Origin of the sequence: Paraburkholderia tropica (genome assembly GCF_014171495.1) — a bacterium.
GTDB lineage: Bacteria > Pseudomonadota > Gammaproteobacteria > Burkholderiales > Burkholderiaceae > Paraburkholderia > Paraburkholderia tropica.
Window position 1 is genome coordinate 519,042 of record NZ_CP049137.1, and the last position, 57,156, is coordinate 576,197.

The following is a 57,156-nucleotide window of genomic DNA, read 5'->3' on the forward strand; positions in this document are numbered from 1 at the left end:
TCGCCGACGTCTCGCACGAATTGCGCACGCCGCTCTCAGTGCTGCGCGGCGAACTCGAAGCCATCGAGGACGGCGTGCGCCGTCCCGACGCGGCCACCATCGCCTCGTTGCAGGCCGAAGTCGCCATGCTGAGCCAGCTGATCGACGACCTCTACGAACTCTCGCTCGCCGACATCGGCCAGCTCTCGTTCGAAACGGTGCCGCTCGACCTCGTGCCGATCGTGGAGGCGTCGTGCGACGCGTTCCGCGAGCGTCTGGCGGCCAAGCAGATCGCGCTCGAATTCGACCCCGGTCCCGGCCACGCCACGCTCTCGGGCGACCCGTACCGTCTCACGCAACTCTGGAAAAACCTGCTGGAAAACGCGCTGCGCTATACGAATGCCGGCGGCCGCGTGGTCGTGGCGATCAGCGCCGACGACGAACACGTGCACGTCGACTTCCAGGATTCGTTCCCGCCCGTGCCCGCCCCGCTGCTGCCGCATCTGTTCGACCGCTTCTTCCGCGTCGATCCTTCGCGCAGCCGGCAAAGCGGCGGCGCGGGCCTCGGTCTCGCGCTCTGCAAACGCATCGTGGAGACCCACGGCGGAACCATCGAGGCGTCGCGCTCGCCCATCGGCGGCCTGCGCGTCCTCGTCCAACTTCCTCGCCTGTACACACAATGATCGAACCGACCACACGGCCTTCCGTCCTGATCGTCGAAGACGAACCCAAGCTCGCGGCCCTGCTCGCCGACTATCTGGCCAAGGAAGATTTCGCGACCCACATCCTCGCGGATGGCCGCGCCGTCGTGCCTTATGTGCGCGAGCACGCGCCCTCGATGGTGCTGCTCGACCTGATGCTGCCTGGCCGCAGCGGACTCGAAGTGTGCCGCGAATTGCGCACGTTTTCGCCGGTGCCGGTGATGATCATCACCGCGCGTGTGGATGAAATCGACCGCCTGCTGGGCCTCGAACTGGGCGCGGACGATTACGTCTGCAAGCCGTTCAGCCCGCGCGAAGTGGTGGCGCGCGTGAAGGCGATCCTGCGCCGCGCGGAACTGTTCGCGCGCGCGCAGCAGGAAGAGACGGGGGACATGCCTTCGCCGTTTTCGATCGACGTGACGCAACATGCGGCTCGGCTCGACGGCAAGGAACTGCATCTCACGCCGATCGAATTCCGCCTGCTCGCGCTGCTGCATGCAGGCGCGGGGCGTATTTACGCGCGCGATTATCTGCTGCGCGCGCTCTATGACGATCATCGCGTGGTCGCCGACCGCACGATCGATTCGCATGTGAAGAATCTGCGCCGCAAGATCCAGGGCATTCGTCCCGATCAGGACATGGTGCGCTCGATTTACGGCGTCGGGTATCGGCTCGAACTGGTGCCGGTGAACGATTGAGTCGCGTGATGCGCGCGATTGATTTGCGCGTTTAATTTGCGCGTTTAATTTGCGCGTTCAATTCAATTTACACGATTGATGCGCACGCATCAATCGTCGCTTCCATCGCTTGATTCAAGCCTCGCTTTTCGCCATCCGCGCAAACGCGGACAACACGCGCGCACAGGTCAGCGACTCGCGCCAGAAGCGCTCCTTGAGCCGCCCCGTCGGCACCCATTGCCACGGCAGCACCACTTGCGCGTTGCCCCACGCCGGACGCCAGCGCTGCGCGACCGCGCGGCGTCGGAACAGGCTCAGCGTGGGAATGTCGAGATTGGCCGCGAGATGGCCCACGCCCGAATCGTTGCCGATGAACCAGCCGCTTTCGTAAAGCCAGCGCGCGAGGCCGTCGAGATTCTCGAAGGTATGCACCGCGAAACGGCCGAGCAGCGGCCCGATCCAGCGATTGAGTTCGTCGGGCGACATCACGAACGCCACCTCGTAGCCCTGACGTTCGAGACGGCGCGCGAGCCGCAGAAAACGGCGCGGCAGCCAGCGCTTGTCGGCGGTGCTCGCTTCAGGATGGATCACCACGCGGCGCGGGTGGCGGCGATGCTGCAAGCCGGGCGGCGGCACGATGTCGTTGTGCGTGCTGACGTCGGGCACGCCGAATTCGCGGCTGCAAAACTCCGCGAAGCGCTGCGCCATCGGGCGATTCTGCGCGTCCTCCGTGATCGCTTCGACGTAGTGCACGTGCGGATGCAGCGCGTCGATGTCGGGCACCGGCTGATGCGAATGCATCTGCAGCACCACGTCCCACGCTTCGAGCACCGCGCCGAGTTGCTTCTGATCCGGCAGCGGACGGATATCGACATCGGGAAACCAGTCGCGCAGCGCATGCGCGGCGCGCCCGAACACCGCGACCACGATCCCGTGCCGCTGCAGATTGCGCACGATCACCATCAGCAGCAGCGTGTCGCCCAGCGCGTTCGACGCCATGACCGCCACGCGGCGGCCGGTATCCGGCACGGCCTTCATGCGAGCCCCTCCCGCAACTGCTCGAAGGCTTTCGCCACGCGCGCGACCGAGAGCGTGTATTTCCAGTAGCGTTCGCGCAGGCGTCCGGTCGGCAGGAAGCGGCCGACCACCACGCGTCCCGCGCCCCAGCCCGGCTGCCACGTACGCGCGAGACCGCGCCGCATGAACAGCGAAAGCGTGGGCACCTGGAGGTTCGAGGCGAGATGGCCGATGCCCGAATCGTTGCCGATAAACCAGCCCGATTCGTAGAGAAAAGCGGCGACGGTATCGACCGAGCCGAGCTTCGGCAACTCGATGCCGTATGCCTCGACATAGGCCCACGCCTCGCGTTCTTCGGGCGCGACGATGAATTGCGGACTGAAACCGAGCTTGCGCAGCCGCATCGCGAGCCGCACGAAGCGCGAGGGCAGCCAGCATTTGTCGCGCGTGCTCGCGGTCGGATGAATCGCGACGCGATTGGCGTACTTGCGATGCTGCAAATGCGCGGGCGCGACCATGCCATTGCTCTTGCCCGCCGTAGCCAGGCCGAGTTCGTCGCGGCTGAACTGCATGAGGCGCTCGGCCATCGATTTCGGCGAACGCGCGCGGCAGGTCGAATCGAGCAGCACGACGTCGGGATGACGCAGCGCCTGCGCATCGAGCGGCCGGTCGGGATGCATCTGGATCACGCGATCGAACGACGCCAGCGCGTCGGGCGCGGTCTCGCGCGTGAGCGCGGGCCGGATATCGACATCGGGGAACCACGCCGCGAGTTCGCTCGCATGCGTGCCGAACACAGTGGCGGACACGCCGCTCGCCTGCAGATTGCGCACGACGATCATCGTCAGAAGGGAGTCGCCGAGCGCCGGAGACAGGACCACGGCCACGCGGGAGGCCGGCTGCAAAACTCGCATCGCAATTCCAGTCGGAACGGCACCGGCGGCGCTGGACTGGCGGCCGTCGCACTCCGCCCCGCAGAGTTAGACAAGAACGGGCGCGAGCTTAGCCTGCCGAAATATTCGATCGGTTACATGAAAGTTACGAGGGATAACGCTGTAAGGATTGGGTTTTCACGCATGGCGTCGGCCGCATGGCATGCGCCGCTTGACGGCGCAACCTTGCGCGCGGGGCCGCGCCGCGATGACGCGACACGCCGCGAAACCTGCATGTAGCTTACTGAAATATGCATTAAGAAAAACCACGCCGCGCGTAACCTGGCCGCGCGCGCGATGGTCTATCGTGGCGCCATCGAATCAAGCAGGCTGCCCGCGATGTCCACTTCCTTTATCTCGATCCGTGAACACGCCACGTCATGCGCCACCTCGTGCACGACATCGCGCGCCACGCAAACGGCGGGAGCGCGCACGCATGGCTGAGGACATCACGGCGGTCCTGCGCAAGATCAGTTCGGCCGATCTGAGCGCGGACGGCGAATTCCTGCTGATCCACGACGGCAACGCCACGGCCGCGCTGCACCGTTCGGTGTTCAACGACCTGCTCGTCGCGCTGCCCAATGCGATGGAGAAAATCCAGCGCATCGAGAAGACGCCCGCGCCTTCGTTCACCGTCATGCACGCGCGCGGCTGCGAGATCGGCCGGCTCGACGGCACGCGCCATCTCGTGATCCGCTTCCGGCTGTCGATGACGGCCGGTCTGTCGTTCGCGGTGCCGTGCGAGCAGATTCCCGGCATCGTCGAAGCGCTCGAAAGCGCGGCCGACCACGAAGCCGCGTTGTCCCGCTCGACGTGGCTGCAATGAGCCGGCCACAACGCGGCACGCGATAGCCGGCCCCGTCGGCCGTCTGCCATGACCCGGGGCACGGGCCGGCGCGCGAGCGCCGCGCGCGTGCGCCGGATCCTCCTCACTTCCCTCGTTATCTCGCCCGCCTTGATCCGTGACGTAATGCGCGGCTTTCGCCTGAAGCCCCTGATTTCCCTGCTGATCGCCGTGCCTGGATTCGCGCCGCCCCATGCGTTCGCGCAACTCTCGGACGCCGCGGCGCAGCCCGCGTCGCTCGGCGACAACTGGGCCTTGCGCGTCGATCCGCAATTGCAGGAGCACCCGCTGCAAGGCGGCCAGAAAGGCGCGACCGCCGCGCTCGGCGATACGATGACGAGCACCGCCGACACCGACCTCGCGCTGCACGGCAACGCCGAATTGCGGCGCTACGAATCGGTCGTGAAAGGCGACGCGCTCCATTATTTCGAGGACACCGACACCGCCGACGCGTACGGCCACGTCGACATCACGCAAAGCGGCGTGAGCTTTTTCGGCCCGTACGCGCACATGCTGGTGGAAGCGCAGCAAGGCTATATCAGCACGCCGCGCTATCGCTTCGTGGTGAATGGCGGCTGGGGCTCGGCGACGCGCGCCGACCTCGTCGACAACGAACGCGCCGTGCTGCACAACGGCACCTATACGACCTGCCAGTGCAGCGGCGAACCGGCCTGGTATCTGCGCGCCTCGCAGTTCGACATGGACAGCGGCACCGATACCGGCGTCGCGCACAACGCCGTGCTGGTGTTTCAGGGGCTGCCGATCTTCGCGAGCCCGTGGCTTTCGTTTCCGCTGTCGAGCGACCGCCGCAGCGGCATCCTGCCGCCCACGTTCTCGTTCAGCTCGACGGGCGGTTTCGACCTGTCGGTGCCGATCTATTTCAATCTCGCGCCGAATTACGATCTCACGCTCACGCCGCGCATCATCAGCCGGCGCGGCGATCTGATGACGGCCGATTATCACTATCTGGGCAGCGATTACAGCGGCGAATTCTCCGCGCTGTTTCTACCGCACGACGCGTTGACGAACACGCAGCGCTACGACATCGCGATCAAGCACGACTGGAATATCGGCTCGGGATTTTCGGCGTATGTGAATTACAACCGCGTCTCGGATGCGAACGTCACGACCGACCTGACTTCGTCGGGCCAGTATCTGCTCGGCTCGACCACGCTCTACGATCAGGAAGCGGGGCTGCGTTACGCGAACGGCCCGTGGTCCGTGCTGCTGCGCGAGCAGCACTGGCAGCAGTATTCGGGCGACACGATCTATAACCGCGAGCCGCAGCTCAACGTGAAGTACGCGCGCTACAACGTGGACGGTCTCGACTTCGGCGCGGAAGCCGACGCCTCGCGCTTCACGATGTCGAGCGGCGACGTCGCGCAGGGCAATCGCTTCGTGTTCAATCCCTACGTCGCGCTGCCCATCGTGCGGCCGTCGTGGTACATCACGCCGAAGGTGCAGTGGCACTTCGCGAGCTACGATCTTTCGTCGCTCGGCTCCGATCCGATCGCCGGACAGCCGCGTAATTTCTCGGTCAACGTGCCGACGGTCAGCCTCGATTCGGGCATGACCTTCGAGCGCAGCGTGACGCTGTTCGGCCGCTCGTATATCCAGACGCTCGAACCGCGCCTGTTCTACGTCTACACGCCGTACCGCAACCAGAATTTCGCGCCGCTCTTCGACACTGCCGAAAGCGATTTCGGTCTCGCGGAAATCTTTACGACGAACAGCTTCGTCGGCAACGACCGGATCGCCGACGCCAATCGCATTACCGCAGCCATCACGACGCGTTTCATCGATGCGCAAACGGGCTCGGAAGCCGCGCGTTTCGTGCTCGCGCAGCAATACAACTTCACCACGCCGCGCGTGACGCTGCTCGCCGACGGTTCGACCACCGACCTCACGCGCACGGGCGTGATCGAAGGCAGCTCGCTCAATATCGGCAGCGCGTTCAAGGCCGAACAGGCGATCGAATATAACGAGGCGAAGTCCTATCTCTCGCACACGAGCACGGGCTTTTCGTGGGCGCCCGCGCCGGGTCAGGTCATCAACATGGCGTATCGCTACACGCGCGCCGATGCGTCCGTGGATAACGAGCCGGTCAGCCAGTTCATCATCTCGGGACAGTGGCCGCTCACGCGCCACCTCTCCAGCGTCGCGCGCGTGAATTACGACATGCATCTGCATCGTCTGATCGCCGGTCTGCTGGGCTTTCAGTACAGCGCGGATTGCTGGTCGCTCGGCATCGCGTTCGAGAAGTACACCAACGAAACCAGTTCGACGACCGTGCCGAGCACCGGCAGCCGCGTGCTGATGCAGCTCGAACTGCGCGGTCTTTCGAAGGTCGATAACGGCATGCTGAATCAGTTCAAGGACAGCGTACCGGGCTACACGCCGGTCTCGAACAACATCACGCCGCTGTCCCGATTCACGGACTACCAGTAAGCGCCTTTACTGGTAGAACACGTAGGTCGCGAGATACGGCGAGCTGCCCGATTCGTGCTCGCTCGTGCACGGCGCGGGCGGCTTCGCGCCGCCGACCGTGTTGATGCGCTGCACGTAGCGCACCGACGCGAGCAGACCGGCCGCGCCGGTCGAATGCGTTTGCAGCAGCAGTTGCGGCACGCTGCCCGGCGTCGCGCTCGGTTGCTGCGCCATCACCTTGCCTTCGATACGGCTGCCGTCCGGCGCGGCCCACGACGGTCCCGCCGAATGCTCGATCACCGCCGCGCCATGCGCGTCGTAAAGCTTCGCGTGCGGCTGCTGGAAGACCCAGCCGAGTGTGTGATCCGCACCGTATTCGCAGGTGTAGATCTGCACGCCCGATGCCGTGGTGCTCAACACCTGCTGCGCATTGGGCGCGTCGATGGACTGCGCGTGCGCGGCGCCCGCAGCGAGCATCCCCATCGCGCCTGCAACACCGATTGCCCGCGTGACGCGTGACAGACGAATCATGCCGATACTCCTCCTCGTGGTCAGAGCGCACAGTGTGCGCCTTAAATGCAGAACACGCAGGCGCGTTGCGCTATTCCCCCAGTTCCTGCTCCACGGGCGGAATACAGAAACGAAACAGCGTGCCGTTCGCGCCCGTGCGCACGAGTTCGATCTCGCCGCCATGCGCTTCGACGATCGACTTGCAGATCGACAGCCCCATGCCCATGCCCGACTTCTTCGAGGTCACCAGCGAATCGAACACGGTCGCGCTCAAATCGCCCGGAATGCCCGGCCCCGTGTCGGCCACCGTCACGCGCAAGGTGCCACTCGCATCGACCAAGGTGTCGATATCGATCAGACGTGGCCGCGCAGTTACGCCGCGCAGCGCTTCGAGCGCATTCATGACAAGATTGATCACCACCTGCTGGATCAGCGTGCGATCGGCCACGACGTCGAGGCGCGTGTCGAAATTGCCGCGCACGACAATCTGATAATCGGCCAATTGATCGCTGAGCAGACGCAGCACTTCGCGAATCGCATCGTTGATATCGGTGAGTTCCGATTTCGGATGCGACTGCTTGACCATCGCACGCACGCTCGCAACGATATCCACCGCGCGCTGCGTATCGAGCGCGATCTGTTCGAGCATCGAATTGGCTTCGTCGATATCGGGCGATTCGCGATTCAACCAGCGTATCGCCGCGCGCGAACACGCACTCACCGCGCTGATCGGCTGACTGATTTCGTGCACGATATACGCGGCCAATTCGCCGATCACCGACAAACGTCCCGCGCGCTCAAGCTTGCCCTGCGCCTCGCGCAAATGCCGCTCCGCCGCCACGCGCTTCTGATGCTCGGACTCCACCTTGTGATAGAGCTTGGCATTCTCCAATGAGATCGCGGCCTGCGAGGACAGCATCTCCAGAATGCGCAAACGCGCCGATGTAAAGACATCGGCAATCAGGCGATTCTCCAGATACAGCAGCCCCGACAGCGAGCCTTGTTTGACGAGCGGCACGCACATCGCCGAGCGCGGACGCACCGCGAGAATATAGGCGTCGCGGCCGAAATTGGCATCGTCGATCGCGTTGCCGAGCACGACCGGTTCGCAGGTGCGCTGCGTCCAGTACGCAATCGACATGGGAATGCGTTCGGCGCTCGCGCGCTCGCGTTCGATTTCGACCGTCACCGCGCCATCGTCATACGTCGCGCGCGCGACAATATCGAGTTGACCGTCTTCGATCAGGCACAGCGTCGCGCGATCGGCGCCCGCATATTGCAGCGCCGTGTCGAGCAGCACGTTGATGAGCCTCGCCAGCGACATTTCACTCGACAAGGCCTGCGTCGCCTTCAAGACGACCTGCGTATCGAACGCACGCACATTCGCGCCCTGCGCGGCGGTCCAGTCGAATTGTTTCGGCGCGGCGCTCGCGAGTCCCATGGTCGGAAATTCGCTTTCGAGCGCGCGCAATCTGGTGTCCGCGCCGAGGCACGCATACGCGCTCCACGCCTGATGCAGATAACCCTGCGACGCCGCATGCCAGTGCTGCTGCGCCGAAAAGCGCGCCGCGAGTTCGCGCGCAAGCGCCTGCAATTGCAGCATGCGCGCGAGATCGGCGAGACGGATGGCCTCTTCGTAATCGCTCTGCGCGAAGCGCGGATCATCGCCGGTCGACGCCAGCTCCGCGCGCACGAGCGCGGCGCGGCCGAGAAAATTCTCGGGGCTGTGCGCGGACCAGCGCTCGAGCGTCGCCAGGCGCGCACGCGCCGCCTGCAAATGCGCTTCACGCTCGCTGCCTTGCGCGCGGCGGCTCAGCGCCACGCGCAGCAGCGCGCTATAAAACACGAACTCCGGCATTTCGAGGAACGAGCGCGACGCCCATGCCGTGGCGTCCGCAGCCTGTTCCGCCTGCAATGCGACCGGCCAGTCCGCAAACAGATACGCGACCTGCAAGCGATACGTCCAGAACGAAAACGCGGCGATATCGCGGTGCACGCGGCCCGTGAGGCAATCGTCGAGCACGTGCTCGAAATCGCGGCTCGGCGCGCCCAGACCGATATCGATCGGCACACCGCGCAACGCCTGCACCACCCAGGCCTGCGCGATAAACGCATCGATCACCAGCGCGAAGCCCGCCTGGCGCGCGAGCGGCAAGCCTTCTTCCACCACCTTCTGCACATCGGAAAGCGGTGCGCCGCAAAACAGATAATTGGTGACGAGATGCCGCCGCGAATAGATCAGATACGTGACGTCGCCCAGCCGCGCCGTGAGCGCAATCGACGCTTCGATATGCTCGCGTGCGCGCGAGGCGGACCCTGTCCACGGCAGGCTCATCGCGCCGTAGCACATCTGCACGCGGCCCTGGAATTTCGTCAGCGCGCGTTCGGCGGGCAGGCGCATCGCGAGTTCCGCGAAGCGGCGCACCGTGTCGTAATCGCCATAGCGTTCGCCGACGATCTGGCTCAGGCCGACGTAGGCGTAACACGACGCGTCGCAATGGCCGTGTTCGAGACTCAGCGTGCTCATACGCAGCATCATCAGATCGGCGAGACGCTGACTGAGAAATTTCGCGGCGGGCGCGAGATCGGTGAGCACGTCCATGGCGATATAAATGCGCCGGTCGCTCATCAACGGCGACGCCGCCAGTTCGTCGACGCTGCGATTGCCGTCGAGCGCCTTGAAACGCGCGAATTCGCGATCGATATCGGCGTCGGTCGGCGTGCGCGCGAGCACGATGCCCGCTTCGTCGCGCACGTATTGCAGGCCGATATCGAGCGCCGTCGCCGACTCGTCGATCGTCACGTGCATCGCCACGCGCAAGCGCGCGAGTTCCGCGCGGTGATCGAGCGGCAGCAGCGCGCTGGGCACGGCGGCGAGGCGGCGCGCCGCCGCCGCGACTTCCATGCACAGAAACTCGCACTCGCCGAGCCGCAGCGCGATCAGCGCGTCGAGCGGCGCGCCCGCCGCACTGCCCTGCGCGAAGCTTTGCGCCACGGCCAGATACGCCATCGCCGACGCATACGCCGTCGCGCCAATCGCACGCTGCGCGGCGTCGAGATTCACGCGCGCAAAGCGCTCGCGCTCCTCGGGAGACGCGACGAGCCGCGCCGCGAGATTCAACTGGTTCGCCACCACGAACAAACTGCTCGACGACGCGCGATAACTCGCGCAATCCAGCAAACGGCGACCCATGGCCAGATGGCCCGCTTCGCGCGCGTCGAGACTCATGCCGTAATAGACGGCGTCGCGAATGCGGTCGTGCGCGAAGGTGTACAGGTCTTCGTCGAGGATGATCAGCGCCGCGTCCATCGCCGGCCGCAACGACGCTTCGAGTTGCGCGGGATCGCTGCCCACGGCATCTGCGAGCATGTTCAGCGGCACCGGCTTCGCGATCAGCGCAACGGAGCGCAGCACGTCCTGCGTCGACGGCGCGAGTGCGTCGATCTTTTCCGTGAGCAGTTCCATCAGGCTCGACGAACTCGCGCGCTCGGCAATGCCCGCCACGCTCGAATGCCATTCGCCGCGCGCTTCGTCGAATTCGAGCACGCTGTCGTCGACGAGCGAGCGCACGAACTGAATCGCGAACAGCGGATTGCCGCCCGTATAAGCGCCGATCAGATCGACGGATTCGCGCAGTTGCTGCACGCGCCCGATCAGCATCGCTTCGATCAGTTGTTCGAGGTCGTGGCTCGACAACGGTTCGAGCACGAGCCGATGCGCATGCGCGCCGTCGCGCAGCACGTGCACGAGCCGGTTATCCGCGCGAATCTCGTTGTCGCGCAGCGCGGCGATAAACAGCACGCGTTCGCTGCCCGGTTTGCCGATCAGGTGCGTGAGCACTTCGAGCGTGTCGCGATCGGCCCATTGCAGGTCGTCGAGAAACAGCACGAGCGCCTTGCCCGGCTCGGTGAACGCGCTCATCAGTTTCGACATCGCGTCGAGAAAGCGCGGCTTTTCTGCGTGCGCCGAGACCGCGCGCTGGTGTTCGAACTGACCGAGCACGCGCGCGAGTTCCGGAAAGACGGCCGTGACGATCGAGGCGTCACCGGCGAGCGCGTCGCGCAGACGGCGCTGCACGCGCTCGAATTCGGCGGGCGCATAACCGAGCACGTGGCGCAGCAGCGAATGCAAGGCGCGCGCGATGCTCGCGTAGGGCGCCGCGCCGTCGGCCTGCTCGCACTTGCCCGCGGCGAACTCGTGGCCCGCACCCCCAAGGCGCTTGCGCACGTGCTGCACCAGCGCCGTCTTGCCGATGCCCGCCGGCCCTTCGACGAGCATCAGCGGCGGCCCGCCGTCGAGCGCGGCATGGCGTGCGGCCGCGAGCAACTGGTCGATTTCGACGTGGCGGCCATAGAGCGAATCGGGCGCACCCAGCGAAGGCCGCAGCTTCAGTTGCCGCGTGAAAGCATGGACGTGCGCGTGCGTATGCGCCGTGCCTTCGGCGGCGTCGAGCAGATCTTTCGCCAGATGCGCGGCTGACTGATAACGTTGCGCGGGCTCCTTCTCCAGCAGCCGCCGCACGATCGCCTTGAGTTTCTCCGGCACGCGCGCGTGCGTCTGCGCCGACTGCCCGCCTTCGAACGGCCGCCGCGTGAGGTGCGCGTGCATCGCCCCGGAAGCCGTGAGATTCGGAAACGGCACCTCGCCGGTCAGCATGCGGTGAAAGAGGCAGCCCAGCGAATAGAGATCGGAGCGTGCGTCCACGGCGCGGTCGATGCGCCCCGTCGCTTCCGGGGCCGCGTAATCGATCACGGTTTCGAGCACGTCTTTATCGATTTCCGGCGCACTCTCCTGGCCGGAAAAACCGGTGAGCCAGGCGCGCTCGCCCGCTGCGTCGAGCATGAAACTCGCGGGCTGCAACGCGCCATGCACGAGTCCGGCGAGATGCGCGAGACCCAGCGATTGCGTCATGCTCACCGCGTGGCGAATGAAGGCATCGACGGGCATCGCGACGTCGCCCGGTTCGGCGCGCGTCTCGTCGAAAATCTCGCCGAGCATCCGGCCGCCCGGATCGTGCAGCAGCAACGCCGGCGCCTGATTGTGGACGACGAATTGAATCGGATGGAGCGCGAACTCGGGATCGAGGCGCGCGCGAATGCCGTATTCATGGCGCAGGCGACCCAGCGCGGCGACAGGATCAACAGCCGAAGGCACCGCCGCCAGCACCGATTCTCCCGCCGTGACGATGCGATACAGCCGCGCCGCGCCGTCCTGAATCAGGACCAATCGTGCACGGGACCAGTCCGCGGCGGATTCGGGAATGACATTGACCATGGATCCTCTGCGCCTTTTGCCGGGTCACGCCCGGGCCGTCTTCTGATTCGTCGCGCCGTGCATCGCGCAAAGGCGTATCTTACCCGTGGCTTACGCGCCACGCGTCATCCCGCCCATCGAATCAAGGCCCGCGAGTTCGCGCGCAATCGGCCAGTTTTAAGCGCAGATTAATGGCCTCGTGTATCTGGAATATGTCGACATCGGCAATAAAAAACGCGGCCGAGCCATGACTGGCCGACCGCGTCGTGAGCCGGCTGCGCCACCAAAGTGGCGCACCGCGCTGCCCGGAGGCTTACGCTTCCAGTTGTTCGAGCACCTTGCCCTTGGTTTCGATGCCGAGGAAATGCACCGCGATCGCCGCGAGAAACGGCACGGCCGCGAGGATATAGAACGCCACGTCGAGATTGCCGCCGATCATCGTCTTCGACACGATGGTGGGCGCGAAGATCGCCGCGATCTTGAGCCATGCGCCGCCCACGCCGCAACCGAGCGCGCGGATGCTGGTGGGATACAGTTCCGGCGTGTACACGTAAGCCGTGATGAAGCCGCTCGCGAGCAGGCCGAGCGCCAGCGCGCAGAACGTCGCCACCACGTACACCGACATCGCGTGGCAGATCCCGGCCAGCGCCAGCGAAATGCCGCACAGCACGAACGAGACGTTGATGATCGGCTTGCGGCCCACCTTGTCCACCAGCAGCGCACAGGTGAGCGAACCCAGCACGCCGAGCACCGAAGCAGCCACCGCGAGATTGAGCGCCAGTTGCAGCGGCGCGTGGTAGACGGTGCGATAGATCGTCGGCAGCCACGTCGACAGACCGTACTGAATGAAGCCGCAGGTCATCCACAGCATCGCCACCGCGATCGTGCGGTTGCGGTACGCCGGACCGAACAGGTCTTTCACGCTGCGCTTCGGATGACGCTTCGCGAGTGCGTCGAATTCCGCCGCGTTCGTGACCGGTTCGAGCGGGCCCTTCACGGTGCGCTCGAAGGCGCTCACGGCCTGGTCGGCGTCCTGCAGACGTTCGCGTTCGGCGAGCCAGCGCGGCGATTCCGGCACGAGCTTGCGCAGCACGAAAAACAGAATCAAGGGCATGCCGCCGATGAAGTACATCGCCTGCCAGCCGAAGCGCGGCACGATCCACGCGCCCAGCGCATTCGACGCGAGCAGACCGATCGGGAACACGATCTCGTAGAGCAGCACGAAACGCCCGCGGCCATGCGCGCGGCTAACCTCGTTGATATACGTCGCCGCCACGGGCAGTTCGCCGCCCAGCCCGAAGCCCTGAATCACGCGCAGCGCGGCGAATACCGCGAAGCTCGGCGCAAAACCGCAGGCAATGCTGGTCACGCCGATGATGCCCGAACTCCAGGCAATCGCGCGCACGCGGCCGTGACGCTCCGCGAGCCACGGAAACAGGAACGCGCCGAACAACTGCCCGACCGAACCCGAGGCGATCAGAAAGCCGATTTCCCACGGCGTGAGGTGCCACTTCTGAATCAGGATCGGCAGCGTCGCGGCGATGGCGATCACGTCGAAACCGTCGAAGAACGTGGCGAGGCCGATCAGGATCCGCGCGCGCACCTGCATGGCGTTGGCCGGCATGCGTTCGAGCCGCGCGATGATCGAACCGCGCGTGATGGACTCGCCGACCGCGGTGCCGCCGCGATGGCCGAGGGTAGTGTCGAGGGTTCTCATGCCTGTGATCCCATCCCGTATGTGAGGTCGGTTGTGTAGTGGCGAGCGCGTCAGGCGAGAGCCTTGCTGGTGTCGACGAGCGCCGCGACGTCCACCGCGCGGCCCTGGTTCATCCACTTGCGCGCGAGCTTGAGGTCGCGCGCCGAATTGATCGCGATGACGCCGCGCAGATGGCCGTCCTCGACGAAGAACAGCGTTGCGCGCTTTTCTGCGAGATTGCCGCGCAGCACCGGCGCGACGCCTGGCGGCAAATCGCCCAGAATCTGCAGATTCACGTCGTACTGATCGGACCAGAACCACGGAATTTCCGCATACGCTTCCTTCACGCCCAGCACGGCCTTCGCCGCCGCAATGGCCTGATTCTGCGCATTGGCCCACGATTCCAGGCGCACGCGGCGCTTGAGCCACGCGTTCGGATGATTCGCGACGTCGCCGCACGCGAACACATCGGCGTCGGAACTCTGGCCGAATTCATCGACGACGATACCGTCCTGCACCGCGATGCCCGCCGCTTCCGCGAGCGCCGTATGCGGCGCGAGGCCGATGCCCGCGACCGCGAAGTCGGCGTCGAGCGTGCTGCCATCCGAGAAGGTCGCGCGCACGCCGCCGTCGGCGTTGTCGTCGAGCGAGACAAGTGCCGCGTTCAGACGCACATCCACGCCGTTCGCGCGATGCAGTTCGAGCAGGAAGTCCGAGACTTCATTGGGCAGCGAACGCGCGCACAGACGCGGCGCGCCTTCGATCACCGTCGCCGCCACGCCGAGCTTGCGTGCCGTGGCCGCGACTTCGAGGCCGATCCAGCCGCCGCCCACCACCAGCACTCGCTCGCTGCGGCGCAGGCGTTCGCCCAGCGCCATCGCTTCGTCGAGCGTGCGCAGATACGTCACGTGCGCGCTCTTCGCCACGCTCGCGGGCAGCTTGCGCGCCGCGCCGCCCGTGGCGATCACGAGCTTGTCGTACTTCACCGTGCGGCCCGAGCGCGTCGTGACCGTGTGCGCCGCGCGATCGATCGCGCTCGCGCAATCCGGTTGCCACGCTTCGATGTCGAGCGCCGCGAATTCGTCGGGCTTCGCGATGCGCACCGTTTCGATATCGGCCTCGCCTGCGAGCACCGCCTTCGACAGCGGCGGGCGCTCGTAGGGCAGATGCGTTTCGTCGGCGATCATCACGAGACGGCCCGCAAAGCCTTCCTTGCGCAGCGTCTTGACGACCCAGCCCGCAGCCTGGCCGCCGCCGATCACGACGACCGTGCGCGGCGCGGCGTGTTCGCCGGATTCGATTGCGTCGCTCATGATTTCCGCTCCGTCATGAACTTGCCCTTCGGCGCTTCGGCGTTCTTCTGGCGGCGCGTATTGCCGTCGAGACCGCCGTCGATGGCCCATTCGGCAAATACGGTCGGGCCCGGTTCGAAGTCGCGCGGCTCCCAGTCAGGCGTCAGCACGTCTTCGTCGGCGTAATACTCGATCAAGCCGCCGGCCGGATTCTTGAAGTACCAGAAGTACGCCGACGACACCGGATGGCGGCCCGGCCCGAGTTGCGTGGTCCAGCCGCAGCGGCTGATATGCAGGCCGCCGCCGAACACTTCGTGAATGTCGCGCACCGTGAACGCCACGTGATTCAGGCCCTTCTTGCCATCCGGCAGCGCGAGCAGGAACAGATCGTGGTGGCCGCCGTGCGGCGCGCAGCGCATGAACGCGCCGCGATTCGGGTAGCGGTCCGAGGTCTCGAAGCCGAGCAGTTCGTGATAGAACGCTTCCTGCTCGGCGAGGCAGTTCGTGAAGAACACCACGTGGCCGACTTCCACCGGCTCCGCGCGTTCGTAGACCGGCGACGGCGTATCCACGCGCAACGTCTGGCCCCAGACGTTCGACGGCGAACCGGCAACGTCGAGTTCGCGCTTGCGCGTCACTTCCACGCGAATCGCCATGCCGGCCGGGTCGAAACACCCGACGCCGTTTTCATCGCTGTGATAGCCGGGCTGGCCTTTGAGGCGTTCGCGCAGCGCGTCGAGTTCTTCGCGCGTCGCCACGCCCCACACCACTTCGCGCAGCGTCGGGCCTTCCTCGAAGGCGGCGGGCAGCGACGCGTCGTTCGCGTCGACGGCCAGCACGGTGCAGCCGTTGAGCGTTTCGAAGCGCGCGCGCGTTTCGTCGTGCGCGGTTTCCTTCAGGCCCCAGTCCGCGAAAAAGCGGCGGCAGGTGGCGAGATCCGTCACGCCGTAGGTAATCTGTTCGATGCCGAGAATCGTCATGTTCATTGCTCCGTTGCGCGCGCTCAGGCGTTGGCCCAGGGCAGCGGCGCGTCATTCAAGCCCCAGTAAAGGCTCTTTTGCTGCATGTATTCGCGAATGCCGAGCCGCCCTTTTTCGCGGCCCATGCCGCTTTCCTTCCAGCCCGAGAACGGCGTGGAAATCGAAAACAGCTTGTACGTATTGATCCAGACGGTGCCCGCCTCGATCTTGCGCGCCACGCGCCAGGCGCGTTTGTAGTCGCGCGTCCAGATGCCGGCGGCGAGACCGAACACGCTGTCGTTGGCTTCCTCGATGAGCGCCGCTTCGTCGTCGAAGGGCATGGCCACCAGCACCGGTCCGAAAATCTCTTCCTGGCAGATGCGCGCGCGATTGGTCAGACCTTCGAGAATCGTCGGCTGATAGAAGCAGCCCTGTTCGCGGCCGTCGCCGACCGGACGCTCGCCGCCGCACAGCAGGCGGCCGCCTTCTTCCAGGCCGATCGCCACGTAGCGCTCGACCGACTCGCGATGCTTCGGCGTGATCAGCGGACCCATCTGCGTTTTCTCGTTCGACGGATCGCCCACGCGCAATTCGCGCGCGGCCGCGACGAGGCGCTTCATGAACGTGTCGTAGATCGAGCGCTGCACGAACAGACGCGAACCCGCGATGCACGCCTCGCCCGACGAGCTGAAGATCCCGTATAGCACGCCATTAATCGCATGATCGATGTCGGCATCCTCGAACACGATGGTCGGCGACTTGCCGCCCAGTTCGAGCGAGACCGGCATGAGTTTGTCCGCCGCGATGCGCGCGATGCCGCGGCCCACTTCGGTGCCGCCCGTGAACGAAACCTTGCGCACGAGCGGATGGCGCACCAGCACGTCGCCGATCACCGAGCCCTTGCCCGGCAGCACGCTCAGAATGCCCTTCGGCACGCCGGCTTCCTCGCAGATGCGCGCGAGCGCGAGCGAGATCAGCGGCGTGACTTCGGCGGGCTTGAGCACCACCGCGTTGCCGCCTGCGAGCGCGGGCGCAAGCTTCTGCGCGTCGGAAGCGATCGGCGAATTCCACGGCGTGATCGCGGCGACCACGCCAATCGGTTCGTACACGCTCATCGTCAGATAGTCGCCGCGCGAAGGCGTGACTTCCTCGTCGAGCGTTTCGAGGCAGGCCGCGAAATAGCGGAACGTGTTCGCGGCGCTCGCCACCAGCACGCGCGTCTCGCCGATCGGCTTGCCGTTGTCGCGGCGCTGCAATTGCGCGAGCGCTTCGTGGCGCTGCATGATGAGGTCGGCGATGCGGTACAGCACGAGCGCGCGCAGATGCGGCTTCATGCCCGACCACGCGCCCTGCTTCCACGCGGCGTGCGCTTTTTCCACGGCTTCGGCGGCATCTTCGGCGCTCGCCGTCGAGACCTCCATGTTGAGCGACTGGTCGGCCGGGTAAAGGCTCGCGAAGGGCGCGGCGCGGCCCTGGCGCCATTCGCCGCCGACGAAGATGTCGCCGTTGGGAACGAGGCTCGTATCGAAGGGAGTCATGTCAGAGGTCTCTTTGTTTCATTGCGGGCGATACCTGTGCATCTGCACACGTATCGCCTTTCATCACAGCTTGTGCGCGAGGCGCGCCATCAGATCACGCAACGCGCGGCACGGTTGCGCAGCGCGCGAATCGCGCTGTACGCCGTGAGCGCCGAGGTTTTCGGATTGTCGGGCAGCGGCTTGCCGCTCATTTCCAGCGACATCTCGCCGAACACGCCGCGCGCCACGATGCGATGCACGTTGCGCTCGACCGCCGGATCGGCGATCAGGCGCACCGTCGTGTGGTCGAGGCCGAGGCCCGCGAGCGCGATGGTCGCCGCCACGTTGGCGTTCTTCGGAAAGAGCCGTGCCGCTTCGCGCGCGCTGCCTTCGAAGATCACCTGCTCTTTCGTGAGCGTACGCAGATCGCAGACCTTTTCCGCCGGCGTGTCGAGCCAGCCGAGCGGCGGCTTGCGGCCCGTGTACAGCACTTCGTCGAGGCCGCCGAGCTTGGCCGCCGAGAGCGCGTCGATGCCGCCGATCGCGCCCGACAGCAGCGTGACCGTCGCGTCGCCTTCGTCCGCCGCGAGCGACAGACGTTCGAGCAGATCGACGTCGGACAGCGCGCCGATCGACGCCACCGCGCAATCGGTGCCGCTTTGCAGCAGCGGCACGACGTGATCGAGCAGCGCGGCGTGACCCGCGCATTCGAGCGCGAAATGCGGCTTCGTCGACAGACGATCCACCGACGACACCACTTCCACCGCGCCGTCCACCTGGGCGCGCACGGCGTCGGCGTGATGCTCGGGCACGATCACATGCGAGACGTGTACGAGCGGATCGGCCGCGACCGCGCGATAGACGGTCTGACCGATCGCGCCGAAGCCGATCATCGCGATGTCGATCGGCGCGTGAGCGGCGTGGCCGCCATGACCGTTAAGCATGTTGCGGCTCCTCCTTGCGCACCGGCGGGCCGGCGAACACGGCTTCGAAGCTGCCGACCGACTTCATGTCGACTTCGAGCAGCACGGGGCCGTCGAACGCGATGCCTTCGCGGATCACGTCGTCGGCGTTGTCGAGCGACGAGAGGCGGAAATGCTTGAGGCCGAGGCTCGCGCAGAACTGCGAGAATTCCGGCTGGTGCAGATCGACGAACATGCGGCGGCCGCCGTACTGCGCGTCCTGAATGTTGCGGATCACGCCGTAGCACTGGTCGTTCATCAGCACGATCATGACGTTGGCCTTTTCCTGCACGGCCGTCGCGAGTTCGCCGACGTTCACCATCAGACCGCCGTCGCCGACGAGGCAGACCGTCTTCGCGGCCGCGTTCGCAAGCGCCGCGCCGATCGCCATCTGCATGCCCTGGCCGATGCCGCCGCCCAGCGCGTGCACGCCCGCGCGCGGCGTGAAGATCTTCAGCAGGCGGTTGCCCCACGTGCTGTTCGAAATCGTGACGTCGCGCACCCAGTTGTAGTCGCGGCCCACGGCGCGTTGCAGCGCTTCCACGAGGCGGCGATACGGGCCGAGACCCTTGGCCGTTTCACTCACGGCGGTTTCGCGCGCGGCGGCGAGATCGGCGGCGAATTGCGGATCGACCTTGAGCTTGCCTTCGAGGCGCGTGGCGAGTGCGTCGAGCACGCGCGCGGCGTCGCCGTGCACGAAGAGTTCGTTGCGATAGCCGCGGTTATCGGCGAGCGCGTCGGCGTCGATACGATAAAGCGGCTGCGGCAGACCGAGCTTGTACTTGAGCGTTTCGTTGCCGCGCAGACGCGAGCCGACCACCAGCATCGCATCGCAGGTCTTGTAGAAGCGCTCGACCGAGCCGCTCACGTTGAACGCACCGAGCGTCGCCGGATGATCTTCGGGCAGCACGCCGCGGCCCTGCACGCTCGTCACCACGCCGAAGCCCAGCGCCACCAGACGCTCGACCGCGCTGCGCGCGTGGCGCGTGCCGCCGCCGAGCCACAGCAGCGGACGCTTCGCCTTCGTGAGCGCGTTCGCGAGTTGTTCGACGCGCGCTTCATCGTGCGTGAGCGTCGTGAGATGCGGCGCGGCCAGATCGGCGGGCCATTCGGTCAGCGCGGCCTGAATGTCGATGGGAATCTCGACGCTGACCGGACCGCTCGGCGCGGTCTGCGCGACGCGCACGGCTTCGCGGATCGTCGGCAGCGCGGTTTCGACCGAACGCACGCGGAACGCGGCCTTCGAGATCGACGAGAGCATCGACAGTTGATCGGGCGCTTCGTGGATGTACGCGAGGTCCTGATCGAGATATTCGGTTTCGATCTGGCCGGTGATGTGCAGCAGCGCCGTGCCTGCCGTGAGCGCTTCGACCATCGCGCCCGCTGCGTTGCCCGCCGCCGTGCCCGTGCTCGTGAACGCCACGCCGAGGCCGCCCGAGACGCGCGCGAGGCCGTCGGCCATGTTGACCGCGCCCGCTTCGCCGCGCGCGCCCACATAGCGGATGTTGCCGCGCACGCCGATGGCGTCGAGGATCGGCATGTTGTGAATCGAAATCACGCCGAACGCGGTTTGAACGCCGCATTGTTCGAGGAAGGCGGCGATCAGTTCGCCGACGGTGGTTTTATTAGACATGACGTGCTACGCCTCCAGATACATCGATATGACTGCCCGTCGTATAGGACGACAGGGACGTGGCCAGATAAAACAGGGCTTGCGCGGCTTCTTCGGGCAAACCGAAGCGGCCGAGCGGAATGTGCTTCTTGCGGGCGAGTTCGCCGGTCCAGTCCTGCCAGCTTTGACCGGCGGCCTGCGCGGCGGCGTCGTTGTCATAGCGGCGGCGCCACTGGCCCGACTCGACAATGCCGATCAGGATCGAGTTCACGCGGATGTGCTCGGGCGCGAGTTCGACCGCGAGCGACTTGATGAGGCTCAGCACGCCCGCGCGCGCCGACGACGTCGCGACCATATGCGGCTCCGGTTGGAGCGCGAGCAGCGAGTTCACGCAGACGATCGACGCGTTTTGCCCTTGTTTTGCGGTGCTTTTCAGCATCGGCAGGAAGGCGCGCGTGGGGCGGATGATGCTGAAGTACTTGAGGTCCAGTTCTTCGCGCCACGCTTCGTCGGTGGTGTCGGCGAAGGTGGAGACGCGGCCCTGGCCCGCGTTGTTCACAAGCATGTCGGCGCGGCCGAAGCGCTGCTCGACGGCGCTCGCGAAAGCGGCCACGTCGGTTGCGTCGAGCACGTCGCAACGCGCGGCCAGCAGTTGCGCCTGCGGATGACGCTCGCGCAGTTCGCGTTCGGCGCGTGCGAGGCGGTCGCTGTCACGGCCGCAGATCGCGACCGAGGCGCCCGCCTGCAAAAAGAGTTCGGCGGTGGCGAGGCCGATGCCGGACGAACCGCCCGTGACCACCGCGACCTGGCCGCGCAAATCGAGTTGAATCATTTGATCCCCAGTGCCTTCATGTACGACGTTTTCTTGCTGCCCGCGGCCTGCGAAGATTGACCGCGGTAATTGAGGCGCTTCGACAGTTCATCGGCTGCGTGGCGCACCTTGTCGATCAGCCCGCCGTCGAGCAGCGAGGTGTCGATGCCCGGACGCGGAATGGTGGTCGTCACCACGGCGGCGATGCGGCCCGTGTCGTTGCGCACGGGCGCCGACACCACCGAAATGCCGCGCTCGAACGACGATTCGCTCACGGCATAGCCGCGCTCGGCGTCTTCGCGAATGCGCGCGAAAAGTTCTTCGACCGTGTCCGGCGTCGAGGGCGTGAAGCGTTCGAGAGCCGGCTCCGGATAAAGCGCGCGCAGTTCGTCGAGCGTGAGATCGCCCATCAGCACCTGGCCGTGCGTGGTGGCGTGCGCGGGCAGACGCGTGCCCACGTTGACCTTCACCGAGCTGAAGATCGGCGCGTGGCTTTGCGCCTTCGCCACGAACACGATGTCGCGTCCGTCGCGAATCACGATGTGCGTCGTGAGGCCGGTGGCGTCACGCAGCGCTTCGATCAGCGGCAAGCCGAGGTCGGTCAGTTCGAGCGAACTCAGATATTCGAAGCCGAGGCGCAGCACGGCCACGCCCAGGCGGTAATTGCGGTCGCGGTCGGCGCGTTCGAGAAAGCCGAGCGATTCGAGCGTCTGCAACAGACGGAACACCGTCGTGCGCGGAATGCCGAGGCGGCGCGACAGTTCGGGTGCATCGAGCACCGGCTCGCGCGGCGAGAATTCGGTGAGAATGCGCAGCCCCCTTTCCAGACCCGGCACGCGATAGCTGGTGTCGTTGCGGTCTTCGTCGGCGTCGGGGGACGCGCTGGCGAGGTCGGGTGTCATTCTTTAAGGGTTCCTTAATGTGCGCGGCAAAAGGCGTCGAGCAGTGCGCTGTACGCCGCCGGTTGCTCGATGTAGCCCGCGTGGCCCGCTTGCGGCACGATCTGAAACGGCGCCTGTGCGACTTGCGCGAGACGTTCGCAGGCTTGCGGCGGCGTGATGGTGTCGTCGGCGCCGACGGCGACCGCCATCGGTACGCGGTTCACGCAGCGCGCGAGGTCGGCGGCGAGGTCGGCGTTCGCGAGCAGATGCGTGGCCTGCGCGTAACCGTGCGGCAGCACGCGCGCCATGTTCCAGCGCACCCACGCGCGCGACGCGTCGTCGGCGTGTGCGGAAAGCATGTTGGCGCTGCGTTTTTCGGCGAGACCTTGCGGACCGAGATCGGCGAGCATGGCCAGACGCGCGTCGCGCTTGTCGGCGCGCACTTGCGGGTCCGCCGCGCCATAACCGGCCGCAGGAGAAATCAGCAGCAGACCGCTCACGCGCTGCGGATGCGCGGCGGCGAATGCGCCCGCGATGATCGCGCCGAGCGAATGGCCGACCAGCACGCAGCGTTGAATATCGAGCGCGTCGAGCCAGTCCGCCAGCACGCGCGCGTAGTCGGCGGCGAGCGGCGAGGCGTTCGCGACCGGCGTGGACGCGCCATAACCGGGCGCGTCCCAGGCGATCACGCGACGGCTCGCGCCGAGCGTTTCCATCTGTTGCACCCACGAAGCCGCACCCGAACCGATGCCATGCAGCAGGACGAGCGGCAGCGCCTCGTTGCCGTCCTCGCTGCCCGCGCCGGGCGCTGCGCGATAGCTCACGACGGCCTCGCCCGCTTGCACGTGGCGCGGCGCAAAGCGCGCGAGCCGCGTATCGAGCGTGTCAAGCGTGGCGGCTGATGAGGCGTCGGTGAGCATCGCGTCGTTCATGGCTTCGGTGTTCGTGTGCAACTTCGTCGGGTGTTCAGATGAATGACAGTCTTACTTCTGTTCGCGCTTGATCTTCGCGAGCGGCGAATCGGGCGGATACGTCGGCGTGATCGGCTTGGACGAACCGAGCATCACGCACATCAGCGCGTCTTCTTCGCCGATGTTGATTTCCGTGCGATACACGCCCGGCGGCACCGAGATCAGATCGCGCTCGCCGAGCACGGCTTCCCACGTTTCACCGTCCTTTTCGCAGATCACTTTCATCTTGCCGCGCAGCACGAAGAAGATTTCTTCGACGTCGATATGGATGTGGCTCGGGCCGATGTTGCCGGCCGGAATCACCATCGTCGAGAACGTGAAGCCGCCCGACGGCACGGTGTTGCTGTCCTTCGCCACGCCGGTGCCGCCCGTGCCCACGTAGCGCATTTGCGCGCGGCGATACTTCGGGTCGTAGTCGGCCTGGAACTTCAGCGCGTCCCAGTCGTAGCGGCGCGTTTCATAGCGCGCGACGCGGCTGTTCATCCAGTCATCAAAGCTCGCTTCGGCGGGACGGTCCCACGACTTGCGTTCGAGATCGGCATCGGCCATCGTTTTCTCCTTGGGTTCTTTCAAACGTTCTCGCGAACGGATAGTCCATTCGTCGACATCAATTCATCACGAAGCCGCCGTTCACGGGCAGCAATTGCCCGGTCACGAAACGCGCGGCGTCGGTCAGCAGAAACAGCACGGGGCCGGTCACGTCCTCGGGCACCTGGGCGCGTTGCAGCGCGCGGCCGTCGAGGTAGAACGCGTGGCGCTCGGCCGGCACGTAAGCGGTGGCTTCCACTTCCGTGAGGCCCGGCGCGATGGCGTTGACGGTAATGCCCTGCGCGCCGAACTCGCGCGCGAGCGAATGCGTCATCGCGATCACGGCGCCCTTGCTGGCCACATAGGCGAGCAGTTTGGGCGCGCCCCACAGCGCGGTGTCCGAGGCGATGTTGACGATCGCGCCACGGCCCGAATCGGCCAGGAAACGCTGCGCCGCCGTGCACATGAGCCAGGTGCCGCGCACGTTCACGTCCATCACGGCGTCCCACGTCGGCACGCTGATCTCGTGCGCGAACTTGCCGCCCGAGTTGGTGATGGCCGCGTTGTTGATGAGCGCGTCGATGCCGCCCATGCGTTGCGCCGCGTGTTCGACAAAGGCCGCGATGCTGTCGGGCTGCGCGAGATCGAGCGCCGCGAACGCCACGTCGTGACCTTGCGCCGCGAGCGATTGCGCGAGCGCCTCGCCCGCTTCGTGCAGCACGTCGCCGAACACGACGCGCGCGCCGGCTGCCGCGAGCGTCGTGACGAAGTCGGCGCCAAGTCCGCGCGCGCCGCCCGTGACGATCACGCGACGGCCCGCGAGCGCGCCTTGCATCGCGCCTTGTGCCGCGCTTTGTGCCGATGCTGCGGACTCACGCATGGCTGTGGCTCTCGGCTTGCGCTTGCGCGCCTTGCTGCGCGCGGAACGCGTCGAGATCGGCGAAATGCTGTTGCGCGCGCTGGCGCAGCATGCGGCGCACGCGCGTCATGCCGACGTCGTGCTGATAGAGGAATTCCTGGTCGCGTGCATTCGGCGCCATGCTTTCGAGCACGTAGCGGTCTTGCTCGAGCACGGCCCAATGCAGACCTTCGAGGCGGTTGCGGTACATGAAGCGCCATGCGTCGCGCTGCCAGCCCTGCACCTTGCGCGTGCGCCAGAAGTACACCTGGCAGTTGTCCGCGTCGACGGGCACCGCGAAGCCGATGATGCCGAAGTTGCCGCCGGGGCCGAACTTCTTCTTGTACGGAATTTCCAGACGCATCCACAGGCAGCCGGTTTCGCCGAGTTCGACCCAGTCGAAGTTGACGTCGCGCTGGCCGACCTTTTCGAACACGAGGCCCGAGTCGGTTTTACGCACGCGCATGTCGGCCTGCTTGTCGCCTTCGGCCATCGAGTGCGACGTCGCGTGCAGATACGCGCCGTGCATCGGGTCCATGACGTTGTCGATCGCGTACTGGTAATTGCACTTCCAGTTCGACATGCACAGGAAGCTCGCGTATTCCTCGCCCACGAGTTCTTGCGGCAGTTGCAGCGGCGCGGGTTCCTTGTGCGCTTCGTCGCCGAACCACAGGAACACGGCGCCCGCATGCTCTTGCGCCGGGTACGACTTCACGCACTTCTGGCCTTCGAGCGGGCATGCCGACACGGCCGGCACGCTCTGCACGGTGCCGCTGCCGTCGACTTCGATGCCGTGATACCAGCACGCCACGCGGTTGCCCAGATTCCAGCCGAGCGAGAGGCGCGCGCCGCGGTGCGGGCAGCGGTCTTCGAGCGCGTGGACCTGGCCGTCCTGATCGCGCCACAGCACGATCTGTTCGCCAAGGCGCGTGATGCCGATGGGCGCGTTGCCGACTTGCCAGCTCGGCGCGACGGGATACCAGTAGTTCTTGATGCCGCGGTCGAGATAGGCGCGGATCGGGTCGGCGCTCGCCGGGGTTTCGGTCGTGGGGGACGTCATGATGAGGACTCCGTATTCTTGTGGGCCCGACGCGCGCTTATTCGGCGAGCAGACGGAATTCGGCGGCGAGGCGCTCCGCGTTCCAGGCCGCGCCTTCGGGCGTGCGAAAGCCGATGCGGTTCAAACCGGCGACCACGTCGTCGAGTTCGGCGGCGCCCGCTTCGAACACTTGTTCGAGCGCGTCGCCGAAGTCGTTTTCGTATTGCGTCGGCTCGGCCTTGCGGTTTTGCCAGATCATGTTTTCGCTCTGGCCCGGCTGCTCGATCACGCCTTTACCGGCGACGTTGTTGGGTTGCGGCGCGACCCAGGGCTTGAGCATCGGATTGAAATTCACAGGGACTTCACGCATGTCATTCCACCTTGATCTGGATTTCTTCACCGGCGAGACGCACGGCGTATTGCTTCAGCGCGCGGCCACCCGGGCCTTTGATGCACTCGCCGCTCTTGATGTCGAACACCGCTTCGTGCAGCGGGCATTCCACCGTGCCTTCGTCGACGAAACCTTGCGTCAGCAGCGCGTACGCGTGCGGGCAGACGTTCTCGAGCGCGTAGACCTCGTCGCCCACCTTGTAGATGCCGATTTCGGTGCCGTCGAGCTTGTACTCGATCGGCGCGTCTTCGGTCAGATCGCCGGCATGCCCGGCACAGCGCCATTGTTCAGCCATTTCTCACCTTTCCTGGAGCAACCGTGTTCCATATGCGGAACAGTAGTTTATGTATGGTCATTATAGGAGTCTGGCGCGGAGGACAAAATAAAAATCCAGCGCTCCTGGGGAAAACACCGAGCCTGTCTTCAAAAGGATCGGCAAGGCGCTCGTGGAGGATGCCGAAGCAGTTGCCAAAACGCTTACGGTCCAAGTGCTTAGGTAGCCATGACCGGTTTGTCCGCGCTTGCCCACCCAGGGGAACCACTCTCCTGAAAAAGTATTTTGGCGTCTCGTGCAAGTCTCTATACTTTCCATAGGCAGCACGTTTGTCCATAGGTGAAACATACGACGGACAAAAAAGAAAAGCAAAGCCGCCATCGCATCGAGGGGTTGGGTCTAGCGGTTCCGGACGGGCTTTCAAGGCCATTTCACCGGAACCGGTCATTCGTCATACGATCAGGAGTCCAAAGTTGAAGCACTTCATTGCCGCGGGGTTGACGGGTCTGTGCGCCGTCTCGTCTGCATGGGCGCAAAGCAGCGTCACGCTATACGGCAGCCTGGATGCCGGGGTAGCCTACGTCAGCAACGTGGGCGGACATTCGAAGTGGATGGAAGAACAGGGCAACATGCAGCCCGACCGCTGGGGCCTGCGTGGCCAGGAAGATCTGGGCGACGGCCTGAAGGCGATCTTCCAGCTTGAAAACGGCTTCTATACGAACACGGGCGCGATGGCGAAGGCCAACACGCTGTTCAACCGCCAGGCGTATGTGGGTCTGAGTTCGGACCGTTTCGGCACGCTCACACTCGGCAATCAGACGCCGTTCTCGTTCGACACGCTCGGCCCGCTCAGCACCGCGTATCTCGCGGCGAGCTGGTACGCGTTCCATCCGGGCAATATCGATCAGCTCGCCGATACGGGCGTGGTGCCGTACAACAATTCGGTGAAGTACCGCTCGCCGAACTGGTATGGCTTCACGGCAGGCGCGATGTTCGGCTTCGGCAACAGCACGAACTTCTCGAATGGCCGCACGATGGGCTTTTCGATCAGTTATGCGAACGGTCCGTTCAAGGCCGGCGCGACGTGGTCGAACGAGCACAACCGCACGGTGTCGATGTCGACCACGGGCATCACCACGTTCCAGGGCCAGGCCGCCGCGAGCTATATCGCCGACAAGGTCGAGAACATGGGGATCGGCGCGTCGTACTCGTTCGGCAAGGTGCTGGTGCACGGTCTGTATACGCGCACGAAGCTGCAATCGAACGGCTATTCGGACACGTTCCAGAGCTACGACGCGGGCGCGAACTATCAGATGACCAGCGCGAACTCGATCGTCGGCGGCGCGGCCACCACGTCGCTGTCGGGCCGACGCTGGACGCAGTTGATGATCGGCGACGTCTATGCGCTGTCGAAGAGCACGCAGGTCTACGTGAACGCGCTCTACGAGCACGCGAATTCCGATGCACAAGCGGCGTTCTTTACGGCGGGCGTGTCGAGCGGACGCAATCAGACGATCGTGCTCACGGGCATTCATCACTCGTTCTGATCGCACAGAAGAAAAAAGCGCGCCGCATGACGCGGCGCGCTTTTTTTATTCAGGCTGGCGAAGCGGACTCAGCTCGCGTGCACGCTGCCGCCATGCGCGGCTTGCGCCGCCGTGGGATCGCCGGGCAGCGGCCGGTAATTCAGACGCGCCGACAAATCCAGCGCCGCCGCGCACACCGCCGTGACGAGCGGCGCGCGCTCGGCTTCGCTGCCGATATCGGAGCGCGGCACCGTGGCCGTGAGCGCCGCGACGATGCGGCCCGACTGGTCGCGCACAGGCGCGCTCACCACCGAAATCCCCGTTTCGAACGACGCCTCGCTGAGCGCATAGCCCTGCTCCGCGAATTCGCGCACGCGCGCATAGAGATCCGCGACCGTGGCGGGCGTGCGGTCCGTATAGCGTTCGAGCTGCTTCTCGGGATAGAGCGCGCGCAGTTCCGTGAGCGAGAGATCGCCCATCAGCACCTGGCCGTGCACCGTGGCGTGCGCGGGCAGGCGCGTGCCCACATGCACCTTCACCGAGCTGAACATCGGCTCGCGCGTTTGCGCCTTGGCGACGAACACCACGTCGCGCCCGTCGCGGATCAGCAGATGCGTGCTCAGGCCGGTCGCGTCGCGCAGACGTTCGAGCACCGGCGTGCCGAAATCGGTCAGTTCGAGCGAGCTCAGATACTCGAAGCCGAGCCGCAGCACCGCCACGCTCAGCCGATATTGACGGTCGCCGTTCGCGCGTTCGATGAAGCCGAGCGCTTCCAGCGTCTGCAGCAGACGAAACGTCGTGGTGCGCGGAATGCCGATGCGGCGCGACAGTTCGGGCGCGCCCAGCACGGGCTCGCGCGCGGAAAATTCGGTGAGGATGCGCAGGCCGCGTTCGAGGCCCGGCACGAGATAGGTCGAGGCGCCCGCGCCTTCTTCCTCGGCGGGGCTGGCTGCGTCAGCGGCGTCGGCGAGATCGGCAAGGTCGGCGCTCTGCGCGGCGTCGCGGGTCTCCTCGGGCGGCGCGGCGCGCTTGCCCGGCGCCGGGCTGCGTCGGGCGGCGCCTGTCGTGTTCTTGGTGGCCATGGCGGCTGGAATCTGCTGAAGTCGGTCGATAAGTGGAGGCAATGATAACGCGAAGCGCCGTCCGGACTTAAAGATCGCGGGTCGGGGCGACATGCTGCCGCCCCGCTCGACCGCCCGCTTCCGCCGGATTCGCCTCCCGGCCGGGCGCAAAACGCGCGCGCCGGCGCCGCTGACGCCCCGTCTCTACGCGACGACCCGCGCCTCAGGTGCGGAACACCGCCACCGCCGTGGCAAGCCGCCGCGCCTGATCCTCCAGCGACGCCGCGGCCGCGGCCGCCTGCTCGACGAGCGCGGCATTCTGCTGCGTGACCTGATCCATCTGCGCGACCGCGAGATTCACCTGATCGATGCCGGTGCTCTGCTCGGTCGCCGCCGACGCAATCTCGCCCATGATCGCGCTCACGCGCCCGATCGCGCCGACGATCTCCTCCATCGTCGTGCCCGAGCGCTCGACCAGCGTCGCGCCGGTTTCCACGCGGGCCGTCGAGGCGTCGATCAGCGACTTGATCTCCTTGGCCGCGCCAGCGCTGCGCTGCGCGAGCGAGCGCACCTCGCCCGCCACGACCGCGAAGCCGCGCCCTTCCTCGCCCGCGCGCGCCGCTTCGACCGCCGCGTTGAGCGCCAGAATATTGGTCTGGAACGCGATGCCCTCGATCACGCCGACGATCTCGGCAATGCGCCGCGAGTCGTCGACGATGTTCTGCATCGTGCCCACCACTTCGCGCGCGAGTTCGCCGCCGCGCGCCGCCAGACCGGACGCACCGTGCGCCAGCGAACTCGCCTCCTGCGCGTTACCCGCCGTCTGCTTGACCGTCGACGTCAATTGTTCGATGCTCGCCGCCGTTTCTTCGAGCGAGGCGGCCTGCTCCTCGGTGCGCTGCGACAGATCGGTGTTGCCCGCGGCGATTTCGCTCACGCCCGTATCGATCGATTCCGCGCCCGCGCGCACCGTGCTCACCATCGTCACGAGCGCGGCCTGCATGCGTTGCAGGGCGGCCGAGAGCTTGCCCATTTCGTTGCGGCTCGCCACGGCCACCGCCGCGCTCAGGTCGCCCGCCGCGATGCGCTCGAACTGCGCGACGGCGGCGTCCACCGGATGCACGATCGCGCGCATCAGCGCCGCGCGGCCGAGCCACGCGCACAGCAGCGCGAACACCATGCCCACGGCCACCGCGACGCTCACCACCTTGAAGCGCGTCTGCGCGTCGCGATAGCGCTGCGCGCCGTGGTCGATCTGACGCTGTTCGAGCGCGAGCATCGCCTTTTCGAAACCGTTGTAGAGCGCGGGCAGCTTGTGCGCCTGCAATTCCTGGAAGCCGTTGCGGTCGCCGCTCTTGAGCGCCGCGAGCGCCGGATCGACGCCCGCGTGCAGGAAATTGTTGCGCTTGTCCTGCATGTCGGCGATCAGGCGGCGATCCTCGTCGTCGTTGCTGGCGAGCGAGAGATAGTGATCGAGCCGATCGTTGGAAATCTTGAGGTAGGTGTCGAAGCGCTTGAGGACGGCGTCGGCGCCGGTCTGGTCGCCGAGATCGGCGAGCGACGCATAGGTGGCGAGCGCGAGCCGCAGCCGCAAGAGCTGGCCGGCGCTGCCTTCGAGGTCGGCCACGGCGGGGGTGTCCACCGTGTACATGTCCTGCATCGCGTCGTTGCCCGCGCGCATCGACAGTAGCCCGGCCGCGGCGCCGATCACCAGCACCACGCCGAAAAACGCCACCATCAGGGTCAAACTCGCGCGTATCGAAAGCTTGTTGAGCATTCTGGTCTCCTGGAACGCGGCGCCAAAGCGCGATGCGCAGCGTTCCCTCTGTTCAGCCGCCGCCGGTGCAGGGCGTCGGACGTATCGTCCGCCCTGTCGCGAAGCGTGCGCGGGCGGCTCTATTCGGGTTGGTGTAGTCTCGATGCGGCTTTTTTTGGGCTTCAAACCGGGTCAACGGCAGCGCGGCGCAAAAACTTTAGGCACGTGCTTAATGCATCGCGGCGCGCGGCTTGACGTGAAGCATGGCGCGATGCCGAACGCGTGCCAGCCTTGCGCGAACCTTTCGCCGACGTTACACCGCTCCCGGCGCGCGCCGCCCCTGCTCTACAATCGTCCACTTGCGCCCGCCGCCTCGACATCCGCGCGGCCAGGCTGCCTTCGAACCCAACTCGCGACGTTCGCCGCATCCGCGAACGCCGCCACCATCACGCCCCCATGCGCCTCCTCCACACCTCAGACTGGCATCTGGGCCAGAACTTCATGGGCAAGAGCCGCCAGGCCGAGCATCAGCAGCTCATCGACTGGCTTGTTACCCAGCTCGACGCCCATGCGGTCGACGCCGTCCTGATCGCCGGCGATATTTTCGATACCGGCACGCCGCCGAGCTACGCGCGCGAGCTGTACAGCCAGCTCGTCGTGCGCCTGCACGCCGCGGGCGTGACGCTGCTCCTGCTCGGCGGCAATCACGATTCCGTGGCGACGCTGCGCGAAAGCAGCGCGCTGCTCGAACGCCTGTCGGCCCAGGTCGTGCCGCACGCGGACGCCGCGCCCAACCAGGTTCGCGTGCTGCCGCTGCGCGGCAAGCCCGACGAAGCGGGCTGCGTGGTCTGCGCGATTCCGTTCATCCGCGCGCGCGACGTGATGCAGGGCGAAACCGGCCAGAGCGCCGAACAGAAGCAGCAGTCGCTGCAACAGGCGATTCAGGCCTACTACCAGGCCGTGTTCGCCGCCGCCGAGGCGCGCCGCGCGCAACTGTCCGCCGAACTCGGCCGCCCGGTCCCGCTGATCGCCACCGGCCATCTGACCACCGTGGGCGCGAGTGCGAGCGAATCGGTACGCGAGATCTACGTGGGCGCGCTCGACGCGTTCCCCACCAGCGCATTTCCGCCGGCCGACTACATCGCGCTCGGGCATATTCATCGTCCGCAGAAAGTGGGCGGCCTGGAGCACATCCGCTATAGCGGCTCGCCGATCGCGCTGAGCTTCGACGAAGCCACGCAGCGCAAGGAAATACTGCTCGTCGATGTCGGCGCGAACGGGCTGGACGCCGTCACGCCGCTCGCCGTGCCCGCGTTCCAGACGCTCGCCGCGCTGCGCGGCAATCTGAAGACGCTGCCCGCCGCCTTTGCCGAGATCGCGCGCGACGCCACGCCCGAGCGCCCCGCGTGGCTCGAAGTAACCGTCGCCGAGGACGACTATCTCGCCGACCTGCCCGCGCGCATCCAGGCGATGACCGAGGATCTGCCGCTCGACGTGCTGCGCATTCGCCGCGAGCGCGGCAACGCCGCCGCGCAACTTTCCGCCGACTCGGGCGTGACGCTCGACGAACTCGATCCGCTCGACGTGTTCGCGCGCCGCCTCGCGCACGAAACGCTCGACGACGACGTGCGCGGCGCACTCACCGACCGCTACAAGAACGTACTCGCCGCCATGCAGGCCACGCCGGAGGACGACGCATGAAAATCCGCAGCCTGCGCCTCAAGAATCTCAACTCGCTGAAGGGCGAGTGGCGCATCGACTTCACGCAGCCGCCGTTTTCGGAGAACGGCCTGTTCGCGATCACCGGCCCGACCGGCGCGGGCAAGTCGACGCTGCTCGACGCGATCTGCCTCGCGCTCTATCACGAGACGCCGCGTCTCAAGACGGTGTCGGCGTCGGCGAACGACATCATGACGCGCCATACCGCCGACTGCCTCGCGGAAGTCGTGTTCGAAGTGAAGGGCGCGGTCTATCGCGCGTTCTGGAGCCAGCGCCGCTCGCGCGACAAGGTGGACGGCGCGTTGCAGCAGCCGCGCGTCGAACTCGCGACGGTCGAGCACGACGACGGCAGCGGCACGATCCTCACGCAGCACATCAACGAGAAATTGCGGCGCGTCGAGGAGATCACGCGGCTCGATTTCCCGCGCTTCACGCGCTCGATGCTGCTCGCGCAAGGCGGCTTCGCGGCCTTCCTGAACGCGAGCGCGAACGACCGCGCCGAACTGCTCGAAGAACTCACGGGCACGGAAATCTACGGCGAAATCTCGCGTCAGGTCTACGAGCGCGCGGGCGCGGCGCGCGATGCGCTCAAGCAGTTGCGCGCCCGCGCGGACGGCATGGAATTGCTGACGCCCGAGCAGCGCACGGCGATGGAGCAGGACATCGCCGCGCTCGCCGACCAGTCGAACGCGCTCGCCACGCGCACGAAAACGCTGCACGCGCAGCGCCAATGGCGGCGCGATCTGAGCCAGGCGCAAGCCGACGCGCAAGCGGCGCACACGCGGCTCGCGAGCGCGAGCGCCGCGTACGAGGCCGCCGCGCCCGAGCTTGCGCGCCTCGCCGCGAGCGAGCCCGCCGAAGCGCTGCGCGCGGCGCATCAGCACGCGCAGCAAACGGACGCTGCCTGCAAACAGACCGATGCCGATCTCGCCGCGTCGCGTCGTCGCCGCACGGAGCAAGTCGCGGCGCAGCGTCGTCAAACCGGCGCGGCCGCCGCGCTGGCCGCGCGCATCGTGCGCGACGCCGAGCGTCGTCTCGCGCAACTCGACGCGGAGAAGCAGCAACTCGATCGCTACTGCACCGCGCACGCGGCGCACGCGCAACTGGGCGAACGCATCGGCGCGTGGCGCGAGCAGTTCGAGCAGCGCGCGCGCCGTCATGCGGATAGTCGCGCGCGCGAAACGCAGCAGACGGTCCTGCAAAAGCAACTCGCCGACGCCCACGCGCAGCGCGAGCAACACGGCAAAACGCTCGCGGATTGCACGCGCGCGCAAGCCGAATCGGACACGCAATTGCGGACGTTGAGCGCCGCGCAGACCACGCGTCTCGCGGGCCAGACGCTCGCGCAACTGCGCGACGCCGCGCAGGCAGCGCAACGCGCGGTCGAGCGCTGGGCGCAGTTGCAGACGCTCGCCGCCCGCCGCCGCCAGCTCGCGACGGAAACCGCGACGCTCGCGGCCAGTCTCGCGCGCAGCGACAGCGAGATCGCCGCGCAAGATAGCGCGCTCGTCACGCTGCAACGCGCGCACGCCGAACTCCAGGCGCGCGCCGCCGACAAGCAGACGCTGCTCGAACAGGAACAGGTGATTCGCAGTCTCGCGCAGCATCGCGATGCGTTGCAGCCCGGCGAAGCGTGTCCGTTGTGCGGTTCGCACGATCATCCGGCTATCGCTGCGTATCGAGCGCTCGACGTGTCGGCGACGCAAGGCGCGCTTCAGGCGATCCGCGCCGATCTTCAGGCATCCGAACAAACGTTGCGCGGCGCGGCTGAGAAACTGTCAGCATTGCGCGCGACGCAGGCGCAGCAGCGCGCGCAACACGATCAGCTCGCCGCACGCGACACGCAGGATCGTGCGGACTGGCAGGCGTTGTCGGCGTCGCTCGCTTCGTCGCTGGTTGCGTCGCTCAGGCTCGACGCCGACGCCTGGCAGGACGCCGATGCGCTCGCACAAGCAAGCGAGGCCGCCGCGCAATCGGCGCAGCAAATCCGCCAGCATCTGACCGAGACCGAACGCGCCGAGGAAGCGCTCGCTCAAGCACGCGAAGCGAATACGCGCTGCGCCCAGGCGCTACAAGCGGCGCAGGCGCGCGGCGAGTTGCTCGAACAGTCGATCGCGAGCGTACAGGAGCGCCGCGCGGAAACCGAACGCGAACTCGCGGCATTGCGCGTGCGGATCGAAGAAGAAGCGCAGGCTTTGCTCGCCTCGATGCAAACCGGCACGCAAGCCGACGGCGCGCCGCTCGCGGCGCTGCCCGACGATCCGCGCGCGTGGTTGCACACGCGCGACGACGAATGGCGCAAGTGGCAGGAGACGCAGCGCCGCCTTCACACGCTCGCGGAATCGCTCGCGCACGAACGCGCCCAGGCCGACGTCGCGCGCGCGCAACTTCAGGTGTGGCGCGAACGGTGCGCATCGATTGGCGCGGAAGTCGCGCAAGCGGCGCAGAGCGTGCCGATGGATTCGCTATTCGACGACGAAGACGACGCGCCCGGCGAAGACTTCGCCACGGCGGCCGCACGCGCCGACGCGCTCACGCGCGAACTCGCAGCGCTCGACGGCCAGATCGCGCAACTCGAACGCTCGCTCGCGCATCAGCGCGACGCCGCCAGCCAGGCCGCGCAAACGTGGAGCGCGGCGCTCGCAGCGAGTCCGTTCGCGCAGCAGGACGATTTCCTCGCGGCGCTCCTGCCCGCCGAGGAACGCCAGCGTCTGCAAGCGCTCAAGCAGCAGCGCGAACAGGAACGCGACACCGCCACCGCACTGCTGAACAGCGCGCGCCAGAAACTCACGCGACTCGAAGCGATGGTGGAAGCAACGGCACAGACCGAAGCCACGCTCGCCGAACTCGACGCGCAGATCGACAGCGCGGAAAGAGATAACGCGACGCTCAACGAACGGCTCGGCCATCAACGCGGCCTGCTCGCGCGCGACGCGCAGCAACGCGACAGCCAGCGCGCGCTGTTCGCGCAGATCGACGCGCAGACGCAGGACGCCGATCTCTGGCAACGTCTCGACGCGCTGATCGGCTCCGCGAAGGGCGACAAGTTCCGCCGCTTCGCGCAAGGTCTCACGCTCGATCATCTGCTCGCGCTCGCCAATCGCCATCTCGACCGTCTGCATGCGCGCTATCTGCTGCGCCGCAAATCGACGGGTGAACTCGAACTGGAAATCGTCGACGGCTGGCAGGCGGACGTCACGCGCGACACGCGCACGCTCTCGGGCGGCGAGAGCTTCCTCGTGAGTCTCGCGCTGGCGCTCGCGCTCTCCGACCTCGTGAGCCACAAGACCTCGATCGACTCGCTGTTCCTCGACGAAGGCTTCGGCACGCTCGACGGCGACACGCTGGAAATCGCGCTCGACGCGCTCGACACGCTCAACGCGAGCGGCAAGATGATCGGCGTGATCAGCCACGTCGACAGTCTCAAGGAGCGCATCGCCACGCAGATCCGCGTGGAAAAAGGCGGCGGCATCGGCCACTCGCGGCTGGTGATCTAGCCGCGCAACGCACGCGCGCAACACAAAAGAACGCGCCGCGCGCCTCAGCCCTGTTCGGTCTTGCGCGCGGCGATCTCCAGCATCGGTTCGCCGATCTCGCGTTCGCCGCGCGCGACGAGCGCCTCGCCCGCGCCGCGAATATCGCGTGCGTCCTTGTTCTGCGAAAGTTTGCGCTTGCCCGTGAGCCGCGTCATCTCGATCTCGATGCCGACGATGGCCTTGAGCATCGTGTCGAGATAGTCGGCGGGCGCATCGCCCATCTTCCACGGCTGCGGCTCGCTTGCTTCGTGCGTGCGCGTGAGCCGCGCGCCCACGCCACGCACGAACTTCTCGTCGTCGCGCACGCGAATGCGGCCATGTGCGTGCACGACCGCGTAATTCCAGGTGGGCACCTGCTTGTGGTGTTCGTGCTTGCTCGGATACCACGTCGGCGAAATATAGGCGTCGCCGGCGCGGAAGATCGCGAGCACTTCATCGCCGTCCGCGACGTCCTGCCAGAGCGGATTCGCGCGCGCGACGTGCGCGTGCAGCGTGCCGAACGCGCCCTCGCCCGCGAGCAGTTCGAACGGAATGTGATTGGCGTCGAGTCCGCTCGCGCCGTGCGTGACCAGCGTGCCGAACGGGTGCTGCGCGATGAAGGCGTGCAGCACCTCGGGGCGGGATTCGTCGAAATGGGCAGGGACGTACATGGGGGCTCCGCGTGGCGCTCTCGGCTCAAGCCGCGCGCATCGAACGTCAAAAAACCTATTGTCACGCCAAAACGGCCAACGCTGTAGAGCCAGCGGGAACGGCATTCGGGGAACCAGGTCCGCGTGCAAAAGCGGCGCAATCCGCTCGACGCGTTGCGCGTGCCTGCGACGAGCACCTCGCAATTTCAACCTTACGATTGCTTGACTTCGCGGGGCCGCCTTCTATGCTTGAACGATCGCCCATTCACGGCGCATCGACGCGAGGCCTGGCAGACCTCGCGGCGTTCGAACAGGGAGGCGGACATGGAAGCCGGCGACGCGTTCGCGCAAATCGCGGCGACGATCGAGCGTTTTTTCATCGGCATGCACAACGGCGACGCGCGGCGTCTGCGTTCGGCATTCGATCCGCACGCCCAGCTTTGGGGCTATTACCACGGCGACTTCTATCGCCAGTCGCTCGACGAGTGGATCGCGGAAATCGAAGGCATGGACAAGCCCTCGGAAAGCGGCGAGCCGTTCGACATGCGCATCGTTGCGGTGGACGTGACGGGCCGCGGCGCGGCGGTCAAAACGGCCACGCTGTATCAGGGCTTGCGTTTCACGGATTATCTGACGCTGGTGGAATTCGACGTCGGCTGGAAAATCGTCAACAAGACTTACCACCACGATTGACGATCAAAGCGCTCGCGTATCGGGCGCATCGAGCGCGTCCACCACTTCCACCTGCACGCCGAGCAGCGCGCGAAACGGTTCGAGCGCCGCTTCGCCCGCGCTCGCGGCGGTAATCAGACGCCACTCGCGCTCGATCGGCGTCCAGTGCTGCTGGCGCGCGCGGCCGAGCTTGTCCGAGTCCGCCAGCACGATCACCTGCGCCGCGCGCCGGATCATGCAGTCCTTGAGCGACGCCTGCTGCGCGCTCGCTTCGCACAGACCGAATCCGGCCACCACGCCGTCCGCGCCGAGAAACGCCGTATCGACGCTCACGCGCGTGAGCAGCAGTTCCGCGAGCGGGCCGAGCGTGCTCATGCTGGAGCTGCGCAGATCGCCGCCGAGCAGCGTGACCTGAATGCCGGGCGCGTTCGCGAGCGTGGCGACCGCGAGCAGATTGTTGGTGACGACATGCAGATCGCTGCGCGCCAGCAGATGACGCGCGAGCGCGGCGCAGGTGGTGCCGCCGTCGAGCATGACGGTGTCGCCGTCGCGCACGTGAGCCGCGGCCGCCAGCGCGATGCGCTCCTTCTGCTCGCGCTGCGCCGCCTTGCGTTCCTCGAGCGAGGCCTCGGGTTCGTGCACGCCGACCAGCGCGGTCGCGCCGCCATACGTGCGCACGAGCCGGCGCTGCTTGTGCAGCACCGCGAGATCGCGGCGGATCGTGGCTTCCGACACGCCCAGCGCCTCCGTCAACTGTTCGACGTTGGCCTCGCGCGTCTGCACGAGTTCGAGAATGGCGCGGTGACGGTCGGACGCTTTCATTGCTAAAAAGTGAGCTGCGGGAACCCGGCGATCTTACACGATGGCACGTGCGCGCCGGGCCGCGCGGCCCATGACGGCGGCTTGGCGTTTAGCGGCGCGCCTCGTGTCGCGCCGGGTGTCAAACTTAACGGCGCGTCGCCAGCTCCGCGCCCTGACGCAGCGCTTCGAGCATGCTGCCTTCGTCCACGACGCCCTTGCCCGCGATATCGAACGCCGTGCCGTGATCGACCGACGTGCGGATCACTTCGAGACCCACGGTGACGTTCACGCCCGCTTCGAGGCCGAGCACCTTCACGGGGCCGTGGCCCTGATCGTGATACATCGCCACGACGAGGTCGAAGTCGCCGCGGCCCGCACGAAAGAACAGCGTGTCGGCGGGCAGCGGGCCGGTCACGTCGAGACCGCGTTCCTGCAGCAGCTTGACCGCCGGAATGATCTTCTCTTCCTCTTCGCCATAGCCGAACAGACCGTTTTCGCCCGCATGCGGATTGATCCCGCACACGCCGATGCGCGGCTTCGCGATGCCCGCCTTCACGAGCGTGGCGTTGCCGCGCTCGATCGTGCGCTGCACGAGGCCCGGCTCGATCTTGCGGATCGCGTCGATGATGCCGATGTGCGTCGTCACGTGAATCACGCGCAGTTGCGGCGCGACCAGCATCATCGAGACTTCGTCGACGCCCGTGAGGTGCGCGAGCATTTCCGTGTGGCCCGGATACTTGTGGCCGCCCGCGTGCAGCGCTTCCTTGTTCAGCGGCGCGGTGCAGATCGCGTCGATCTGCTTCGCCTGCGCCAGTTCGACGGCGCGCGCGATATAGCGGTAGGCGGCGTCGCCCGCGAGCGGCGACAGTTCGCCGAACGGCAGATCTTCGGGAATCAGTTCGAGGTCGATCACGTCGATCGTGCCTCGTTCGTAGCGCGCCTGCGACGGATCGGCGATGCGGCGCACGTCCATGTCGAGCTGGCAGATGACGATCGCGTGCTCGAGCCGGCGCGCGTCGCCGATCACGAGCGGACGGCATTGTTCGTAGACCTGCGCGTGCGTCAGGCTCTTGACGACGACTTCGGGGCCGACGCCGGCGGCGTCGCCCATCGTGATGCCGATGACGGGGATATAGGTGCTCATACGTTCCTCGATGGTGCGGTGGGCGCAACGGCGTCCGGCGCCGTTGGCTCGTGTTTTGTGCTGTTGTGTTGCGTGCTGTCCGGTTCGCCCGGTGTGCGAGCTTGCGTCTCTTCGTGCGGCGTGCCGCGCAGGTGCAGCCAGGCCGCGTACAGCGCCTGTTCGGTGCCGAACGCGCCCGCCTTCGTGACGACGGCGGGCCGGTGCGCGCGCGCGGGCGCATGCGGACGCGCGACCGCCACGCCCGCTTCGATTTCGGCGATCAGACGCAGGCTGCCGATGCCGGCCGCGTCGAGCATCGCGCGCGCGGTCTCGCCGCCCGTCGCGATCAGGCCCGCGGTCTGCGTGAAATGCGGTGCGACGAGCGCCGCGAGCCGCGCGGACAGGCGTGCGCCCTCGGCGGGATCGAAGGCGTCGTCGCGACCGATGCGCAGCAGCAGATCCGCGCCCGCCGCCAGCGTCGCGCCGATGCGCGCGTCCCACTGCGGCCAGTGCGCGTGCGTGTCGCCCGCGCGCAGCACGGCGGGCGGCACGATCAGTTCGGCAAGTCCCGCGCGCTCGCGCAGGACTGCGCATTGGCGCTCGCCGACCGCCGAGAGGCTGCCGACCAGCACCAGAATCGGGCCGGGTCCGCTGCCGCCGAGGTCGGGCGCCGAAGGCTTGAGTGCGCTGGCATCGTCCGCTTGAGTTGCGGTCTGGGTGGCGGCTTGCGCCGCATCCAGCGTCGCCAGTTCGCGCGCGAGACCGCCCGAGCCGACCCAGAAAAACGCGCTGTCGAGCGCGAGCGTGGCGCGCGCGAGTGCGCGCAACTCGTCGGCGCTCTGGGCATCGACGATCAGCGCCCGCGCGCCGTCTTCGCCTTCCGCCGCAATCAGCGCCACGCGGCGCGCGAGCGCGCGCGGGTCGGCGTGCAGCGTCGCTGCGTCGAAACGCTCGCTGCGCAGTCCGGCCGCCGCCAGCATGACGGCCATGTCGGCGGGACGATCGGCGTGTTCGAGACGCCACGTCTCGGTCTGCGCGAGCGGCACGCCATGCACGAGCAGCGCGCCGTCGCGCACCGTGCGACCGGTCGCGGGAAACGCGGGCGCGACGATCGCGAGACCGGCGCGCGCCTGCAAGGCCGCGACTTCGGCGGCCCAGTTGCCGCGCAGCGTCGAATCGATTTTCTTGTAGAGCTTGCGCTGCGGCGCGGACGGTTCGCCCGCGCCGCGCAGCGCCTCGAACGCCTGCGCCGTGCGCGCCGCCGCGTCGGCAGGCGTGAGACGGCGCGTGTCGGTGTCGGCGGCGATCACGTCGGCGGCGAGTGGCGTGTCGTCGTGCGGCACGTCATCCTGCGCGGTCGCGACGTTGGCCGCACCTTCGTCCGCGCGCGACGCGTCGAGCGTCACCAGCGTGCGATGGCCCGCGTTGGCGAAACCAATCGCGCAATCGGCGGCGCCAGACAGATCGTCGGCAATGATCAGCAGCTTCATTGCGCGACCCGTTTCGCGTCCGGTGCGTCAGCCTGATTCTGGACTTGCGCCTCGCCGCGGCGCGCGAGGCGCGCATTGGCGCGCTTCGCGACCCACGCGGTCAGCACGGGCGAGACGATCGCCGAGACCACCACGGCCGCCGCCACCAGCAGCGTCGCGCTCTGCGCGGCCGGTTCGTAGACCGGATTGGCCGCGGCCACCAGCGCCGGAACCGCCGCCGCGTTGCCCGCGGTGTTGGCCGCCGCCACGCCGGCCACGCCCGTGCCGCCGGTCGCGCGATCGGCGAAATAGAGCGGAATACCCGTCACGACCACCACGCCGATGCCAAGCCCGATGCCCAGCAGGCCCGCCTGCCAGACCTTGTGCAGATCGAGGCCCGCGCCGAGCGCCAGCGCGAAGAACGGAATCATCACCGGCACGGCGCGCGCGAGGAAAGCGCGCATTTCGCGGTCGAGATTGCCGAGCAGCATGCCCGCGCACAGCGGCAGGATGCTGCCGACCAGCGTCTGCCACGGAAACGCCGAGAGGCCCGCCACGCCGAGCGTGACCATCGTGAGAAACGGGCCCGATTCGAGCGACATGATCGTGTACGCGCCCACGTCTTCCGAGCGGCCGTACTGGCCCATCAGCGCCATATAGAGGCCGCCGTTGGTGTCGTTCATCGCGGCGATCACGGCCAGCGTGGAGAGACCCGCGAACAGACCCGAGGCGATCGGCGCCTCGCCGAGCAGATGCCCCATCACGATGCCGACCAGGATCGCCGCGCCCACCTTGGTCGCGAACAGCGCGCCGCCCTTCTTGAGCAGATAGGGCGTGGCCTTCACGTCGATGCTCGCGCCCATGCACACGTAGAACACGGCGAGGATCGGCAGCGAGCCGGTGAACAGCGCATTCGTGAACGAGCCGAAGAATTTCGGCAGACCGGGCGCAAAGGTCGCGACGAGCGAACCGAGCAGCAGCGGCACGATCATCATGCCGCCGGGAACGCGCTCGATCGAACGCTTGATGGGAATCTGAGCCATGGGGAGTCTCCTCAATGATGATCCGATCGGCGCATGACCCGGGACGACGCGCCCGGTTTGAGCGTCTTGATCGGTTTGCTCACTTTTTTGATTGAAACGATCATGGCGGAGTGTAAACGCGCGCTACGTTTTGCGCAATTCGATCAAACGAATGATCGAAACGATCAAATTGGGGACGATAGGCCGCGCGACGCGCACGCGCGAGCGCGCCCGGCCGCGGGTTTGCGGCGTGCAGGATAAAACGAAGGGAGCGGCGTTGCTGCCGGCGTTACGCGCGCGGGTGTTGATCGACGTGGGCGGCGTGGGCGGCGTGGGCGGCGTGGGCGAAGTGGGCGAAGTGGGCGAAGTGGGCGAAGTGGGCGAAGTGGGCGAAGTGGGCGGCGTGGGGCGGCGTGGGGCGGTGCTGAAAGGCGCGGGGCGGCGTGTGCGGACGCCGTCCGCGTGCTGACGGGATCAGGCAGACCGCGTCAGGCCGCGAATTCGCCGCGCGGCGCGACGAAGCGCGCAGCCGGATCGACCTCGGAACGTGTGAGAGCGTGCTCGAGCGTCGTCGAGCCGACGCGCTCCAGCAGATGCAGCAGCTTGGCGATACGCGACCGCTGGCTGGCGACGAGATCGTGCGTCTGCTCCAGCGTCTGCAGCCGCTTGCGGCAGTATTCGCGGTCGATGCCGCGCGTCGCATTGGCCACCGTCGCGAAGCTGAGAAACTGCACCATGCGCTCGACGTGATCGAGTTGCGCATCGGCGAGCCGCGCGGTTTTCGGCGGGTCTCACTCGTACTCATTAAAGGCCCCTGGTCGTTTCTGTCCTGCGTCCCGGCTTCGCTGGAAAGCGCCGCGGCAGGCCGACTTCCCCCGACCGGCCGTCTCGACGCCACGCTGCTCCCGCCCGGCCGGACGCCATTGCCCGAACACAGTGCGAAACCCGACTATTTGTCGTACGACAATACCTGGTAATGTTTGGTAGGCTTGACCGTCCGTCTCAAACGCATCCGTTGACCGAGATCGACACTGATCGACACCGAATCGACACTCAACCGCCGCCACGCCGTGAACGCACCTCCCGCCCCGGGCGAACTCGCCCGCGAACCCGCCAGCGGCGCCGTCCTTGCGGCGAGCCGGTTCAGCACGCACGCGCAGGCGCGCGGCGAGCAGCTGATCGCGTGGCGCGAGCGCGTCGGGCATGTCGTGGACGTGGTGCCGTCGCGCGGCCAGATCGAAGGCGGCTTTCGCGGCCAGATCGACCGCTACGCGGCGGCCGGCTTCTCGTTCACCGATTGCACGACCGACGCGCTGGTGCTGGAACGCCCGGTCGCGCGTGTCTCGACCGACCGGCGGCGCGACTTCGCGTTCCATCTCTACGCGCAGGGCGACTCGGGCCTCACCACCGGCATGCGCCGCAAACGCAGCGCCGACGAGACGCCCACGCGCATCATCGCGATGGACATGAACCAGCCGTTCCGCGTGGAACGGCCGGCCTGCCGCGTACTCAGCGTGTTCGTGCCGCAGGAAACCGTCGACGCCAACCTGCCCTACGCCGAGTCGATCCACGGTCAGGGCCTCGCGCCGCACACGCCGCTCGCGCAATTGAGTCTCGCGCACGCGCTCGCGCTGGCCGACACCCTGCCGCAACTCGACGCCGCCCAGGCCGCCGAAGCCATGCAGCTTGCCGCGCAACTGCTGCTGGCCGCGTATCGCGGCGAGGCGCGCCTCGGCGAGCGCGGGCGCGCCGCCGCGCAGGCCGCCGTGATGAACCAGGTGCGCCGTTACGTCGATGCGAACCTGCATCAGGCCGATCTCACGCCCAGCACCGTGGTCGCGGCGCTGCAGCTCAAACGCGCCACGATCTATCGCTGGTTCGAGCAGGAAGGCGGGCTGGGCGCGTATATCCGCCATCGACGGCTGCGCGAGGCCGCCGACGACCTGGTGCGCTTTCCGCATCTGCTCGTCACCGAGATCGCGTACGGGCTGGGCTTCAACAGCGCGTCCGATTTCACGCGCGCGTTCCGGCGCGCATTCGGCATGAGCCCGCTCGACATGCGCGCGCGGGCGCTGGAGCTTCGGCGCGCGACGGCGTGACAGACGTAAAGCGCGCGCGAGGCGCAGGCTATGACGGCGGCAAGCTGATGGTGGCCGGCGACGCGCTGAGGGGGTGAAGTGAAAAGCGCGGGCTCATCGGACCGCGCTATCAAGGTTCAATACAACAGATCCTCGTAGAACGCGCCGAACGGCTTCGTCGGATGCGCGATCTGGATTTCGAGAATCCACAAACCGGCGTTGGGGCACGCGTCGAAATCGCCGAGATCGCCTGCGCGATAGATCGCATGCGGAAAGTCCGAGACGCGATGGCCCTTGATGTCGAGATTCAGACGCCAGCCCAGCGCTTGCGCGCGCTCGTCGGCATAGGCATAGAGCGCCGTGCCCGCCGCGCCCGTTTTACGCCAGTGCTGCTCGACGTCGTCGAACAGTGTTTTCGCGGCCGCGGCGCAGGCCTGCATTTCCGCATCGTCGCCGACGACGAAGGTCGCGCCCGCATCGCCCTCGTGCGCGCCCCAGACCACGCCGAGATCGAGAAAGAAGATGTCGTTGGCCCGCAGCACCGGATCGCCGACCGAGCGCTCCTTGAACATGCGCAGCGTGTTCTCGCCGAAACGCACGATGGTCGGATGCCAGATGCGATCCATGCCGAGCGCTTCCATCTCCGCCTTGCACAGCGCCGCCGCTTCCGACTCGCGCATGCCCGGCACGACGCGCGGCGCCACGCGCTCGATCACCTGCCAGGTGCGCTCGCGCGCCGTCTGCATCTGTTCCTTCACGTACTTGCTGCCTACCGCTTCCTTCGCCGCTTGGGTTGCCTGTGCTGTCTGGGGACTTGTTGTCGTGCTCACCGTGGTCTCTCCGCTTCGATATATCTTTTTGAATATATCGCGCGAGACCGCGCATGTCCATTCGACGCGCGGCCTCGCGGCAGGCAGCGGGAGACGCCCGAAAGTCAGCGCGCGAAGTACATGTCGTGCAGTTCGTCGACGTTCACGTCCTTCGCGCGCGCCTCGAACGTCACCTTGCCGCCCTGCATCAGATAGACCTGATCGGCGAGCCGCAGCGCCATGTGCGTGTTCTGCTCGACGAGTACGATGGTGCGCCCCGCCGCCTTGAGCCGTTCGAGAATCGCGAACACTTCCTGCACCATCACCGGCGCGAGACCCAGCGACGGCTCGTCGATCAGCATCAGTTGCGGCGACGACATCAGCCCGCGCCCCAGCGCAAGCATCTGCGCCTGGCCGCCCGACAAGGTGCCGGCGGGCAGCGCGCGGCGCTCCTTGAGCAGCGGAAAGAGCCCGTAGACTTCTTCGAGTTGCCGCGCCGCGCCCGCGCGCCGCGACTTCGCGAACGCGCCGAGCATGAGGTTTTCTTCGATCGACATGTCGCGGAAAATCATGCGCCCCTCCGGCACCATCGCAATGCCGCGCTGCGCCATGTCCCACGTCGGCACACCGGCGAGCGGCGCGCCGTCGAACGCGATCTCGCCGTGCGCGAGCGGCACGAGGCCCATGATCGCGCGCAGCAGCGTGGTCTTGCCCGCGCCGTTCGGCCCGACGATCGTCGTCACCTCGCCCTTCGCCACCGCGAGCGAGACGTCCCAGAGCACGTTGATCGCGCCGTAACCCGCGCGCGCGTGGCGAATCTCGAGCATCTCAGGCATGAGCGGCCTCCCCCGTATAACTGCGCACGACTTCCGGATCGCGGAACACGTCGGCAGGCGGACCATCCGCGATCAGCTTGCCGAAATTGAGCACCGCCACGCGGCGGCACAGGTTCATCACCGTTTCGATATCGTGCTCGATAATCAGGATTCCTACGCGATAACGCTCGTGCACGTCGAGCAGCGTCTTCATGAAACGGCGTTTGGTGGCCGTCTCCAGGCCGCCGAGCACTTCGTCGAGCAGCAGCAGTTTCGGGCCGGTCGCCAGCGCTTTCGCCACTTCGAGCGCCTTGAGTTCGGTGAGCGCGAGTTCGGTGGCCGCGTCGCGCTGCGCCTTGCCCGCGAGCCCCATGAAGTCGAGAATCTCGTCGATGCGCGCCTCGTCCACGCGGCCCGCGCCGAAGCGTTGCGCGACGATCAGATTCTCGCGCACCGTGAGTTCGTGCAGCGGTTGCGGCACCTGGAACGTGCGCCCGATGCCAAGGCGCGCGCGCCGGTACAGCGGCGTCTTGAGCAGGTCGATGCCCTCGAAGCGGATCGCGCCGCTCGTCGGCCGCACGAGTCCCGAGATCGCGTTGAACAGCGTGGTCTTGCCCGCGCCGTTCGGCCCGACGAGACCCACCACGTCGTGCGTGCCGAGCGTGAGCGAGACGCCGCTCACCGCCGTGAGTCCGCCGAAACGGATCGACACATCCTTGAGTTCCAGTTCAGCCTGCTGCATGGACACCTCGCCCGGTACGTTTGAAGCGCAGCGCGGTCAGCCCCGCGGGACTCACGATGATCATCGCCACCAGCAGCATGCCGAGCACGATCTGATGCCCCGTCGGCAGCAGGCTCTTGAGCACGAGCTGATCGATCAGATAGACCGACACCGCGCCGACCAGCGGCCCGAGTATCGTGCGATAGCCGCCGCAGATCGCCGCGATGATCGGCACCACGGCCCAGCTCGCGTTGAACGCGTAATCGGGTTCGAGAAAGTTGATGTAGTGCGCGTTGAAGGCGCCGACCAGCCCCGTCATGAGCGCGGAGAGCATCAGCATCGCGAGCTTGAGGATCACGCTGTTGACGCCCACGACGCGCGTGGCGTCCTCCGATTCGTGCATCGCGCGCAGCGCGAGCCCCACGTTCGAGCCGCGCAGCTTCGCATAGAGCAGCGCGAAGGCGAGCACGAGCGTGAGGATCACGACGTAGCCGCCGCTCTTGCTGCCGAAGTCCACGCCGAGCAGCTTCGGCAGCGCCGGAATGCTGGACAGGCCGCTCGCGCCGCCCGTCAATCCCGACCATTCCGTCGCGACGATGCGGAAGATCTGCGCATACGCGAGAATCGCCAGCGCGAAATACGGGCCTTTCAGACGCAGCGCGGGCGCCATCGCGAGCGAGGCGACGCTCGCGCCCACGCCGCCCGCGAGCATCGCGGGAAACACGGGCCAGCCCGCCTTGAGCGTGAGCAGCGCGGAGATATACGAGCCCACGCCGAAGAACGCGCTGTGCCCGAAGCTGACCATGCCGCCGAGATTGCCGAGCAGCGCCCAGGCGAGCGCGATGCCCGCGATCGTCAGCGACGCGACCGCGAGACTCATCAGATAGAGGTTCTGCCCGAGCGCGAGCGGCACGGCCGCGTAGAGCACGACGAGCGTGACAACGAGCCCGGCGATGCGTTGCGCGGACCAGACCGGCTTCGCGCGCGCGTCGGCGCTCGTCGCGACGGCGGGCGTGTGAGTGGTGGTGGTGTTCATCGAGTTTCCCCCGTCATCCTCGTCTTTTCGCCACGCCGAACAGGCCGTTGGGCAGCACGTACAGCACGATCAGGAACAGCAGCATGCCGGCCAGTTCCTGCAACGCCGAACTCGCGAGCGTGACGGTGAGCGCCTCGGCCACGCCGAGCAGCAGCGCGCCCGCGAGCACGCCCGGAATCGACCCCACGCCCGCCAGCACGGTGATGATGAAGGCCTTGACCGTCAGCGCCTCGCCGATCGCGGGCTGCACCGCGCTCGACGCATAGATCGACACGCCCGCGCACGACGCCAGCACGCCCGCGACCACGAACGACACCAGTTCCACCTTGCGCGGATCGATGCCCATCAGGCGCGCCGCGTCGCGATTGCTCGAAATCGCCCGCACCGCGCGCCCGTACCACGAGCGCGTCAGCCACCACCAGAGCGCGAGCATCAGCAGCACGCTGATGCCGAACGACATCACTTCGCTGCGCATCGACAGCAGATCGCCGAGCATCACGCTGTCCTGCAGCCAGGCGTCGTTGGTCGAGCGCACGTCGGCGCCCCAGCCGAGCAGCACGGCGTTCGTCAGCACGATGCCGATGCCGTAAGTGAGGATCAGCGAATTCAGCTCGCGGTCGCGCTTGATGCGGCTCACGAGATACCACGCGAGCGCGGCCGCCGCGCACACGACCGGAATCGCCACGGGAATCGCGAACACCGGATTGATGCCCAGCCGCGTTTCGAACGTATAGGCGATATACGCGGCCAGCAGCACGAGTTCGCCGTGCGCGAGATTGATGATGCGCATCGAGCCGAACACCAGCGCGAGCCCGAGCGCGACGAGCGCATACGCGCCGCCCACCAGCACGCCCGAATACAGCGACTGCAACACGAGTTCGCTCATCGCGATCTCCCTATCGATAACAGCGTCGAAAACAGCGCACGAAGCGCGAAGCGCGCGATCACCACGGCAGCGCCGGGAAGTTGAGCTTGCCGGTCGCGCGTTCCTTCGGCCACACGAGCACGATGCGGTCGCCCTGGATCTGCGCCATGTTGTTGAGGAACGACGGGTTGTCGCCGTTGGCCGCGAAGCTGACCTTGCCGATCAGCGTGTCCTGCGGCTTCGCGCGCAATTCGGCGGCGATGCCGTCCTTCTTGAGCGTGCCCGCGTCGGCGGCGCGCGCCATCGCGTTGAACAGCAGCACCGACTGCACGAAGGCGAACTCGGCGACGTAATCGGGCTCCTTCTTGTAGGCCGCGACGTAGGCGTCGACGAAAGCCTTGCCCTCGGCCGTGCCGAACTGCGCCGGATGCGGCAGCATCGCGCAACCGATCACGTTGTTGACGAGGTCCGGAAACTCGCTGGCCATCTTCGGCGTGGCGAGCGACCACGCGCCCATCACCGCCTTCAGTTGCGGCTTGAGCACCTTGGCCGCGCGCAGGATGCCGATGTAGTCGTTCTCGTAGCCGATCATCAGCATCACGTCGGGCTTGTCCTGCAGGCGGATCTTGTTGACGACCGGCTTGAAGTCGGTCATCGACGGCTCGAACATATGCACCGTCACTTTCACGCCCTGCGCGCGCAGCTTGTTGGCGACGTCGCTGCTCACGTCGGCGGTCGCCTGTCTCGTGGACGCGACGATGGAGACCGACTTCGCGCCCATCGCGTCGAGCTGGCCGAGCATCGCCTTCGAATAGCCCGATGCGGGCCCGACGCGGAAGAAGCGCTTGAGCCCGCGCGAGGTGATGCCGCTGTCCACCGCGCCCGAGGTGATGTAGACGAGACCGGCCTTGTCGGCGGCCTCCGAGGCCGGGCTGACCGAGTTCGAGCCGTAGCCGCCCGTGATCGCGAGCACGCCTTGCGAAGCGAGCTTTTCGACGGCGGAGACGGCCTTGGCCGGTTGCGCCTCGTCGTCGATCACGGTGAGCGCGACCTTGTGCTTGCCGGTGCCGCCGAACTTGCCGCTGTTGAACAGGTCGGCCGCCACCTTGATGCCTTCGAGCTGCGCGGTGCCCGCGCGCGCCATCGAACCGGTGAGCGGCAGTTCGACGCCCACCGGCAGGACTTCCGCGAACGCGGCGGGCGTCGCGCCCAGCAGCGCGAGCGCGCTCACGCTCAGGTTGACGAAATAACGGATCGCGGCGCGCGACCCGGCGCGCCGCTGGCGAGAAGCGTTATGTGCAGTGCTGCGATCCATCGTGCCTCCAAACCGGCTTTTATGGTTTCATGCGCGCCCTGGCCGCGGGCGCGTCGTTCGTTGCGCGTCGTTGTGCGCGCTTTTTATTTAATTCGGATACCGTATTGTTTTTATTTCGCTTGCAGGCCGCTCACCACGGTACGCCCGGATAGGCGGGTTTTGCAGTGGCCACCTGCTGCGGCCAGACCAGCGCGAGCTTGTCGTCGCGCGCGAACTGCCCCATGTGCGCGACGTAGTGCGGATTGTCGCCGCGCGCATCGAAACTCACCTTGCCGAGGAAGGTGTCGTCGCGCTGCGTGGCGCGCAGCGTATCGGCGAGACCGCCCTTGTCGAGCGTCCCGGTCTTCTGCGCCTGCGCGATGGCGTCGAACAGCACCTGCGCGTAGACGAACGAAGTCTGCGACTGATAGTTCGACACGGTCTTGAAGAGACGCTGATACGTCTCGGAGAAGTCACGCTGATCCGCCGAGCGGTAATCGGCCGGCGACGCCAGCACCGTCGCGCCATACACGTTGGGTACGAGGTCCGGGAAGGACTGCGCCATCTTCGGGCTCGCGAACGCCCACGGCGCGGCGATCGCCTTGAGGTCGGGCTTGAGCACGCGCGCGGCGCGCAGAATGCCCACGTAGTCGTTCTCGTAGCCGAGCATCGCGAGCGCGTCGGGCTTGTCCTGCAACTTGACCTTGTTGACGAGCGGCTTGAAGTCGCTGATCGACGGATCGTAGGCATGCAGATACGTCTTCACGCCCTTGGCCTTGAGCGCGGCGTCGAGCTGGCGCGCGAGGTCGCTGGTGGCGTCTTTCGTCGAATAAAGAATGGCCACCGACTTCACGCCGAGCGAGTCGAACAGGCCCGTCATGCCGCGGGTGTAGCCCGGCGTGTTGCTCACGCGAAAAAAGTTCTTGAGGCCGCGCGACACCATGTCGTCGCTGGTGCCGCCCGACGTCATGTAGACGATGCCCGCCTTGCTCGCCGCTTCCGAGGCCGGGCCCGCGCAATTCGAGTTGGCCGCGCCCGCGATCGCCACCACGTGCTGCGAGGCGAGCTGTTCGACGGCGGCGACGGCCTTGGCGGGATTCGATTCGTCGTCCACGGTCACCAGCGTGATCTTGTCTTGCGGATGACGGCGGTTATACAGGTCGGCGGCCACCTGAATGCCGCGATACATCTCCGTGCCGGCTTGCGCGAGCGGGCCGGTGAGCGGCAGCTCGACGCCGACTTTCCATTCAGCCGCGTGCGCCATGGCGGGTGCGAACGCGCCGCTTAACGTCAATGCCAGCGCCCAGCCCAGCGCGCAAGATGCGCGGGACGTGCGCGATGCACGCCCCATCCGCGTGGTGATGCGAATCATGTCTCCTCCGTGGCCTTCAGGCTTTTTACGAGGTCTTTCTTGTACGCCGCAGTGCGCCGCTCACAATGCTTCGGATGACGAATCAATGAAGCGCGATCGACCGCGGTCCGGCGCGTGAACGGATGAGCGCCGTGGCGAATCGATCGAACTTATCGGGCAGGTGCCAGTGTGGGTGAGCGCCGCGAACCTAACAATTTGTTTTCGGAGAAGTCGGCGTTCGGCGCGGTGGAAGTCGGCATTTGTCCCTATGGAACGCGGGGACGGCAGGAGACCGTGGCGCTACGGGAAAACCCGCGCGCTCAAGGCTCGCGCGGACGCCACTCCGAAAACGTGACGGGCCGCTTCGAATCGCTGTCGGTCACGGTGGCGGGATCGGCGATCAGCGCGTCGCCGTCGGGCTTGTCGTTCAGACGCCAGGCCTGCGAGATCTCCTTGTGAAAGACCCAGTCCTGACGTTTCGGATCGAAGCGGAAGGTGATGTAGTCGGTCCAGTGCGCGCCGCACGCCACTTCGTTCTGCACCGTGAAGTAGCGGTTCTTGATGACGAGGCCGTCGGCGCTGTCGTTGAAGGGATCGCACTGGCCGCCGTCGTCGGCGCGCATGACCACGAGGTCGTTGCGTGCCGCCAGCCGGTAATGGCCATCGGGCTTCTGCACGAAGATCAGCAGCGGACGCGGCGTCGGCTGCTCGCGCGTGTCGCCCGCGCCGTGCACGGCCACGAGATAATCGGTGCGCGGCGAATCGGTGAGCTGTCCGGCCGCATAGGTGATGACCACGTCGCCCTTGGGCAACTGGCGCGCGATCTCGTCGGGCAGCGGCGGCGCGGCGCTCCCGGACGACTCCTGCGCCCAGGCGGGGGCGTGCGACAGACTGGCCGAAACCAGCAGCGACAGAACGGTAATGCGTTTCAACGGGCGGCCTCTCGATGCGTGAAGCCCTGCAGGGTAACACCGGATCATGCCGAAACGGCTGTGACCAGGCGCGACTCGGGGACCGAACACCACCGGTGAAACGCCTCGTCGATACCCCGGCGCGCGCAGGTTCGCCGCTCAATACTTGCATACGCAACCTTTATTCCGTGACAGCGGCGCGGACGCTGCGTTCGCCGGGATCGCCGACGCAATCGCGACACGCCTTCGTGCCCGGTTGGCCCGACTCGCGCCGTCATTGCTGTTCCGGCAATGAACTGATTCGCCAATCGGAACAACCCGACGACGCGTGCGATACGGCCTGGCGCGCTGCCTGGCGTATACCCCCAAGCCTTAGCGGCAAGCCCCGGCGGACGGGCGATTTCCCGTTTCGAATCAACGCGGCGATACACGAAAAAAAAGCCGTAAAAAAATACTCGCGCGAATAAAGGCCTGAATGTCGGGTTTTTTTCGGGTTGCCTCACCTGGGAGGCGCTTCTAGAATCAGAGCGGATTTCGAGCGCGTCTTCGCCATCGGCGCGAAACCGCTCTGCGCAGCCCGCGCTCGCTCGCGTGGCGCGAGACAAAGACTTCAGGAGGACGACACATGATCATTGCGCACCACGATGCACCGCTGCCCGGCCGCAGCGCGAAGGGACACGCAACGGAACACGATGCGGAACACAGCGCGGGACACGAGGCCGGCGCGGGCCAGGGCCGCTCATGACGCGCCCCGGCCATTCGTCGGGCGGCTTCGATGCGGCGCGCTGCGGCAGCGCGAGCGCACGCACCTCGCGCGCCGCTTCGCCCGGCGCGTCGAACACGCCTGAACGCAGCCGTCACGAACGCCCGCGTTCGCGCCTCGCGCCGGTCGGCGCGCTCCATGCCGAGGGAAACATCATGAACGACACGCTCACTCGCGCGGCGCAGTCCGTGCTGGCCGATCTCTGCACGCCGCAATTCGTGCGCGGCGTGGAAACGGCCCACGACCGCCGCGCGGGCCACGCGCTCTGGTGCCAGCTCGACGAACGCGGTCTGCTCGACGCGCTCGTGCCGCGCGCGCAAGGCGGCGCCGATCTGCCGCTCGCCGCCGCCGCGGGCGTGCTGTTCGCGTTCGGTCAGCATGCGTTGCCGCTGCCCGCCGCCCACACGATGATCGCGCGCCACCTGCTCGCGGCCGCGCAGCTCGACGCGCCGCGCGGCCCGATCGCGCTGGCCATCGCCGATGCCTCGCAGTGCACGGCCTTCGTGCCCTACGGCCAGGTCGCCGACGCGGTCGTGGTCGAAACCGCCAAGGGTGTCTGGCTGGTGCCGCTCGACACCGCGCGCGTGGAAAAGCACGGCGACGGCCTCGACGCCACCGTCTGCTTCAGCACCCGGACGGCGCGCGCGCTGCCCGCTGCAGCATCGCCGAACTGGGCGCGATGATCACGGCCGCCACGATGGCGGGCGCGATGCAGCGCGTGCTCGACGTGACCACCGCGTGGGTGCGCGAGAGCACGCAGTCGGCCGCTTCGCAGGCCGGACGCGACACCACGCAGCGCCAGCTCGACGCCATCGCGGCGCACGTCGCCGCCACGCGCACCGCGCGCAGCAGGGCTGCGCCGCGCATCGCAGCGGCGAGCAACGCCTCGCCAGCGCGATCGCGAAAGCGCGCGCGAGCCGCGCCGCGCCGCTGGTCGCCAATGGCGCGCATGGTCTCGCGGGCGCGCTCGGCATCGTGCCCGAGTTCGATCTGCAACTGTTCACGCGCCGCCTGCACGCGCAGCGCCTGCAATTCGGCTCGGAATCGTTCTGGACGAGATCGTCTGCACGCACGCGCAGGGCCGCTCGCACGGGCTCGCCGACGACGCGAGCGGGATTTTCGACGCGCTCGACGAGGCAGCGACGGCGGCGCATTGATACCGTCATCACCGCGCTCGTTACCCGAATGAACCACGCGCCCCTGTCACGGGGCGCGTTTCGTTTTGCCGCCCATCCCGCCCGGCTGTACCTTCACGATCCACGGACAGCTTCACGCGCACGGCCGAACTCGCGCACTGCGCATGAACCGACAACGACACGCCGGCGCACCTCGCCGGCGCCTTAAAACACGTAGTCGGCGGCGCGCGCGAGTTGACGAACGGCCCGCTCAGCACGCGGTTGTGATGCGCCACGATCGCCTGCGCGCTGAGACCGGGCGCGTCCGTGGTCGTGTGCGCGTCTTCGATCAGCACAGTCCGCCAGCCCAGTTCGCTCGCCGCACGGCAGGTCGTATCCACGCAATACTCGGTCTTCATGCCGACGATCGCGAGTTCGTCCACTTTCGCGTCGCGCAGCCACTGCGCGAGACCGGTGCCCGCGAAACAGCTCGGACGCGTTTTATCGAAGGTGACATCGCGTTCTGCATCCACGTGCAGATCCGCCAGCAGTTGCCTGAGCGCGCTGCCCGGCTCGATCGGCGAACCCTTCGGGCCGGTGTGGCGCGCGGCGAAGATCGGCGCATGGGTGGCGCGCGCCCGCGCGATCAGCAGATTGATGTTGTCGAGCACGCGCGCGCCTTCGTGAGGCGGTTCGGCGCCGTTGAACAGACCGCGCTGCATGTCGACGATCAGCAATGCACGGCGGGATTGAACGAGGTCGGACACAACGTTTCTCCATGTGTAGAGCCGATGGCGGACGGAGAAACGACAAGGCCCCGTCCGGATTCGCGGGCCTTGGGTTCGATACGAGGATGCTCGGTGACTTGCGCGCGTATCGGCCTCACGACCCGCCGGAGGCGGTCGTGGTCGTGGTGGTGAGCGGGCGCGCGATGCAGTTCATGTGGACGATGATGCAGCAAACGCGCGACACGCGTCAACGTGAATGTGCGCGCTCAACGCGGCTGCATGCGGATCGCGCCATCGAGGCGTATCGTCTCGCCGTTGAGCATCGGATTGTCGAGGATCTGCATCGCGAGCGCGGCGAACTCATCGGGCGCGCCGAGGCGCGGCGGGAACGGCACCATCTTGCCGAGCGAATCGCGAATCTCCTCGGGCAGCCGCGCGAGCATCGGCGTATCGAACAGACCCGGCGCGATCGTGCACACGCGAATGCCCTTGCTCGCCAGATCGCGCGCGGCCACCAGCGTCATGCCCACCACGCCCGCTTTCGACGACGCATACGGCACTTGACCGATCTGCCCTTCGTACGCGGCCACCGACGCGGTCAGCACGCACGCGCCGCGCTCGCCTGCCGCGTTCGGTTCGTTGCGCGCCATCGCCGCCGCCGCGAGACGCAGCACGTTGAAGGTGCCGACGAGGTTCACGCGCACCACGTTCTCATAGGCTTCGAGCGAGCCCGGCGAGCCGTCCTTTTCGATCAGACGCACCGCGCCGCCGCGTCCCGCGCAATGCACGAGCGCACGCAGCGAACCGCGCTGCGTGGCGGCGTCGATCACGGCGGCCATCTCGTCGCCGTTCGTGACGTCGGCGGCCACGAAGCTCGCCGCCGGTCCCAGTTCGTCGGCCACCGCCGCGCCGCGCGAATTCGGCAGATCGCAGATCACCACCTGCGCGCCCTTCTCCAGCAACTGCTTCGCGCTCGCGAGGCCCAGCCCCGATGCGCCGCCCGTTACTATCGCCACCGCTCCCTTGAGGTTCATCCGTGTGTCTCCTGTCGTCGTTGCCTGTATGGATGTCGCTGTCGCTGCGTTGCTGATGTTGCTTGCATTGCTTGCGTCGGGCTCAAAGCCGCTCGATGAGCGTCGCGTTCGCCATGCCGCCCGCCTCGCACATCGTCTGCAGACCGTAGCGGCCGCCGCTGCGTTCGAGCGCGTTGAGCATCGTGGTCATGAGGCGCGCGCCCGACGCGCCCAGCGGATGCCCGAGCGCAATCGCGCCGCCGGCCGGATTGAGCCGCGCGGCATCGGCGCCCAGCGCTTTTTGCCACGCGAGCGGCACCGAAGCGAAAGCCTCGTTCACTTCGAAGTGCGCGATATCCTCGATCTTCAGACCGGCCTTGCGCAGCAGATGCTCGGTCGCCGGAATCGGCGCGGTCAGCATCATGAGCGGGTCGTCGCCGCGCACGTCGAACGAGACGATGCGCGCGCGCGGTTTCAGGCCGAGCTGCGCCGCCTTGCGCTCGCTCATGACGAGCAGCGCCGCCGCGCCATCCGAGATCTGCGAGGCATTGCCCGCCGTGACGTTGAAGCGGATGCCAGGAAAACGCGCGGCCAGCGCGGCGTCTTCGAACGACGGCGCGAGGCCCGCGAGACGCTCGACGGTGGTGCCCGCGCGGATGGTTTCGTCGGCGTCGATGCGGCGCGCGCCCTGTTCGTCGCGCACTTCGATCGGCACGATCTCGCGCGCGAAGTGACCGGCGGCGCGCGCGGCGTCGGCGCGGCGATGCGACTCGGCCGAATACGCGTCGAGCGTCTCGCGCGCGAGGTCCCACTTCTGCGCCACCAGATCGGCGCTCACGCCCTGGCCCACGAGCCCCTGCGGATAACGCGCATGAAAGCGCGCGCCGTATTGATCGCGGCCGAGGCGCGAACTGCCCATCGGCACGCGGCTCATCGACTCCACGCCGCCCGCCACCACGATCTCGTTGACGCCCGCCATGATGGCCTGCGCGGCGAAATGCACGGCCTGCTGGCTCGATCCGCACTTGCGCTCGACCGTGGTGGACGGCACGTGTTGCGGATAACCGGCCGCGAGCCACGCCACGCGGCCCGGCGTGGTTGCCTGCTCGCCCACCTGGCTCACGCAGCCGATGATCAGGTCGTCGACGGTGCCGGGGTCGAGGTCATTGCGCTCGACGAGTTGCTGGATCACCTGCGAAAGCAGGTCGGCCGGATGCAGGTCGACGAAGGCGCCGCCCGCCTTGGTCCGGCCCATGGGACTGCGCACCGCGTCGACGATAACCGCGCTCTGGATCATGGTTCGCTCAATCCTGGAGAAGTGTGGATGATGAAAAAATGAATCTCGCGAATCAAAATACACCACACGATCTCACTATTTCAATAGTGGTAAACATTTTTCGATCCTTATGGATCATTTAATTCCATTCGTGCGACGATAGTGACATACCGATAGCGGCCGAGCGAGCCTGAGAGTCCGAATTCCCGAAGTTGCGCGCAGTCAGATGTGTCGATCAGGTAGCCCGGACACGCCGCGGGCGCGGCAAAGCGTCGCAATTTCACGAAAAATGAGCCAGTCGTCTTGAAAAATTGTTCCGCCACGAAGGGGAAAGCTAGAATGCCGGGTTTGCCAAAAGGCGCCCCGTGTTTGTCCGGCGCGCCCATCCCCCCGAAGAAGGAATCCGACATGACCGACCAGGCCACCTCACGCACCGACGACGCCGCTGTTTCGTCCAGCGACTCGAACAACGAGTTGAGCAACGAGACAAACAACGACTCGCAGCTCGTGAGCGCACTCGCGCGCGGCATCCGGATCCTGCAGTGCTATTCGATGGGCGCGTCCGAACTGTCGGCGCGCGAGCTGGTGGAGCGCACCGGCCTGCCCAAGCCCACGGCGCTGCGGCTCATCAATACGCTGTGCGAGTTCGGCATGCTGCGCTACTCGGAGCGCATTTCGAAATACGTGCTCGGCACCGAGATGCTGAGCCTCGCCGCGCCCGCGCTCGGCCGCATGACGATCCGCCAGATCGCGCGGCCGATGATGCAGGAGCTGGCCGATTACTGTCAGGGCCAGGTGACGCTCGCCGTCGGTTACCGCCTGAACCTCGCTTACGCGGAAGTCGCGCAGGGCGCGGGCAGCGCGGTCTATCGCTCGGAGATCGGCACGCGGCTTT

Annotated in this window: 52 protein-coding genes (2 of these 52 running past the window's edge); 13 read left to right on the top strand and 39 right to left on the bottom strand. The window is 66.8% G+C overall.

The window, feature by feature from the left end:
• Together G5S35_RS32855 and G5S35_RS32860 are read left to right on the top strand one after the other, a co-directional pair.
• Positions 1-662 carry the 3' end of an ATP-binding protein gene (locus tag G5S35_RS32855; protein WP_124261591.1) on the top strand. Its footprint begins 874 nt before the window's first position, so only the last 662 of its 1,536 coding nucleotides appear in the window; its start codon lies off the left edge, out of view; it ends in the stop codon at positions 660-662.
• Positions 659-1,378: a response regulator gene (locus G5S35_RS32860; RefSeq protein ID WP_065057818.1), complete on the top strand. Its 720-nt coding sequence runs from the start codon at positions 659-661 to the stop codon at positions 1,376-1,378. The genes G5S35_RS32855 and G5S35_RS32860 overlap by 4 nt, the downstream gene beginning before the upstream one ends.
• A gap of 114 nt (positions 1,379-1,492) precedes the next feature.
• On the opposite strand, the gene G5S35_RS32865 is transcribed toward G5S35_RS32860, so the two are convergent.
• Together G5S35_RS32865 and G5S35_RS32870 are read right to left on the bottom strand one after the other, a co-directional pair.
• Positions 1,493-2,395: a glycosyltransferase family 9 protein gene (locus G5S35_RS32865; protein WP_074986591.1), complete on the bottom strand. Its 903-nt coding sequence runs from the start codon at positions 2,393-2,395 to the stop codon at positions 1,493-1,495.
• Positions 2,392-3,288, bottom strand: a complete 897-nt coding sequence (locus G5S35_RS32870) for a glycosyltransferase family 9 protein (RefSeq protein ID WP_110326530.1) — start codon at positions 3,286-3,288, stop codon at positions 2,392-2,394. The genes G5S35_RS32865 and G5S35_RS32870 overlap by 4 nt, the downstream gene beginning before the upstream one ends.
• Before the next feature lie 454 nt (positions 3,289-3,742).
• Between G5S35_RS32870 and G5S35_RS32875 the strand changes: the two genes are divergently transcribed.
• Both G5S35_RS32875 and G5S35_RS32880 read left to right on the top strand, forming a co-directional pair.
• A complete protein-coding gene (locus tag G5S35_RS32875; protein ID WP_065057815.1) occupies positions 3,743-4,132 on the top strand; it encodes a hypothetical protein in 390 nt (129 codons plus the stop codon).
• Positions 4,133-4,276: 144 nt separating this feature from the next.
• Complete coding sequence (locus tag G5S35_RS32880) at positions 4,277-6,598, top strand: LPS-assembly protein LptD (protein WP_183040554.1); 2,322 nt, start codon at positions 4,277-4,279, stop codon at positions 6,596-6,598.
• A gap of 6 nt (positions 6,599-6,604) precedes the next feature.
• Here the strand turns inward: G5S35_RS32880 and G5S35_RS32885 are convergent, their stop codons facing one another.
• From G5S35_RS32885 to G5S35_RS32960, 16 genes are all read right to left on the bottom strand, one after another.
• Positions 6,605-7,108 carry a DUF3455 domain-containing protein gene (locus tag G5S35_RS32885; protein WP_065057814.1) on the bottom strand — a complete coding sequence of 168 codons (504 nt, stop codon included), beginning with the start codon at positions 7,106-7,108 and terminating at the stop codon, positions 6,605-6,607.
• A 70-nt stretch (positions 7,109-7,178) separates the two neighbouring features.
• Positions 7,179-12,362 (bottom strand): trifunctional serine/threonine-protein kinase/ATP-binding protein/sensor histidine kinase, encoded by a 5,184-nt coding sequence (locus G5S35_RS32890; RefSeq protein ID WP_183040555.1) that lies wholly within the window; start codon positions 12,360-12,362, stop codon positions 7,179-7,181.
• A 292-nt stretch (positions 12,363-12,654) separates the two neighbouring features.
• Positions 12,655-14,058 (bottom strand): MFS transporter, encoded by a 1,404-nt coding sequence (locus tag G5S35_RS32895; protein ID WP_065057812.1) that lies wholly within the window; start codon positions 14,056-14,058, stop codon positions 12,655-12,657.
• Positions 14,059-14,108: 50 nt separating this feature from the next.
• Positions 14,109-15,350 (bottom strand): NAD(P)/FAD-dependent oxidoreductase, encoded by a 1,242-nt coding sequence (locus tag G5S35_RS32900; protein ID WP_074986598.1) that lies wholly within the window; start codon positions 15,348-15,350, stop codon positions 14,109-14,111.
• Positions 15,347-16,309, bottom strand: coding sequence for a VOC family protein (locus tag G5S35_RS32905; protein WP_065057904.1), 963 nt, complete (start codon positions 16,307-16,309; stop codon positions 15,347-15,349). The genes G5S35_RS32900 and G5S35_RS32905 overlap by 4 nt, the downstream gene beginning before the upstream one ends.
• Positions 16,310-16,332: 23 nt before the next feature.
• Positions 16,333-17,826 (bottom strand): aldehyde dehydrogenase, encoded by a 1,494-nt coding sequence (locus G5S35_RS32910; RefSeq protein ID WP_065057810.1) that lies wholly within the window; start codon positions 17,824-17,826, stop codon positions 16,333-16,335.
• Positions 17,827-17,915: 89 nt separating this feature from the next.
• Positions 17,916-18,749, bottom strand: coding sequence for an aspartate dehydrogenase (locus tag G5S35_RS32915; protein WP_065057809.1), 834 nt, complete (start codon positions 18,747-18,749; stop codon positions 17,916-17,918).
• Positions 18,742-20,400, bottom strand: a complete 1,659-nt coding sequence (locus G5S35_RS32920; protein ID WP_065057808.1) for a thiamine pyrophosphate-binding protein — start codon at positions 20,398-20,400, stop codon at positions 18,742-18,744. The genes G5S35_RS32915 and G5S35_RS32920 overlap by 8 nt, the downstream gene beginning before the upstream one ends.
• The gene (locus tag G5S35_RS32925) at positions 20,393-21,211 is read right to left on the bottom strand and encodes an SDR family oxidoreductase (RefSeq protein WP_110326540.1); all 819 of its coding nucleotides are present in this window, start codon (positions 21,209-21,211) and stop codon (positions 20,393-20,395) included. The genes G5S35_RS32920 and G5S35_RS32925 overlap by 8 nt, the downstream gene beginning before the upstream one ends.
• Positions 21,208-22,092, bottom strand: coding sequence for an IclR family transcriptional regulator (locus tag G5S35_RS32930; RefSeq protein ID WP_065057806.1), 885 nt, complete (start codon positions 22,090-22,092; stop codon positions 21,208-21,210). The genes G5S35_RS32925 and G5S35_RS32930 overlap by 4 nt, the downstream gene beginning before the upstream one ends.
• 14 nt (positions 22,093-22,106) lie before the next feature.
• On the bottom strand, positions 22,107-23,003 hold the full coding sequence (locus G5S35_RS32935; protein ID WP_124261587.1) for an alpha/beta fold hydrolase: 897 nt from the start codon (positions 23,001-23,003) through the stop codon (positions 22,107-22,109).
• 51 nt (positions 23,004-23,054) lie between these two features.
• Complete coding sequence (locus tag G5S35_RS32940) at positions 23,055-23,591, bottom strand: cupin domain-containing protein (RefSeq protein WP_065057902.1); 537 nt, start codon at positions 23,589-23,591, stop codon at positions 23,055-23,057.
• A 58-nt stretch (positions 23,592-23,649) separates the two neighbouring features.
• Positions 23,650-24,405 carry an SDR family oxidoreductase gene (locus tag G5S35_RS32945; RefSeq protein WP_065057805.1) on the bottom strand — a complete coding sequence of 252 codons (756 nt, stop codon included), beginning with the start codon at positions 24,403-24,405 and terminating at the stop codon, positions 23,650-23,652.
• A gap of 37 nt (positions 24,406-24,442) precedes the next feature.
• Positions 24,443-25,528 carry an aromatic ring-hydroxylating dioxygenase subunit alpha gene (locus G5S35_RS32950; RefSeq protein WP_065057804.1) on the bottom strand — a complete coding sequence of 362 codons (1,086 nt, stop codon included), beginning with the start codon at positions 25,526-25,528 and terminating at the stop codon, positions 24,443-24,445.
• Between the two features lie 37 nt (positions 25,529-25,565).
• Positions 25,566-25,877 carry a recombinase-like helix-turn-helix domain-containing protein gene (locus G5S35_RS32955; protein ID WP_065057803.1) on the bottom strand — a complete coding sequence of 104 codons (312 nt, stop codon included), beginning with the start codon at positions 25,875-25,877 and terminating at the stop codon, positions 25,566-25,568.
• Position 25,878: 1 nt separating this feature from the next.
• Entirely contained in the window at positions 25,879-26,193 is a 315-nt protein-coding gene (locus tag G5S35_RS32960; protein ID WP_065057802.1) for a non-heme iron oxygenase ferredoxin subunit, read from the bottom strand.
• A gap of 452 nt (positions 26,194-26,645) precedes the next feature.
• Between G5S35_RS32960 and G5S35_RS32965 the strand changes: the two genes are divergently transcribed.
• The gene (locus G5S35_RS32965) at positions 26,646-27,719 is read left to right on the top strand and encodes a porin (RefSeq protein WP_074986604.1); all 1,074 of its coding nucleotides are present in this window, start codon (positions 26,646-26,648) and stop codon (positions 27,717-27,719) included.
• A gap of 68 nt (positions 27,720-27,787) precedes the next feature.
• Here G5S35_RS32965 and G5S35_RS32970 read toward each other — a convergent pair whose 3' ends face one another.
• Both G5S35_RS32970 and G5S35_RS32975 read right to left on the bottom strand, forming a co-directional pair.
• On the bottom strand, positions 27,788-28,780 hold the full coding sequence (locus tag G5S35_RS32970) for an IclR family transcriptional regulator (RefSeq protein ID WP_110326544.1): 993 nt from the start codon (positions 28,778-28,780) through the stop codon (positions 27,788-27,790).
• 202 nt (positions 28,781-28,982) lie between these two features.
• The gene (locus G5S35_RS32975; protein ID WP_074986606.1) at positions 28,983-30,536 is read right to left on the bottom strand and encodes a methyl-accepting chemotaxis protein; all 1,554 of its coding nucleotides are present in this window, start codon (positions 30,534-30,536) and stop codon (positions 28,983-28,985) included.
• Positions 30,537-30,971: 435 nt separating this feature from the next.
• Between G5S35_RS32975 and sbcD the strand changes: the two genes are divergently transcribed.
• Entirely contained in the window at positions 30,972-32,216 is a 1,245-nt protein-coding gene (gene sbcD, locus G5S35_RS32980) for an exonuclease subunit SbcD (protein WP_183040556.1), read from the top strand.
• Complete coding sequence (locus G5S35_RS32985) at positions 32,213-35,731, top strand: AAA family ATPase (protein WP_183040557.1); 3,519 nt, start codon at positions 32,213-32,215, stop codon at positions 35,729-35,731. The genes sbcD and G5S35_RS32985 overlap by 4 nt, the downstream gene beginning before the upstream one ends.
• A gap of 44 nt (positions 35,732-35,775) precedes the next feature.
• Here the strand turns inward: G5S35_RS32985 and G5S35_RS32990 are convergent, their stop codons facing one another.
• Positions 35,776-36,420: an FMN-binding negative transcriptional regulator gene (locus tag G5S35_RS32990; protein ID WP_183040558.1), complete on the bottom strand. Its 645-nt coding sequence runs from the start codon at positions 36,418-36,420 to the stop codon at positions 35,776-35,778.
• Positions 36,421-36,723: 303 nt separating this feature from the next.
• Between G5S35_RS32990 and G5S35_RS32995 the strand changes: the two genes are divergently transcribed.
• Positions 36,724-37,092 carry a nuclear transport factor 2 family protein gene (locus G5S35_RS32995; protein ID WP_183040559.1) on the top strand — a complete coding sequence of 123 codons (369 nt, stop codon included), beginning with the start codon at positions 36,724-36,726 and terminating at the stop codon, positions 37,090-37,092.
• Positions 37,093-37,095: 3 nt separating this feature from the next.
• Here the strand turns inward: G5S35_RS32995 and G5S35_RS33000 are convergent, their stop codons facing one another.
• The 4 genes from G5S35_RS33000 to G5S35_RS33015 all read right to left on the bottom strand — a co-directional run bounded on the left by G5S35_RS33000 (position 37,096) and on the right by G5S35_RS33015 (position 41,507).
• Complete coding sequence (locus tag G5S35_RS33000; protein ID WP_065057794.1) at positions 37,096-37,893, bottom strand: DeoR/GlpR family DNA-binding transcription regulator; 798 nt, start codon at positions 37,891-37,893, stop codon at positions 37,096-37,098.
• Positions 37,894-38,017: 124 nt separating this feature from the next.
• On the bottom strand, positions 38,018-39,016 hold the full coding sequence (gene pdxA, locus G5S35_RS33005; RefSeq protein WP_065057793.1) for a 4-hydroxythreonine-4-phosphate dehydrogenase PdxA: 999 nt from the start codon (positions 39,014-39,016) through the stop codon (positions 38,018-38,020).
• Positions 39,013-40,485, bottom strand: coding sequence for a four-carbon acid sugar kinase family protein (locus G5S35_RS33010; RefSeq protein WP_183040560.1), 1,473 nt, complete (start codon positions 40,483-40,485; stop codon positions 39,013-39,015). Before G5S35_RS33010 ends, pdxA begins: the two co-directional genes overlap by 4 nt.
• Positions 40,482-41,507 (bottom strand): 2-keto-3-deoxygluconate permease, encoded by a 1,026-nt coding sequence (locus G5S35_RS33015; RefSeq protein ID WP_065057791.1) that lies wholly within the window; start codon positions 41,505-41,507, stop codon positions 40,482-40,484. Before G5S35_RS33015 ends, G5S35_RS33010 begins: the two co-directional genes overlap by 4 nt.
• A 229-nt stretch (positions 41,508-41,736) precedes the next feature.
• Between G5S35_RS33015 and G5S35_RS33020 the strand changes: the two genes are divergently transcribed.
• The gene (locus tag G5S35_RS33020; protein WP_183040561.1) at positions 41,737-41,955 is read left to right on the top strand and encodes a hypothetical protein; all 219 of its coding nucleotides are present in this window, start codon (positions 41,737-41,739) and stop codon (positions 41,953-41,955) included.
• Positions 41,956-41,974: 19 nt separating this feature from the next.
• Here the strand turns inward: G5S35_RS33020 and G5S35_RS33025 are convergent, their stop codons facing one another.
• Positions 41,975-42,223 carry a hypothetical protein gene (locus G5S35_RS33025; RefSeq protein WP_065057790.1) on the bottom strand — a complete coding sequence of 83 codons (249 nt, stop codon included), beginning with the start codon at positions 42,221-42,223 and terminating at the stop codon, positions 41,975-41,977.
• A gap of 333 nt (positions 42,224-42,556) precedes the next feature.
• Here G5S35_RS33025 and G5S35_RS33030 point away from each other — a divergent pair, with 333 nt between their 5' ends.
• Positions 42,557-43,585 (top strand): helix-turn-helix transcriptional regulator, encoded by a 1,029-nt coding sequence (locus G5S35_RS33030; RefSeq protein WP_183040562.1) that lies wholly within the window; start codon positions 42,557-42,559, stop codon positions 43,583-43,585.
• Positions 43,586-43,701: 116 nt separating this feature from the next.
• Here G5S35_RS33030 and G5S35_RS33035 read toward each other — a convergent pair whose 3' ends face one another.
• The 8 genes from G5S35_RS33035 to G5S35_RS33070 form a co-directional block, all read right to left on the bottom strand.
• Entirely contained in the window at positions 43,702-44,394 is a 693-nt protein-coding gene (locus G5S35_RS33035) for a M24 family metallopeptidase (protein ID WP_231957416.1), read from the bottom strand.
• A 104-nt stretch (positions 44,395-44,498) separates the two neighbouring features.
• Positions 44,499-45,200, bottom strand: a complete 702-nt coding sequence (locus tag G5S35_RS33040) for an ABC transporter ATP-binding protein (RefSeq protein WP_074986613.1) — start codon at positions 45,198-45,200, stop codon at positions 44,499-44,501.
• 1 nt (position 45,201) lies between these two features.
• Positions 45,202-45,930 (bottom strand): ABC transporter ATP-binding protein, encoded by a 729-nt coding sequence (locus G5S35_RS33045; RefSeq protein WP_124261579.1) that lies wholly within the window; start codon positions 45,928-45,930, stop codon positions 45,202-45,204.
• Entirely contained in the window at positions 45,917-46,945 is a 1,029-nt protein-coding gene (locus G5S35_RS33050) for a branched-chain amino acid ABC transporter permease (protein WP_176081654.1), read from the bottom strand. The genes G5S35_RS33045 and G5S35_RS33050 overlap by 14 nt, the downstream gene beginning before the upstream one ends.
• Before the next feature lie 13 nt (positions 46,946-46,958).
• A complete protein-coding gene (locus tag G5S35_RS33055; RefSeq protein ID WP_065057785.1) occupies positions 46,959-47,831 on the bottom strand; it encodes a branched-chain amino acid ABC transporter permease in 873 nt (290 codons plus the stop codon).
• A 58-nt stretch (positions 47,832-47,889) separates the two neighbouring features.
• Positions 47,890-49,125: an ABC transporter substrate-binding protein gene (locus G5S35_RS33060; protein ID WP_080180321.1), complete on the bottom strand. Its 1,236-nt coding sequence runs from the start codon at positions 49,123-49,125 to the stop codon at positions 47,890-47,892.
• A 130-nt stretch (positions 49,126-49,255) separates the two neighbouring features.
• Positions 49,256-50,476 carry an ABC transporter substrate-binding protein gene (locus tag G5S35_RS33065; RefSeq protein ID WP_237181931.1) on the bottom strand — a complete coding sequence of 407 codons (1,221 nt, stop codon included), beginning with the start codon at positions 50,474-50,476 and terminating at the stop codon, positions 49,256-49,258.
• Between the two features lie 299 nt (positions 50,477-50,775).
• Positions 50,776-51,387: a hypothetical protein gene (locus tag G5S35_RS33070; RefSeq protein WP_231957414.1), complete on the bottom strand. Its 612-nt coding sequence runs from the start codon at positions 51,385-51,387 to the stop codon at positions 50,776-50,778.
• Between the two features lie 95 nt (positions 51,388-51,482).
• Here G5S35_RS33070 and G5S35_RS33075 point away from each other — a divergent pair, with 95 nt between their 5' ends.
• On the top strand, positions 51,483-51,833 hold the full coding sequence (locus tag G5S35_RS33075; protein ID WP_183040563.1) for a hypothetical protein: 351 nt from the start codon (positions 51,483-51,485) through the stop codon (positions 51,831-51,833).
• A 274-nt stretch (positions 51,834-52,107) separates the two neighbouring features.
• On the top strand, positions 52,108-52,812 hold the full coding sequence (locus tag G5S35_RS33080; RefSeq protein ID WP_183040564.1) for a hypothetical protein: 705 nt from the start codon (positions 52,108-52,110) through the stop codon (positions 52,810-52,812).
• Here the strand turns inward: G5S35_RS33080 and G5S35_RS33085 are convergent.
• From G5S35_RS33085 to G5S35_RS33105, 5 genes are all read right to left on the bottom strand, one after another.
• Entirely contained in the window at positions 52,754-53,161 is a 408-nt protein-coding gene (locus G5S35_RS33085) for a hypothetical protein (protein ID WP_183040565.1), read from the bottom strand. The genes G5S35_RS33080 and G5S35_RS33085 overlap by 59 nt on opposite strands.
• 145 nt (positions 53,162-53,306) lie before the next feature.
• Positions 53,307-54,011 carry a cysteine hydrolase family protein gene (locus tag G5S35_RS33090; protein WP_338048745.1) on the bottom strand — a complete coding sequence of 235 codons (705 nt, stop codon included), beginning with the start codon at positions 54,009-54,011 and terminating at the stop codon, positions 53,307-53,309.
• A gap of 227 nt (positions 54,012-54,238) precedes the next feature.
• Positions 54,239-55,006 (bottom strand): SDR family NAD(P)-dependent oxidoreductase, encoded by a 768-nt coding sequence (locus G5S35_RS33095; RefSeq protein ID WP_065057781.1) that lies wholly within the window; start codon positions 55,004-55,006, stop codon positions 54,239-54,241.
• Positions 55,007-55,088: 82 nt separating this feature from the next.
• Positions 55,089-56,279: a thiolase family protein gene (locus G5S35_RS33100; protein WP_183040664.1), complete on the bottom strand. Its 1,191-nt coding sequence runs from the start codon at positions 56,277-56,279 to the stop codon at positions 55,089-55,091.
• Positions 56,280-56,389: 110 nt separating this feature from the next.
• On the bottom strand, positions 56,390-56,671 hold the full coding sequence (locus G5S35_RS33105; protein WP_183040566.1) for a hypothetical protein: 282 nt from the start codon (positions 56,669-56,671) through the stop codon (positions 56,390-56,392).
• On the opposite strand from G5S35_RS33105, the gene G5S35_RS33110 reads away from it, so the two are divergent.
• On the top strand, positions 56,670-57,156 hold the 5' portion of the coding sequence (locus tag G5S35_RS33110) for an IclR family transcriptional regulator (protein WP_183040567.1). The gene runs 410 nt beyond the window's last position; the window shows 487 of its 897 coding nt (coding positions 1-487); it begins with the start codon at positions 56,670-56,672; the stop codon falls past the right edge of the window. The genes G5S35_RS33105 and G5S35_RS33110 overlap by 2 nt on opposite strands.

Excerpts from the sequence above, each read along its gene's own strand:
- G5S35_RS33080 (WP_183040564.1), top strand. The coding sequence starts at position 52,108 with ATGACGCGCCCCGGCCATTCGTCGGGCGGCTTCGATGCGGCGCGCTGC.
- G5S35_RS32885 (WP_065057814.1), bottom strand. The coding sequence starts at position 7,108 with ATGATTCGTCTGTCACGCGTCACGCGGGCAATCGGTGTTGCAGGCGCG.
- G5S35_RS32940 (WP_065057902.1), bottom strand. The coding sequence starts at position 23,591 with ATGGCCGATGCCGATCTCGAACGCAAGTCGTGGGACCGTCCCGCCGAA.
- G5S35_RS32920 (WP_065057808.1), bottom strand. The coding sequence starts at position 20,400 with ATGTCTAATAAAACCACCGTCGGCGAACTGATCGCCGCCTTCCTCGAA.
- G5S35_RS32915 (WP_065057809.1), bottom strand. The coding sequence starts at position 18,749 with ATGCTTAACGGTCATGGCGGCCACGCCGCTCACGCGCCGATCGACATC.
- G5S35_RS33045 (WP_124261579.1), bottom strand. The coding sequence starts at position 45,930 with ATGCAGCAGGCTGAACTGGAACTCAAGGATGTGTCGATCCGTTTCGGC.
- G5S35_RS33025 (WP_065057790.1), bottom strand. The coding sequence starts at position 42,223 with ATGGTGCAGTTTCTCAGCTTCGCGACGGTGGCCAATGCGACGCGCGGC.
- G5S35_RS32860 (WP_065057818.1), top strand. The coding sequence starts at position 659 with ATGATCGAACCGACCACACGGCCTTCCGTCCTGATCGTCGAAGACGAA.
- G5S35_RS33010 (WP_183040560.1), bottom strand. The coding sequence starts at position 40,485 with ATGAAGCTGCTGATCATTGCCGACGATCTGTCTGGCGCCGCCGATTGC.
- G5S35_RS33015 (WP_065057791.1), bottom strand. The coding sequence starts at position 41,507 with ATGGCTCAGATTCCCATCAAGCGTTCGATCGAGCGCGTTCCCGGCGGC.
- G5S35_RS33060 (WP_080180321.1), bottom strand. The coding sequence starts at position 49,125 with ATGGATCGCAGCACTGCACATAACGCTTCTCGCCAGCGGCGCGCCGGG.
- G5S35_RS32985 (WP_183040557.1), top strand. The coding sequence starts at position 32,213 with ATGAAAATCCGCAGCCTGCGCCTCAAGAATCTCAACTCGCTGAAGGGC.
- G5S35_RS32935 (WP_124261587.1), bottom strand. The coding sequence starts at position 23,003 with ATGAACGACGCGATGCTCACCGACGCCTCATCAGCCGCCACGCTTGAC.
- G5S35_RS32950 (WP_065057804.1), bottom strand. The coding sequence starts at position 25,528 with ATGACGTCCCCCACGACCGAAACCCCGGCGAGCGCCGACCCGATCCGC.
- G5S35_RS32990 (WP_183040558.1), bottom strand. The coding sequence starts at position 36,420 with ATGTACGTCCCTGCCCATTTCGACGAATCCCGCCCCGAGGTGCTGCAC.
- G5S35_RS33000 (WP_065057794.1), bottom strand. The coding sequence starts at position 37,893 with ATGAAAGCGTCCGACCGTCACCGCGCCATTCTCGAACTCGTGCAGACG.
- G5S35_RS32865 (WP_074986591.1), bottom strand. The coding sequence starts at position 2,395 with ATGAAGGCCGTGCCGGATACCGGCCGCCGCGTGGCGGTCATGGCGTCG.
- sbcD (WP_183040556.1), top strand. The coding sequence starts at position 30,972 with ATGCGCCTCCTCCACACCTCAGACTGGCATCTGGGCCAGAACTTCATG.
- G5S35_RS32905 (WP_065057904.1), bottom strand. The coding sequence starts at position 16,309 with ATGACGATTCTCGGCATCGAACAGATTACCTACGGCGTGACGGATCTC.
- G5S35_RS32955 (WP_065057803.1), bottom strand. The coding sequence starts at position 25,877 with ATGCGTGAAGTCCCTGTGAATTTCAATCCGATGCTCAAGCCCTGGGTC.
- G5S35_RS32930 (WP_065057806.1), bottom strand. The coding sequence starts at position 22,092 with ATGACACCCGACCTCGCCAGCGCGTCCCCCGACGCCGACGAAGACCGC.
- G5S35_RS32945 (WP_065057805.1), bottom strand. The coding sequence starts at position 24,405 with ATGCAAGGCGCGCTCGCGGGCCGTCGCGTGATCGTCACGGGCGGCGCG.
- G5S35_RS33065 (WP_237181931.1), bottom strand. The coding sequence starts at position 50,476 with ATGATTCGCATCACCACGCGGATGGGGCGTGCATCGCGCACGTCCCGC.
- G5S35_RS32995 (WP_183040559.1), top strand. The coding sequence starts at position 36,724 with ATGGAAGCCGGCGACGCGTTCGCGCAAATCGCGGCGACGATCGAGCGT.
- G5S35_RS32890 (WP_183040555.1), bottom strand. The coding sequence starts at position 12,362 with ATGGTCAATGTCATTCCCGAATCCGCCGCGGACTGGTCCCGTGCACGA.
- G5S35_RS32960 (WP_065057802.1), bottom strand. The coding sequence starts at position 26,193 with ATGGCTGAACAATGGCGCTGTGCCGGGCATGCCGGCGATCTGACCGAA.
- G5S35_RS32900 (WP_074986598.1), bottom strand. The coding sequence starts at position 15,350 with ATGAGCGACGCAATCGAATCCGGCGAACACGCCGCGCCGCGCACGGTC.
- G5S35_RS32870 (WP_110326530.1), bottom strand. The coding sequence starts at position 3,288 with ATGCGAGTTTTGCAGCCGGCCTCCCGCGTGGCCGTGGTCCTGTCTCCG.
- G5S35_RS32880 (WP_183040554.1), top strand. The coding sequence starts at position 4,277 with ATGCGCGGCTTTCGCCTGAAGCCCCTGATTTCCCTGCTGATCGCCGTG.
- G5S35_RS32875 (WP_065057815.1), top strand. The coding sequence starts at position 3,743 with ATGGCTGAGGACATCACGGCGGTCCTGCGCAAGATCAGTTCGGCCGAT.
- G5S35_RS32910 (WP_065057810.1), bottom strand. The coding sequence starts at position 17,826 with ATGACTCCCTTCGATACGAGCCTCGTTCCCAACGGCGACATCTTCGTC.
- G5S35_RS32970 (WP_110326544.1), bottom strand. The coding sequence starts at position 28,780 with ATGGCCACCAAGAACACGACAGGCGCCGCCCGACGCAGCCCGGCGCCG.
- G5S35_RS33105 (WP_183040566.1), bottom strand. The coding sequence starts at position 56,671 with ATGTCGGATTCCTTCTTCGGGGGGATGGGCGCGCCGGACAAACACGGG.
- G5S35_RS32895 (WP_065057812.1), bottom strand. The coding sequence starts at position 14,058 with ATGAGAACCCTCGACACTACCCTCGGCCATCGCGGCGGCACCGCGGTC.
- G5S35_RS33095 (WP_065057781.1), bottom strand. The coding sequence starts at position 55,006 with ATGAACCTCAAGGGAGCGGTGGCGATAGTAACGGGCGGCGCATCGGGG.
- G5S35_RS32975 (WP_074986606.1), bottom strand. The coding sequence starts at position 30,536 with ATGCTCAACAAGCTTTCGATACGCGCGAGTTTGACCCTGATGGTGGCG.
- G5S35_RS32925 (WP_110326540.1), bottom strand. The coding sequence starts at position 21,211 with ATGATTCAACTCGATTTGCGCGGCCAGGTCGCGGTGGTCACGGGCGGT.
- pdxA (WP_065057793.1), bottom strand. The coding sequence starts at position 39,016 with ATGAGCACCTATATCCCCGTCATCGGCATCACGATGGGCGACGCCGCC.
- G5S35_RS33050 (WP_176081654.1), bottom strand. The coding sequence starts at position 46,945 with ATGAACACCACCACCACTCACACGCCCGCCGTCGCGACGAGCGCCGAC.
- G5S35_RS33040 (WP_074986613.1), bottom strand. The coding sequence starts at position 45,200 with ATGCTCGAGATTCGCCACGCGCGCGCGGGTTACGGCGCGATCAACGTG.
- G5S35_RS33055 (WP_065057785.1), bottom strand. The coding sequence starts at position 47,831 with ATGAGCGAACTCGTGTTGCAGTCGCTGTATTCGGGCGTGCTGGTGGGC.